The sequence below is a fragment of the Novosphingobium sp. TCA1 genome (assembly GCF_009811895.1).
Classification (GTDB): Bacteria; Pseudomonadota; Alphaproteobacteria; order Sphingomonadales; family Sphingomonadaceae; genus Novosphingobium; species Novosphingobium panipatense_A.
In genome coordinates this window covers 169602-220141 of record NZ_BLJH01000008.1, presented here as the reverse complement: position 1 = coordinate 220141, position 50540 = coordinate 169602, and the positions used below count along the sequence as shown (strand labels likewise).

42 protein-coding genes (1 of these 42 only partly in view) are annotated in these 50540 nt (G+C 65.3%); 19 read left to right on the top strand and 23 right to left on the bottom strand.

Annotation, left to right across the window (positions count from 1 at the left end):
* Positions 1–58 precede the first annotated feature (58 nt).
* The 4 genes from NTCA1_RS12335 to NTCA1_RS12320 all read right to left on the bottom strand — a co-directional run bounded on the left by NTCA1_RS12335 (position 59) and on the right by NTCA1_RS12320 (position 4570).
* Positions 59–2449: a membrane-bound PQQ-dependent dehydrogenase, glucose/quinate/shikimate family gene (locus NTCA1_RS12335; protein WP_236549278.1), complete on the bottom strand. Its 2391-nt coding sequence runs from the start codon at positions 2447–2449 to the stop codon at positions 59–61.
* Between the two features lie 123 nt (positions 2450–2572).
* Positions 2573–3757 carry an IS66 family transposase gene (locus tag NTCA1_RS12330; RefSeq protein ID WP_159830738.1) on the bottom strand — a complete coding sequence of 395 codons (1185 nt, stop codon included), beginning with the start codon at positions 3755–3757 and terminating at the stop codon, positions 2573–2575.
* A gap of 67 nt (positions 3758–3824) precedes the next feature.
* On the bottom strand, positions 3825–4184 hold the full coding sequence (tnpB, locus tag NTCA1_RS12325; RefSeq protein ID WP_159830737.1) for an IS66 family insertion sequence element accessory protein TnpB: 360 nt from the start codon (positions 4182–4184) through the stop codon (positions 3825–3827).
* Positions 4181–4570 carry a transposase gene (locus NTCA1_RS12320; protein WP_159830736.1) on the bottom strand — a complete coding sequence of 130 codons (390 nt, stop codon included), beginning with the start codon at positions 4568–4570 and terminating at the stop codon, positions 4181–4183. The genes tnpB and NTCA1_RS12320 overlap by 4 nt, the downstream gene beginning before the upstream one ends.
* Before the next feature lie 112 nt (positions 4571–4682).
* Here NTCA1_RS12320 and NTCA1_RS12315 point away from each other — a divergent pair, with 112 nt between their 5' ends.
* Positions 4683–4826 carry a hypothetical protein gene (locus NTCA1_RS12315; protein WP_159830735.1) on the top strand — a complete coding sequence of 48 codons (144 nt, stop codon included), beginning with the start codon at positions 4683–4685 and terminating at the stop codon, positions 4824–4826.
* A 124-nt stretch (positions 4827–4950) separates the two neighbouring features.
* On the opposite strand, the gene NTCA1_RS12310 is transcribed toward NTCA1_RS12315, so the two are convergent.
* From NTCA1_RS12310 to NTCA1_RS12300, 3 genes are all read right to left on the bottom strand, one after another.
* The gene (locus NTCA1_RS12310; protein WP_159830734.1) at positions 4951–5175 is read right to left on the bottom strand and encodes a copper resistance protein B; all 225 of its coding nucleotides are present in this window, start codon (positions 5173–5175) and stop codon (positions 4951–4953) included.
* Between the two features lie 572 nt (positions 5176–5747).
* Positions 5748–6599, bottom strand: a complete 852-nt coding sequence (locus tag NTCA1_RS12305) for a TauD/TfdA family dioxygenase (RefSeq protein ID WP_159830733.1) — start codon at positions 6597–6599, stop codon at positions 5748–5750.
* A gap of 351 nt (positions 6600–6950) precedes the next feature.
* Positions 6951–7376 (bottom strand): tyrosine-type recombinase/integrase, encoded by a 426-nt coding sequence (locus NTCA1_RS12300; protein ID WP_159830732.1) that lies wholly within the window; start codon positions 7374–7376, stop codon positions 6951–6953.
* A gap of 370 nt (positions 7377–7746) precedes the next feature.
* On the opposite strand from NTCA1_RS12300, the gene NTCA1_RS12295 reads away from it, so the two are divergent.
* The 6 genes from NTCA1_RS12295 (at position 7747) to NTCA1_RS12270 (ending at position 15450) form a co-directional block, all read left to right on the top strand.
* Entirely contained in the window at positions 7747–8781 is a 1035-nt protein-coding gene (locus NTCA1_RS12295; protein WP_159830731.1) for a sulfate ABC transporter substrate-binding protein, read from the top strand.
* Between the two features lie 48 nt (positions 8782–8829).
* Complete coding sequence (gene cysT, locus NTCA1_RS12290) at positions 8830–9672, top strand: sulfate ABC transporter permease subunit CysT (RefSeq protein ID WP_236549277.1); 843 nt, start codon at positions 8830–8832, stop codon at positions 9670–9672.
* Positions 9669–10520, top strand: coding sequence for a sulfate ABC transporter permease subunit CysW (cysW, locus tag NTCA1_RS12285; RefSeq protein WP_086491558.1), 852 nt, complete (start codon positions 9669–9671; stop codon positions 10518–10520). The genes cysT and cysW overlap by 4 nt, the downstream gene beginning before the upstream one ends.
* A complete protein-coding gene (locus tag NTCA1_RS12280; RefSeq protein ID WP_236549276.1) occupies positions 10517–11482 on the top strand; it encodes a sulfate/molybdate ABC transporter ATP-binding protein in 966 nt (321 codons plus the stop codon). The genes cysW and NTCA1_RS12280 overlap by 4 nt, the downstream gene beginning before the upstream one ends.
* Positions 11482–11637, top strand: coding sequence for a YezD family protein (locus NTCA1_RS12275; RefSeq protein WP_086491556.1), 156 nt, complete (start codon positions 11482–11484; stop codon positions 11635–11637). Before NTCA1_RS12280 ends, NTCA1_RS12275 begins: the two co-directional genes overlap by 1 nt.
* A gap of 423 nt (positions 11638–12060) precedes the next feature.
* A complete protein-coding gene (locus NTCA1_RS12270; protein ID WP_159830730.1) occupies positions 12061–15450 on the top strand; it encodes a glycosyltransferase in 3390 nt (1129 codons plus the stop codon).
* Between the two features lie 110 nt (positions 15451–15560).
* On the opposite strand, the gene NTCA1_RS12265 is transcribed toward NTCA1_RS12270, so the two are convergent.
* The 3 genes from NTCA1_RS12265 to NTCA1_RS12255 all read right to left on the bottom strand — a co-directional run bounded on the left by NTCA1_RS12265 (position 15561) and on the right by NTCA1_RS12255 (position 18170).
* Positions 15561–16937, bottom strand: coding sequence for a HAMP domain-containing sensor histidine kinase (locus NTCA1_RS12265; RefSeq protein WP_159830729.1), 1377 nt, complete (start codon positions 16935–16937; stop codon positions 15561–15563).
* 14 nt (positions 16938–16951) lie between these two features.
* On the bottom strand, positions 16952–17638 hold the full coding sequence (locus NTCA1_RS12260; protein WP_086491586.1) for a response regulator transcription factor: 687 nt from the start codon (positions 17636–17638) through the stop codon (positions 16952–16954).
* Between the two features lie 85 nt (positions 17639–17723).
* Complete coding sequence (locus NTCA1_RS12255; protein ID WP_159830728.1) at positions 17724–18170, bottom strand: PDZ domain-containing protein; 447 nt, start codon at positions 18168–18170, stop codon at positions 17724–17726.
* Positions 18171–18412: 242 nt separating this feature from the next.
* On the opposite strand from NTCA1_RS12255, the gene NTCA1_RS12250 reads away from it, so the two are divergent.
* The 4 genes from NTCA1_RS12250 to NTCA1_RS12235 all read left to right on the top strand — a co-directional run bounded on the left by NTCA1_RS12250 (position 18413) and on the right by NTCA1_RS12235 (position 23235).
* Positions 18413–19141: an AcvB/VirJ family lysyl-phosphatidylglycerol hydrolase gene (locus tag NTCA1_RS12250; RefSeq protein WP_159830727.1), complete on the top strand. Its 729-nt coding sequence runs from the start codon at positions 18413–18415 to the stop codon at positions 19139–19141.
* Positions 19138–19566 (top strand): DUF2147 domain-containing protein, encoded by a 429-nt coding sequence (locus NTCA1_RS12245; RefSeq protein WP_159830726.1) that lies wholly within the window; start codon positions 19138–19140, stop codon positions 19564–19566. The genes NTCA1_RS12250 and NTCA1_RS12245 overlap by 4 nt, the downstream gene beginning before the upstream one ends.
* Positions 19563–22172 (top strand): bifunctional lysylphosphatidylglycerol flippase/synthetase MprF, encoded by a 2610-nt coding sequence (mprF, locus tag NTCA1_RS12240; RefSeq protein ID WP_159830725.1) that lies wholly within the window; start codon positions 19563–19565, stop codon positions 22170–22172. The genes NTCA1_RS12245 and mprF overlap by 4 nt, the downstream gene beginning before the upstream one ends.
* 82 nt (positions 22173–22254) lie before the next feature.
* Positions 22255–23235, top strand: a complete 981-nt coding sequence (locus NTCA1_RS12235) for a magnesium and cobalt transport protein CorA (protein WP_133084590.1) — start codon at positions 22255–22257, stop codon at positions 23233–23235.
* Positions 23236–23238: 3 nt separating this feature from the next.
* Here the strand turns inward: NTCA1_RS12235 and NTCA1_RS12230 are convergent, their stop codons facing one another.
* From NTCA1_RS12230 to NTCA1_RS12180, 11 genes are all read right to left on the bottom strand, one after another.
* A complete protein-coding gene (locus tag NTCA1_RS12230; RefSeq protein ID WP_159830724.1) occupies positions 23239–24060 on the bottom strand; it encodes a TorF family putative porin in 822 nt (273 codons plus the stop codon).
* 158 nt (positions 24061–24218) lie between these two features.
* On the bottom strand, positions 24219–24593 hold the full coding sequence (locus NTCA1_RS12225) for a hypothetical protein (RefSeq protein ID WP_201282472.1): 375 nt from the start codon (positions 24591–24593) through the stop codon (positions 24219–24221).
* A gap of 117 nt (positions 24594–24710) precedes the next feature.
* Positions 24711–24872 (bottom strand): hypothetical protein, encoded by a 162-nt coding sequence (locus tag NTCA1_RS12220; protein ID WP_159830723.1) that lies wholly within the window; start codon positions 24870–24872, stop codon positions 24711–24713.
* 93 nt (positions 24873–24965) lie between these two features.
* Positions 24966–25667 (bottom strand): response regulator, encoded by a 702-nt coding sequence (locus NTCA1_RS12215; RefSeq protein ID WP_159830722.1) that lies wholly within the window; start codon positions 25665–25667, stop codon positions 24966–24968.
* Positions 25664–28360 (bottom strand): sensor histidine kinase KdpD, encoded by a 2697-nt coding sequence (locus NTCA1_RS12210; RefSeq protein WP_159830721.1) that lies wholly within the window; start codon positions 28358–28360, stop codon positions 25664–25666. Before NTCA1_RS12210 ends, NTCA1_RS12215 begins: the two co-directional genes overlap by 4 nt.
* Before the next feature lie 8 nt (positions 28361–28368).
* Positions 28369–28959: a potassium-transporting ATPase subunit KdpC gene (gene kdpC, locus NTCA1_RS12205; RefSeq protein ID WP_159830720.1), complete on the bottom strand. Its 591-nt coding sequence runs from the start codon at positions 28957–28959 to the stop codon at positions 28369–28371.
* A 174-nt stretch (positions 28960–29133) separates the two neighbouring features.
* Positions 29134–31170, bottom strand: coding sequence for a potassium-transporting ATPase subunit KdpB (gene kdpB / locus NTCA1_RS12200; protein WP_159830719.1), 2037 nt, complete (start codon positions 31168–31170; stop codon positions 29134–29136).
* Positions 31171–31181: 11 nt separating this feature from the next.
* Positions 31182–32885 (bottom strand): potassium-transporting ATPase subunit KdpA, encoded by a 1704-nt coding sequence (gene kdpA / locus NTCA1_RS12195; protein ID WP_159830718.1) that lies wholly within the window; start codon positions 32883–32885, stop codon positions 31182–31184.
* A gap of 13 nt (positions 32886–32898) precedes the next feature.
* Positions 32899–32988 carry a potassium-transporting ATPase subunit F gene (locus NTCA1_RS12190; RefSeq protein ID WP_086491544.1) on the bottom strand — a complete coding sequence of 30 codons (90 nt, stop codon included), beginning with the start codon at positions 32986–32988 and terminating at the stop codon, positions 32899–32901.
* A 268-nt stretch (positions 32989–33256) separates the two neighbouring features.
* Positions 33257–34153: a GGDEF domain-containing protein gene (locus tag NTCA1_RS12185; protein ID WP_086491543.1), complete on the bottom strand. Its 897-nt coding sequence runs from the start codon at positions 34151–34153 to the stop codon at positions 33257–33259.
* Between the two features lie 287 nt (positions 34154–34440).
* A complete protein-coding gene (locus NTCA1_RS12180; RefSeq protein ID WP_159830717.1) occupies positions 34441–35169 on the bottom strand; it encodes a helix-turn-helix domain-containing protein in 729 nt (242 codons plus the stop codon).
* A 203-nt stretch (positions 35170–35372) separates the two neighbouring features.
* On the opposite strand from NTCA1_RS12180, the gene NTCA1_RS12175 reads away from it, so the two are divergent.
* The 7 genes from NTCA1_RS12175 to NTCA1_RS12145 all read left to right on the top strand — a co-directional run bounded on the left by NTCA1_RS12175 (position 35373) and on the right by NTCA1_RS12145 (position 43721).
* Positions 35373–38237, top strand: coding sequence for an EAL domain-containing protein (locus NTCA1_RS12175; RefSeq protein WP_159830716.1), 2865 nt, complete (start codon positions 35373–35375; stop codon positions 38235–38237).
* A 102-nt stretch (positions 38238–38339) separates the two neighbouring features.
* Positions 38340–39110 carry a uroporphyrinogen-III C-methyltransferase gene (gene cobA, locus NTCA1_RS12170; RefSeq protein WP_086491540.1) on the top strand — a complete coding sequence of 257 codons (771 nt, stop codon included), beginning with the start codon at positions 38340–38342 and terminating at the stop codon, positions 39108–39110.
* Positions 39107–39403, top strand: a complete 297-nt coding sequence (locus NTCA1_RS12165) for a DUF2849 domain-containing protein (protein ID WP_133084582.1) — start codon at positions 39107–39109, stop codon at positions 39401–39403. The genes cobA and NTCA1_RS12165 overlap by 4 nt, the downstream gene beginning before the upstream one ends.
* Positions 39403–41037, top strand: a complete 1635-nt coding sequence (locus tag NTCA1_RS12160) for a nitrite/sulfite reductase (protein ID WP_133084581.1) — start codon at positions 39403–39405, stop codon at positions 41035–41037. Before NTCA1_RS12165 ends, NTCA1_RS12160 begins: the two co-directional genes overlap by 1 nt.
* Entirely contained in the window at positions 41030–41464 is a 435-nt protein-coding gene (locus tag NTCA1_RS12155; RefSeq protein WP_086491537.1) for a DUF934 domain-containing protein, read from the top strand. The genes NTCA1_RS12160 and NTCA1_RS12155 overlap by 8 nt, the downstream gene beginning before the upstream one ends.
* A gap of 23 nt (positions 41465–41487) precedes the next feature.
* Complete coding sequence (locus NTCA1_RS12150; protein WP_159830715.1) at positions 41488–42288, top strand: phosphoadenylyl-sulfate reductase; 801 nt, start codon at positions 41488–41490, stop codon at positions 42286–42288.
* A 227-nt stretch (positions 42289–42515) separates the two neighbouring features.
* The gene (locus tag NTCA1_RS12145; protein WP_159830714.1) at positions 42516–43721 is read left to right on the top strand and encodes an MFS transporter; all 1206 of its coding nucleotides are present in this window, start codon (positions 42516–42518) and stop codon (positions 43719–43721) included.
* 61 nt (positions 43722–43782) lie between these two features.
* Here NTCA1_RS12145 and putA read toward each other — a convergent pair whose 3' ends face one another.
* On the bottom strand, positions 43783–47388 hold the full coding sequence (putA, locus tag NTCA1_RS12140) for a trifunctional transcriptional regulator/proline dehydrogenase/L-glutamate gamma-semialdehyde dehydrogenase (RefSeq protein WP_159830713.1): 3606 nt from the start codon (positions 47386–47388) through the stop codon (positions 43783–43785).
* Between the two features lie 98 nt (positions 47389–47486).
* Between putA and NTCA1_RS12135 the strand changes: the two genes are divergently transcribed.
* Positions 47487–47957 (top strand): Lrp/AsnC family transcriptional regulator, encoded by a 471-nt coding sequence (locus NTCA1_RS12135; RefSeq protein ID WP_133084577.1) that lies wholly within the window; start codon positions 47487–47489, stop codon positions 47955–47957.
* On the opposite strand, the gene NTCA1_RS12130 is transcribed toward NTCA1_RS12135, so the two are convergent.
* A protein-coding gene (locus NTCA1_RS12130) for a xanthine dehydrogenase family protein molybdopterin-binding subunit (protein WP_236549275.1) crosses the window boundary here: on the bottom strand, positions 47954–50540 show its 3' portion. The gene runs 143 nt beyond the window's last position; 2587 of the gene's 2730 nt are visible here — the last part of the coding sequence; its start codon lies beyond the right edge, outside the window; it ends in the stop codon at positions 47954–47956. The two genes, NTCA1_RS12135 and NTCA1_RS12130, sit on opposite strands and share 4 nt — an antisense overlap.

Genomic DNA, 50540 nt, shown 5'->3' with positions numbered 1-50540 from the left:
TGCTCATCCGCAGAACCGCAAGGTATTGCTACGCTTGAGACACTTTTGAATCGGGCTCTTATGGCAGAGCATAAGCAATCACCTCGTCGCCGATCGGCGTTTCCATAAAGTGATGGCCGCCGGGTGCAATGACGAGGTACTGTTTGCCGCCTACCATGTAGGTCATCGGCGTCGCCTGCCCTCCCGCTGGAAGCACGTCCTTCCACAGCACTTTGCCCGTCTTGAGGTCTATGGCGCGGATCAGGTTATCGGTCGCCGCGGCCACGAAGATCACGCCGCCCGCCGTCACGACAGAGCCCCCGTTGTTGGGCGTGCCGATGGTCCAGGGCAGCATCGAGGGAATGCCGAAAGGACCGTTGGTACGGGCCTCACCCAGCGGCTTGTCCCAGATCGTCCGGCCGGTGGCCATGTCGATTGCGCGAATGCCGCCATAGGGAGGCTGCTTGCACAGCATTCCGGTGAGGGGCAAACGCCAGCCGGCATTCACGTCGATGGCATAGGGCGTGTGGGCTTGCGGGTCGCCGGCGCCTTCGGCACCGCCGATATCGCCCCGAGCCTGGTCGCGCGGCGCCCAGCCCTTCTTGTCGGCCTCGGCGCGGGGCACCAGGCGAACGTAGTTGGGCATGTCGTTGTAGTTGGCGACGATCACGCCGCGGCGCGGATCGACGGCGATGCCGCCCCAATCAGTGCCGCCGTTGTAGCCCGGGTATTCGATCGAGCGGCGATCGCTTTCCGGCGGTGTGAAGAAACCCTTGTAGCTCGCTTTGCGGAACTGGATGCGGCAGATCATCTGGTCGATCGGCGACATCCCCCACATGTCCCGTTCGGTAAGCTGGGGCTTGCGCAAGGTATGCCACAGCGAGACGCGCTGCGTGGCCGCACGCTGCTGCGGCTCGACTCCGCCGCCGGGAGCCTTGATCGTGCCGACCGGGGTGAGGGGCCGACCCGTGCGGCGGTCCAGCACATAAATGTCGCCCTGCTTGGAAGGCAACACCAGCGCGGGCGTGCCCTTGAAGTCCACCAATGTGGCCTGCGCGCCGAAATCGTAGTCCCATACGTCGTCGCGAACGGCCTGGAACTTCCAGCGCGGCTTGCCGGTCGTCACGTCTAGCGCCACCAGCGATGTTGCGAACTCGCGCTCCTGCGGGCGGCGCAGGCTGGAGTAGTAGTCTGCCGCCGCATTGCCCATGGGCAGGTAGACGAGGCCGAGCTGCTCGTCGCCGCTGGCGATCGTCCACATGTTGGGGGTGCCGCGCGCCCAGGTCTGGCCCGGCGGGGGATAGCCGTTCCAATCCGGGTGCATCATGTCCCAGGCCCAGCGCAGCTTGCCGGTGACGGCGTCATAGCCCCGGATCACGCCGGAAGGGGCCCAGCGGTCCTGACCGTCCAGCACCTGGTGCCCGGTGACGACGACGCCCCGCACGATGGTGGGCGGCGAGTTGATTGAAACGTAGCCCGGCGGGGTGTCGCCCATGCCGATCTTGGTATCGACCTCGCCGTTCCTCCCGAAGGCGGCGCAGCGCGCACCGGTGCGGGCATCGAGCGCAAAGAGGCGGGCGTCTAGCGTGCCGTAGACGATCCGCTGAGCGCAGGGTTGATCGACCGGGGCGCCGGGCACCGCGAAGTAGGTGACGCCTCGGCATGCAGCGGTGTATGGTATGGCCTCGTCGGACACTTTAGGGTCGAACTTCCAGCGCTGCTTGCCTGTCGCCGGGTCGAGCGCGAGGACGATGTTCTTCGGCGTGCAGACGTAGAGCATGTTCCCGATTTTCAGCGGGGTGTTCTCACCGCCGTAGGTCTTGGCGATCTTGTCTGACGACGGCATGTCGCCGGTGTGTGTGACCCAGATACGCTTGAGGTTCTTCACGTTGTCGGCGGTGATCTGTCCAAGAGGCGAGAAACGGCGGGCGGCATCCGTGCCGCCGTAAGCCGGCCAATCGTTGCCCGCCGACATCAGCGACGGATCGCCCATGTCGAAGCGCAGTTCAGGAAGTTGTGATACGGAGCCGGTGTCGGCCATACGGGCAAAGATCAGCCCGGTGACGCCCGTCAGGATGACCGCCGCAGCGCTGGCGCCAAGGCCCAGCTTCCAGCGATGTGACCGTGCGGAAAGTGTCGGCATCACCAGGAAAGTGGCCACCAGCAGCACCAAAGGCGCGATCACGCGCGGCACCAGAGCCCAGTTGTTGGTGCCTGCTTCGGCAAGCGCCCAGATGACGGTCAGCACGAAAATGGCACAATACAGCCAGCCACCCAGGATATTGCGCCGGATCAGCAACGCGCCCGAGGCTAACAGCGCGATACCGGCGAGAACATAATAGGCCGAGCCGCCGAGTACCGCGAGGTATATACCTCCCATCGTCAGGACCAAGCCGATCAGGGCGATGATGCCCCCAAGGATGAGAGGCGGCAAAGCACCTGCCTTGTTCTGCATCCTGAGGGAAACCATCCATCACACTCCAGCAATATAAAGGTTTAGAACGGGAATGGCGTACATCCTGGAATGTTCCGAGCATCGAACCATTTTCGTCCACGCTTTTTGAAATGCAGGGCGACAGGATCGGAGGCAGATTTAACATCTGTCCAAAGCATCCCGAAGAAGCATCTGTTTGCCGAACGTGAAGCGGAACGCACGCTCGCCGCGGCTGACCGCCAGGCTGATCCTCACCACCGCTTCAGCCGCTACCGGCGACGGGTTCTTTTCGAGGATGTCAGTGAACTTGCGCCGCGCGTGCGCCCAGCAACCGACCTCCGTCACCCCGCGCGGTGCCTTGGTCTTGGGGTCATGATACAGCGCGTTATAACCGGCATAGCCGTCCGCTTGAAGGTATCCGCGGTAACCGGCAAGGTGGGCTGCGGGATGCTTGCCGCCGCGCCCGGTCGTGAAGCGGAACGCCACAGCAGGCGGGCTCATATCCCCGCTTGAACGGCAGTCGCGCAGATAGACCCAGAAGTAGGCGGTGTGGCTACCGTCTTCGCCCTGCAGCAAGGTCACGGGCGTTTCATCGCCGTGTATCTTCGGAGCCTCCAGGATGTAGGAGAGCAACCGTTCGCCGAGCGGCGCCATCAGCCAGGCCAGCTTGCGCGACCAGCGGCCCATCACGTCACGATCAATTTCCACGCCTTGACGGCGCAGGATGACCGACTGGCGATGCCAAGGCTGATGATCGACGAAGCGGCTGACGACGAGATGCGCGAGTAGTGCGCTGCTTGCCATCACCTTGGGCAATGGCAGATCGATGGCCGGCGCCTGGCGGATTGTTTCGCAGGACCGGCAGGCGACGCGAGGGCGAACATGACGCAAGACGCGGAAGCAGGCTGGCACGTAATCCAGCACTTCCGTGACATCTTCGCAGATCACGGTCTCGTTACCCCCGCAGTCGCAGGGCTCGGGAAGATGCTGCGTCGTCTGGCGCGGGATATGTGCGGGGATCGGCGCCCTGGTTCCAGCCTTGCGCGTCGGTTTCGCCTTCGACGCCGCAGGGGCGTCATCATTGGCCGGCTCCGGGGCATCGACCTCTTCGAACATCAGGCGCAGCTGCGCGATGTCCATTTTCTCGGAGCTGCGACCGAACTGGACGCGCAGCAGCCTGGCCAGACGGTGCTCGAGCTTTTCGATCGTCAGTCCTTGAGCTTTGACGGTCTGCTTTGCCGCCCCCAGTTCGGCCCGCTCCAGCTCCATGACCTCAGCCATCTCCCGCAGCATTTTCTGCAGGAGAACAGGGTCTGTGGGAAGGCGATCAAGGTCGAACCGCATGCCCCGAACTATAGCGCAAGCCGCGATCCCATCCTACCTAAAACGGCAGTTTCCTGCGGTTTATCGCTCAAGCGAGCGTCGGAACGGATACCTCGCCGTGAACAATCGCCTGCCGCCAATCCAGCCCCTCGATCAGCATCGCCAATTGCGCAGCCGAGAGCCGGGCGGCTGCTCCATCCTGGGTTCTGGGCCACACGAACTTTCCCCGCTCGAGACGTTTTGCATAAAGACAAAGCCCCGATCCGTCCCAGACCAGCGCCTTCAACCTATCGCCTCTTTTCCCGCGGAAGAGGAAAACAGCGCCGGAGAAAGGATCGAGCTGGAGGATATTGCGCACCTGCGCCGACAGGCCATCGAAGCCTTTTCGCATGTCGCACGGCGCCAGCGACAGATAGATCTTCGCCGACGGCGGTAGCGACAGGCTCAACGTTCAAGCTCCCCGACAACCTCGAGCGCCAATCTCAACGCCTCTCGGTCAACCAGCCTGTCGATCGAAACCGTAAAGTCGCCGCGCCGGATCTCGATCCGGCCGGCGTCAGATGGCATGGCCAGCGGTTCGGCAGGCGCCAACTCAACCGGCACGAACCCCGCCATAGCACCGCGGAGCAATTGCTTGCGCCAGGTGTAAAGTTGACCCGTTCCGATCCCGTACCGACGCGCCACCACCGCCATGATGGCGCCGGGCTGCGTCGTCTCCTTCAGGATCGCCAGCTTCTCTTCGTCGCTCCAATGCCGGCGACGTTCCACCCGTACGACCGCTCCGCCATCTCGGCGAGCACTCATACGAGGCTCTTTTGACTGCTCGATATCCACTCGCAAGGCCTCCATCTGCCCTGCGAAATTCACGCCGATCCCAATCCGCACAAGGCCGGGTTCCGTCGGCGCTTACGTCGAAGTTATCCGCTCTCTCATTGATGAGATTCTCATGACTCCTGTTGACGGCGAATTGCTTATCGACATGCGTGGTGATCTCGCTGCAATTCTGACCACTGCCCTTGAAAAAGAAAGGGTTGGCCGAAAACGTAGCCGTCAAGCTGGCTTGAGGGGGGATCAAGGATTTCTGATTTGAGATGGTTGCGAAGGCTGGCTTCCCCTGTTGGTACAACTTTGGATCCCGGAGTTAACCGACGGTGGTTGCGGCGGCACGCAACCATTACAAATTGCGCTCCGTCCGATACGATATACTGCCGCATTCAGAACATCGCGCGCACACCGAGGACCGCCGAAACGTCGGACACACCCTCGCCAGCAGCCCGCGCAAAATACGCCGTTCCGCCGAGCTTGCGCTCCCAATTGATGCCCACATATGGCGCCAGCGATCGGTTAAGCTCGTAGCAAAGGCGCTCTCCCAGCCAGTCAGCCCAACCCTCGCACACTTCGTCAAGGCAGGCCCAATCGAGCGGGCGGTGCCAGCGCATCAGATGAAGCAGACTTTCGGCATCTAAAAGCTGCTGGTCAGGAAGCTGCGTTCACCGCACTCCATGCGAGCGCCTATTTCGAGTGCCCCTCAGATGACCTCGAAATATTCGCGATGCTTCCCGGTCCGTCACATGCCGGTTAAACCGTTTGATCTCGAATTCGAAGAGTTCAGAACCTGTAATCGCAGATTGAGGCGGTATTATCCAACCAGATGATCGAATGACTTCGCAAAATTCGGCCGTTGATTAAACGACCAACACCCAATCCACCCTGCGAGAGGTTTGAACTACCGCTCTACGCTCTCGCATATCGTGAATTGCGTCCGCTTGGCTCCTAGGGCCATGCCTGATCTAAAGTCGCGACTAGCCCGCATAATTCATCCGCGATCTTTGCCAAGCGTACCCGCGACGGAAACCCTTCTACACCATATTCCGCATGTTTGGTGTCAGCCCCACGCCAGCCGCGGCGAATTTCGGCTAGCTCCATGGCGATATCGCCAACGTGCCAGAAATCTTCGCTGGCCGGGGCGGCGCTGGCAGCGGCTACAAATTCTTGTTCAGTCTGCCCAGGCTTAGACCAAGGCCGAGCCTTCGATAGTGATGCGATGCATCTCGCGCCGGTGACCATGATAGTCGTTGTAGGCGTAATGCCACGTCGCGCGATTATCCCAGAAGGCGATTGAGCCGTCGCGCCAGTGGAAGTCTTCCTGGAATTCTGGGCGCTTGCAGTGCTCATATACCTCAGCCAGCAGATCCTGTGATTCTTCCTCGGCAAGCCCAAGGATACGAACCGTAAAGCTAGGATTGACGTACACTGCTCGCTTGCCACTAAGCGGATGGATGATCACCACGGGGTGAACAGGATCGTCCAGCACGTCCGCCGCGGCGGAATTGCCGATGCGACCGTCGCTCCGGGAATCCTGCGCAGCCTCATAGACGCCGGCCTTGCTGCCGAACACATGCCTGGCGGAATGGACGGCGCGGCGCCCTTCGATGCGTTCCTTCAGCCTTGCGGACAGGCCGTTATAGGCGGCGTACATCGATGCGAAAGCGGTGGCTCCGCCTTCGGGAGGCAGTTCGCGCGCGGCGAGGATGGAGCCCAGCGCAGGCTCGAAATCGTAGGAATGGTCGGTATGCCAGCCGCCGCCGATGTTGTGCTGCTGGTCGGGCTCCTTCACCACCAGCGCAATCTCCGGATAGGCAGGATGGGGCGCGAAGAACCGATTGATGTTGATCGGCCCCCACCGCCGCGCGAAGGCGATGTGCTGGTCTTCGGTGAACGACTGGTCGCGGAAAAACACCACTCCGTGTTCGGCGAAGGCGTTACGAACCTCCGCGAAGTCCTCGTCGGAGATGGTGCACGAAAGGTCGATACCGAGAATTTCGGCGCCGACGCGGCCATGCTGGCGGATTTCGAGTGTCATGCCGAGACCTCTGTATTTCCTGAGAGCGTCTGCAAGCCGCGCGGTACTAAGCAAAGGATCATCGTTTCACCTGACGTATGGAGAACCCGATGCCTAGCGTTGTCGCCTTGGCGCCGCGCGCTTTAGCCATTTCTAACGCGGAGCAAGCTGCTTCTCGGTCAAATGCCGCGGACTGGTAGATATGGAAGGCAACGAGCCAGGATCCCCTCGTATACTTTCTCAACTTATTTGATTGAAATTTGAGCGTCAAGCAAGCTGGCTGGCCGATTGTGCGGGACGTCTAAACCAATTATTGGGCGGCAGGAAGCCAGCCTTGCGACCTCCTGCCGACGGTTTCAAGAAATCTACGCTTTATGCTCGGGCGACCGAAGGACAGATCGACCCACGGGTTGCCCTGGCCATTTTTTCCTTAGAGGCTGCCAATTTTGCTGCCCTGCTCGCTGCAACAATATCTGCAGCCTCATGCACCTGACCTTCTTCAAGGTGGACGTAGCCCATAAAAATATCGAGTCGCTTATGAGCGGTCAAAGCCATGCCTACCTTGATAGGAATGCCAGAATTGGCGATATCGGTTGCTGCCCTGTGACGGATCGCGTGCGTTCGAGTTGCGGCGATGCCTACTGCACCAAGCACCCACTGCCACGCCCTATGATACGATCCGTAGAGGATCGAGCGGCCAGATTCGTCCGGTCGAGATACGACGAACCGCGAACCATTCGCACGGTCCTCAGCCAACTTCAGAAGCACGGCAGCCTCATCAGAAATTGGCTTCCACATCGGTCCAGTCTTGCTGTCAGGCCATCGCCGCGAGATGCACCGCATCACCATAGAAGGCACTGCGCTGTCCTGAGCCCGCGAGAGCGGACCTTGGGGATTCGCCCGCTTGAACCCGGCAGGGCTTTGGGCGAGAATTCCACGCTCCTTCGGGCTATCGTTCTCGTCCGGCGGCAGCCATTACCCCTTTGAAAATGAGGGGTGAATGAGAAATCGCCATGGCCCGGCCGGAGCTTCACCCCCCGAAAGGCGAAGTAAACCGCGACTTCGGCACTGGCCAAAAGGTATGCTTGCCACCCTGAAAATTCATATTTAATGTCAACCAAATCGATTGAGTTTAGGCCTGAGCCAACCCGACGGGAGACATGACACGATGAATGCCGGAACCCTCAATCGCCGCCTGTTTCTTTCCGTGGCCGCTGCCGGCGCCCTTGCAGTCTCGCTTGCGGGCTGTTCCGGCGGAAAGTCGGGCAATTCTGTCGAGATCACCAATGTCTCCTACGACCCCACCCGCGAACTCTACCAGGCCGTGAACCCGGCCTTCGCCGCCTACTGGAAGAAGAAGACCGGGCAGGACGTGACCTTCCGCATGAGCCACGGCGGATCGGGCAAGCAGAGCCGGGCCGTGATCGACGGGCTGGAGGCGGACGTCGCCACCCTGGCGCTGGCCTATGACATCGACGTGATCGCCGAAAAGGCCAAGCTGCTCCCGGCCGACTGGCAGAAAGCCCTGCCGGACAACAGCTCGCCCTACACCTCGACGATCGTGTTCCTTGTCCGCAAGGGCAATCCCAAGGCGATCCGCGACTGGAACGATCTGGTGAAGCCGGGCGTACAGGTGATCACGCCCAATCCCAAGACCAGCGGCGGCGCGCGCTGGAACTTCCTGGCCGCCTGGGCCTATGGCCGCAAGGCGGGCGGGTCGGACGCTGCGGCCGAGGCCTACGTGAAGCGCCTCTTCGCCCAAGTGCCGGTGCTCGACAGCGGCGCGCGCGGCGCGACCACCACTTTCGTGGAACGCGGCATCGGCGACGTCCTGCTGGCCTGGGAAAACGAGGCCTTGCTGGCCGAGAAGAAACTGGGCGCGGGCAAGTTCGAGATCGTGGTTCCCTCGATCTCCGTGCTGGCGGAACCGCCGGTGGCGGTGATCGCGAACAATCCGAAGAAACACGGCACTGAGGCGGTTTCCAAGGCCTACCTCGAATATCTCTACACGCCCGAGGCGCAAGTCGCGATCGCCCGCAATTTCTATCGCCCCAGCGACCCGAAGATCGCCGAGCAGTTCGCAGGCCAGTTCCCCAAGCTGAACCTGACCACGATCGACAAGGACTTTGGCGGCTGGACCAAGGCGCAGAAGACCTTCTTCGATGACGGCGGCGTCTTCGACCGCATCTACGCCAAGAAATAAACCGCGCCACTTGCGCCAGAATCGAGCAGGCCACTGCAGATGCCATCCATGACGACGCGCAAGGCCCGATGGCGTGCGCCCTCCGTGCTGCCGGGCTTCGGGCTGACCTTCGGGTTCAGCCTGGCCTGGCTCTCCCTGATCGTGCTGATCCCGCTATCCACCCTGTTCCTGAAATCCGCCGGCATGGGCTGGCAGGCTTTCGTGGACGTGGGCTTTTCCGAGCGCGCCCTCACCGCCTATCGCCTGAGCTTCGGTACGGCCATCGCCGCCGCCTTCGTCAACGCGGTATTCGGCCTGCTGGTGGCCTGGGTCCTGGTCCGCTACGAATTTCCCGGAAAGCGGGTGATTTCGGCCTTGGTCGACTTGCCTTTCGCCCTGCCTACCGCCGTCGCGGGCATTGCGCTCACCGCGCTCTACGCGCCGAGCGGCTGGGTCGGGCAATACCTTGATCCGCTGGGTATCAAGGTCGCCTTCACGCCGATCGGCATTACCGTGGCCCTGGTCTTCATCGGCCTGCCTTTCGTGGTCCGCTCGGTCGAGCCGGTTCTCGCCGATCTGGGCAAGGACGTGGAGGAAGCCGCCGCCACGCTCGGCGCAAGCCGGGCGCAGACATTCGCGCGGGTGATCTTCCCGGCGATCCTGCCCGCGCTGTTCACCGGCTTCGCACTGGCTTTCGCCCGGGGCGTGGGCGAATACGGTTCGGTGATCTTCATCTCCGGCAACATGCCCGGCCGCACGGAGATCGCGCCGCTGCTGATCGTCACCCAGCTCGAACAGTACAACTACAACGGCGCCACCGCGATCGCGATGGTGATGATGCTGGTTTCCTTCGCGGTGCTCTTCACCCTGAACGCGCTCCAGTCCATCCGGCGCAGGAGGCTCGGCGCATGAAACGGCAATCCCCCAGCACCGAGAGCAGCACCGAGAGCCGCACCGCGCAAATCCTGCTCATCGCGCTTGCCCTCGCCTTCCTGGCCTTCTTCCTGATGCTGCCGTTGATCGCGGTATTCAGCGAGGCCTTGAAGCAGGGGCTGGCCCCCTTCCTCGACGCAGTGTCCAACCCGGACGCGCTTTCCGCCATCCGCCTGACCCTGATCATCGCCGCGATCAGCGTGCCGCTGAACATGGTGTTCGGCCTGGCCGCCAGCTGGGCGATCACCAAGTTCAGCTTCCCCGGCAAGAACCTGCTGCTGACCCTTATCGACCTGCCCTTCTCGGTCTCGCCCGTCGTCTCGGGCCTGATCTTCGTGCTGCTGTTCGGCGCGCAGGGGCTGCTGGGACCGTGGCTTTCCGCGCATGGGTTGAAGATCATCTTTGCCGTGCCGGGCATCATCCTGGCCACCGTCTTCATCACCTTCCCCTTCGTCGCGCGCGAACTGATCCCGCTGATGATGGAACAGGGCAAGGACGACGAGGAAGCCGCGCTCTCGCTTGGCGCAAGCGGCTGGCAGACCTTCTGGCACGTCACCCTGCCCAACATCCGCTGGGGCCTGCTCTACGGCGTGCTGCTGTGCAACGCCCGCGCCATGGGCGAGTTCGGCGCCGTCTCGGTCGTGTCCGGGCACATTCGCGGCGAGACCAACACCATGCCGCTGCATGTCGAGATCCTCTACAACGAATATGATTTCGTCGGCGCCTTCGCGGTGGCCTCGCTGCTGGCTGCCCTCGCCCTCGTCACGCTTGTCCTCAAGACCGTGCTCGAATGGCGCTTCGACCTTCACTCGGGAGCAAGGCATTGATCCGCGTCCAGAACATCACCAAGCGCTTCGGCAACTATCCAGCGCTCCACGGCATCGACCTGGAAATCCAGCCCGGCGAATTCATCGCCCTGCTCGGCCCGTCGGGCTCGGGAAAGACGACGCTGCTGCGCATCATCGCCGGCCTCGAATTCCAGGATGAGGGCCAGGTCTATTTCAACGGCGACGACGTGTCCGACATCCCGGTGGGCAAGCGCAACGTCGGCTTCGTGTTCCAGCAATACGCCCTGTTCCGGCACATGACCGTGGCCGACAACATCGCTTTCGGCCTGACCGTGCGCAAGGCGCGCCGCCGCCCCGCCAAGGCCGAGATCAAGGCGCGCGCGGAGGAACTGCTGCGCGTGGTCCAGCTGGAGGGCCTCGGACAGCGCTATCCCGGCCAGCTTTCGGGCGGCCAGCGCCAGCGCGTGGCACTGGCCCGCGCGCTGGCCATCGAGCCCGGCCTGCTGCTGCTGGACGAGCCTTTCGGCGCGCTCGACGCCAAAGTCCGCAAGGATCTTCGCCGCTGGCTGCGCGACCTGCACAAGCAGATGGGTCTGACCTCCATCTTCGTCACCCACGATCAGGAAGAGGCCCTCGAACTGGCCGACCGCGTGGTGGTGATGGACCACGGCCGGATCGACCAGATCGGCACGCCCGAGCAGGTCTACATGGAACCCGCCACGGCCTTCGTCTCGCACTTCGTCGGCGAGACCAACCGCCTGCCCGACGGCCGCCACATCCGCCCCCACGACTTCGAGATCACCGCCACTGGCAGCGACCGGGTGATCGTCGACAACGTCTTCCGCAAGGGCGGCTCCTGGCGCGTGGAAGGCCGCCTCACCGAAACCGACACGATCGTCGAGATCGACGTCGATGCCCACGAAGCGCCGCCGACCATCGGCGAAACCGTAACCATCGCCGCAAGGCGAGCCCGCACATTCTCCAGCGCCGGAGACCGATGATGAGCCAGGACGAAACCCCGCAACTGCGCAATCTTGAGGAAAGCCTCGCCAAAGTGCGCGAGGCCCTTCAGGACCTTCGCTACGGTCAGGTATCGCTGACCGTCCACGACGGCCGCGTCGTGCAGATCGACGTGACCGAGAAGAAGCGGTTCTAAGCGTCTGTTTGAAATTCGCCGCAGGCGAATTTGGCGGCACCGGCCCCCAGTTTGATTCAGGCGCCCCCACCCTACCACCCGCAGGATACTACCGTTGGGTGGTAGGGTGGGGGCGTGGGCCGGTGCCGCACAAAAATGCCCTTTTGGGCATTTTTCAAACGGGCTCTAAGCGCCCGCGATACGTCGTCCCGGATCAAGTCCGGGACGACGACATTCTTCCACCGCCCCAACATGAAACTTTTGTAACCTTGCCTCCACGCCGGCGCCATGCCCGCACGGTTAGAACGGCCGTGCGGTCCGGGAACCGAAGTGACATTCGCACCCTCGTCATTGCCTCTGGTTCCCGGGCCGTACCTTCCGAATGACCAATGAGTCTCCGGGCGGCGTTCCCCCACGCCGCCCGGAAACTTCGTGAGGCACGCCGTGGCTGCACCCGTTTTCTTCGACCCCACCGGAAACCGGCGCATTCGCGTGCGCCGCCTCTCGCTGCTGGCGCTGCTGCTGGCCATTGCCGCCTGCGTGGTCTTCGCCACGACCGTGGCCAGCGTGCCGGCGCCGCCGCCGCTGCCGATCGCCTACGAGCACGCCTCGCCCCTGCCCTTCCGCGCGCAGATCGGGCACCTGACCCGTCGCGCCCGCAAGTTCCTTTTCGGAAAGCCCGTCGTCCCCGCCCCCACCCCCGGCGCGAAGCCGATCACGGTGGGCTTCTACACGCCCTGGAGCGACGACAGCGCCACTTCGCTGGAACGCCACATCGACCGGCTGGACTGGGTCGCTCCGGCAACGCTTTCGGTGGATGGTACCGGCGCGCTCAAGATCGAGGACGACGCGCGGCTCGATCACCTGCTCGCTACCTCGCTGCACCGCCCGCTGGTCGTGCCGGTGCTCCAGAACACCGTCGAGGGCGACTGGCAGGGCGATGTCACCGCGCGGCAGCTTGCCAGTCCCGCTCGGCGCCATGCGCTGGAAACCCAAATCGGCGCTTATCTCGACAGGACCGGCTATGCAGGCGTCATGGTCGATTTCGAGACCATGCCCGCCGCCAGCCTGCCCAACCTGCGCCTTTTCCTGAGCGAACTGCGCGGGCAGCTTGCCCCCAGGCACCGCGTGGTCGCGGTGACGATGCCGATCGACAATCCCGACTGGTCCACCCACGCCTTTGCATCCGTGGCCGACCGGCTGGTGCTGATGGCCTACGACGAGCACTGGCAGGGCGGCACCCCCGGCCCGATCGCCTCCAACCCGTGGTTCGCGCAGAAGCTTTCCCATGCGCTGGCAGGCCTGCCGCGCGGCAAGGCGATCGTCGCGCTGGGCGAGTACGCCTACAACTGGCACGGCGGCAAGGCCGACAGCATGACCGTCGAGGAAGCCTGGCTCGACGCGCACGACAGCGGCACCGCACCGCAGTACGATCCGGCGAGTGGCAACGCCGGTTACTCCTACGACGATGCCTTCGACGGCCAGAATCAGAGCCAGAGCCAGCGTCACGACGTCTGGATGCTGGACGCTGCCGCTACCTGGAACCAGATGCAGATCCTCTCGCGCCTGGGCGTGGGCGACATCGCGCTCTGGCGCCTGGGCTCGGAAGATCCCGGCTTCTGGAGCACGGTCAAGGCCTGGCGCACCGGAACGCGGCCGAACCTCGCCCCCCTGAAGCAGGCGGCCAATGTCGACGTGGAAGGACAAGGCGAGATCCTCGACGTGACCGCAACCCCGCAGGACGGCAGCCGCAGGATCGCGTTCGACCCGACCACCGGCATGGTCTCCGCGGAACGCTATACGCGCCTGCCGACGCCCTATGTCGTCCATCGCACCGGCGCATTGCCGAAGAAGCTGGCCCTGACTTTCGACGACGGTCCCGATCCGACCTGGACGCCGCGCATCCTCTCGATCCTGGAGCAGTACCACGTTCCCGGAACCTTCTTCATGGTCGGCGAGAACGCCCTGACCAATCGCGATCTCGTCAAGCGCATCACCGCCGACGGCGACGAGATCGGTAATCACAGCTACACCCACCCCAACATGGCCGAGGAAGCCGCCACCGGCATCGGCCTGGAACTGAATGCCACCCAGCGGCTGATCGAGGCGACGACCGGCCATTCGATCCGCCTGTTCCGCGCGCCCTATTTCGGAGATGCCGAACCGACCACGGCGGACGAACTCGTCCCCGCCGCGATCGCCCGCCAGCATGGCTATACCGTGGTCGGCCTCCACGTCGATCCCGACGACTGGAAGCGCCCCGGCGTCCAGCACATCATCGACAGCACGATCGCGCAGGTCGAATCCGCCAGCCCCGACCGTTCGGAGAACGTGATCCTGCTGCACGACGGCGGCGGCGACCGTTCGCAGACCGTGGCCGCGCTTCCCGTCATCATCGAGCGCCTGAAGCAGGACGGCTACAGCTTCGTTCCCGTCTCGACCCTCGCGGGCCTGTCTCACGACGCGGTCATGCCCAAGGTGGACGGCGTGGATCTGGCGGCCGTGCGCGCCGACGTCGCGCTATTCGGCGTTCTCGCCGCGATCCTCGTCGCGCTCAACTGGACCTTCTTCTTCGCGATCTCGCTCGGCGTGCTGCGCTCGATCGGCCTCGCCTCGCTGGCGAGCCTGCTGCGCCGTCCGCAGCCGATGGCCGCCCCGGAAGATACCTGCGATCCGCTCGTCACCGTCATCATCCCCGCCTACAACGAGGAAGGCGTGATCGAGGCCTCTGTACGGCGGGTGCTCGAAAGCGACTATCGCCAGCTCCAGATCATCGTTGCCGACGACGGATCGAAGGACCGCACCAGCGCCATCGTTTCCGAGGCTTTCGCAGGCAATTCGCGCGTGGAACTGCTCACGCTGGTCAACGGCGGCAAGGCCGCCGCGCTCAACCGTGCGCTCAAGGACGCCCGCGGCAGCGTGATCGTGGCGCTCGATGCCGATACCCAGTTCGAGCGCGAGACGATCTCGCGGCTGGTGCGCTGGTTCGCCGATCCCCGCATCGGCGCGGTAGCGGGCAATGCGAAAGTCGGCAACCGCGTGAACCTCGTCACCCGCTGGCAAGGCGTGGAATATGTCACCGCGCAGAACCTCGAACGCCGCGCATTGACGAAGCTCGACGCGATCATGGTGGTGCCCGGCGCGGTCGGCGCCTGGCGGCGGGAGGCGTTGGACGATGTCGGCGGCTATCCCGAAGACACGCTGGCCGAGGACCAGGATCTCACCATCGCCATCCAGCGCAAGGGCTGGAAGATCGCCTACGACGAGGACGCCGTCGCCTGGACCGAGGCGCCCGAAAGCTTCGCCGCCCTGTCCAAGCAGCGGTTCCGCTGGTCGTTCGGTACGCTCCAGTGCCTCTGGAAGCATCGCGGCACCCTGGCAAAGGGCCGCCCTTCCGGCCTTGCCTTCATCGGCATGCCCCAGGCCTGGCTGTTCCAGATCGTCTTTGCGGTGATCTCCCCCGCCATCGACCTCGCCCTGCTGATCTCGATCGGCGGCACCGCCCTGCGCGTCTCGCAGCACGGCTGGGCGCAGACCCAGACCGACGTGCTGCGCATGGGCGCCTACTGGCTGGCTTTCACGGCGGTGGACCTGGCCTGCGGCTGGATCGCCTATCGCCTGGACACCCGCCGCGAACGCTTCCGTCCCCTGCTGCTGCTGGCCCAGCGCTTCGTCTACCGCCAGCTCATGTACAGCGTGGTGATCCGCGCGGTAGGCGCCGCCTTCGCAGGCAAGGGCATCGGCTGGGGCAAGCTCGAACGCACCGGCCGCGTCACCGCCGCGCCTGCGAACGCAGCGCCTCCGGTCGGCGCGCGGGCGCTGGAGACGGTCTAGGCACCACGTCGTCCCGGACTTGATCCGGGACCACTGGCCATGAACAGCTCGCCCCTCGGCAAGGCGCCCTGACACACCGCCGCGCCTAAAGAATTGCCAGCGGTCCCGGATCAAGTCCGGGACGACGGGACTTTCAGCCGCACTTCCAGTCCGCCGCCCGGCGCTTCCGCCAGTTCGACGCGGCCGCCATGCAGTTTCGCCACCGCTTCGACCAGTGCCAACCCCAGCCCGGAACCGGCCACCGCCCGGCTGGGATCGAGCCGGCCGAAGCGTTGCAAGGCGGCCTCGCGGCGATCCTCCGCGATCCCCGGCCCATCGTCCCGCACGCCCAACACGATCTGCCCTTCCTGCCTGAGCGCGAAAAGTGCGATCGCACTGCCGCCCTCGGCATATTTGACGGCATTGTCGACCAGATTTCCCAGCGCCTGGCTCATCAGTTCACGGTGCAGCGACACAGCGAGGCCAGCAGGTGCCTCTGCGCGGAGCACGAAACCCGCATCCTCGGCATAGGGCTCATAGAGCGCCGCGAGATCGCCGAGAAAATCGTCCAGCCGGGTTTCCTCGAAGCGTTCCCGCCCTATTCCCGCTTCCGCACGGCCGATCTGGAGCGCGGTGGTGAGGATGCGGGTGAGCGTATCCGCCTCGGTCAGGGCGCGCTGCATCGCCGCCTCGGCGGCGGGATCGGCGGCCTCGCGCACCGCCTGCTCCAGGGCCGCGCGCAGCCGTGTGACCGGCGAGCGCAAGTCGTGCGCCAGCCCTTCGGCCACCACCCGAAGCTCGCCCACCAGCGTCTCGATCCGCGCCAGCATGGCATTGATCTCGCCCGCAAGCTCGTCGAAGGCATCGCCGGAACCGTCGAGTGCGACGCGCGCATCGAAAGCCCCGCTGCCGACGCGGTGCGCGGTCTGCGCCATGTCATGGACACGCTGGCCGACAAGACGGGACGTCAGCACCGCCACCAGCATGGCCAGCGGCAGGGCCAGGAACAGCGCGGCGAGCAATGCCTGCTCGAAACTGCGCTGGAGCTTCAGGTCGCGCCCGATCTCGATCCCGGCGAGCAATGTGGTCCCGTCGCCCAGCCGGGTTTGCGAAAGGACCATGTCCTGCGGCTGCATGCCGTCGCTGCGATAGAGCACCGTCTCGAACAGTCCACCGGTCGCGCCGTCCGCCTCCAGCCCGGGCGGCAAGGCGGAAAGATTGCCGATCAGGGTACGTCCCGCGCGGTCGGCCAGAAGCAGTACCGGCGCACGGCGTCCCTCGCTGCGCAGGCGCCGTTCGATATTGGCTTGCAGCGCCTCCGAACCACCGTCCTGCCAGATGTCGAGCAGCTCCTCGCGCAGTTCGCCGACAAGCGCCCGCTGCTCGTCACGCACGCTCTGCTGGCCGGCGATCCACACGAAAGTCAGCACGCCCCCGGTGGCGACAAGCTGGAACAGGACCACCGGAACGAAGATGCGCAGCGTGGTCGAGCGGAGAAAACGCGGCACGCGCGTTCTCGGCTTCAAGCCGCCAGTCCCAGCCGGTAGCCCGCGCCGCGCACCGTGTGCAGAAGCGGCCCCGCGCCGTCCTCGTCCAGCTTGCGGCGCAGGCGGCTGACATGGACATCGATGACATTTGTGCCGGGATCGAAGTGATAGTCCCACACCGCCTCCAGCAGCATCGTGCGCGTCACGACCTCATCGACATGGCGCAGGAAATATTCCAGCAGGCGGAACTCGCGCGGCTGGAGGTCGATGGCGCGGCTGCCGCGCCGGACCTTGCGGGCAAGGAGGTCCATTTCCAGATCGCCGCAGGCGAGCCGGGTCTCGACCGCAGCCTGGCCGCCGCCGCGCTTCACCAGCAGGCGCACGCGGGCCAGCAGCTCGGCAAAAGCGAACGGCTTGGTGAGGTAGTCGTCCGCCCCCGATGTCAGGCCGGTGACGCGGTCGTCCGTGGATCCCAGCGCGGAAAGCACGATGACCGGGGTTTCGATACCCCCGGCTCTCAGCGCACCGAGCACCGACATGCCGTCCATCTGCGGGATCATGCGATCGAGCACGATCGCGTCGTAAGTGCCGTCGCTGGCCAGGAACAGCGCATCGCGCCCGTTCGCCGCGCGATCGACCACGAAGCCTTCCTCGGCCATGCCCTTGGCGATGTACGTGGCCGTGGCGTCGTCGTCCTCGACGACCAGCAGCTTGTGACCCATCTTTCCGTCCGGCCCCTTCACATCGCGTTAGAGCATTTCAATAACCTAGAGTGGTCGAACCGATGCAATCGGATCGAAAGCCGCTCTAGCGGGCCATGAGCCCCGGCTCACGGGCGAGTTCGACCGTGCGAACCGCGCCCTGATGCACCACGCGAAGATGGATAGGCTGTTGTCCGCGCGCAGACAACTCTTCCGCCAGCGCCTGAAGCGTCGGCGGCTCTCGTCCATCGGCGCTTTCTATCCAGTCGCCCACGGCAAGCCCGGCTTTCTCGGCATAGCCGCGCGAACGCACGCTGGTGACGACCAGCCCCGGCTGCGGGCCGGGCACGGGGTCGGCGGTGAAATCGAGCACCTGCCGCCAGCTCTCGCCCTGAACGACGCCGTGCGGGCGCGGCAGGGTCTGACCGATCAGGCCGAAGTGGCGCTGCGCCCAGATATCTCCCCAGGTCAGCGCGCCCGTCACCGCGAGCAGCGCGCCCAGCATCGGCAGCAGGCCCAGAAGCCTGCCCTTGCGGTCGCTGACCTCGCTCATGCGCAGGCCGCTTCCGTGACGGAGTTGAAGGGAAGAAAGGGCGAAACGGACATGAAGCGGCAAGATCCCCGGCGCCAGCATGAGACTGGACGCAAGCTGCACCCTCGCCCTGCCTTATCGCACTGCCGCCCGCGCAAGTCACATTAAGGAAAGTCCATGTTGGCTCCACCCTGCGGCAAGATCGCCGGGCGCAGACCCGTGGCATGACAGGGACAGCTCCACACAGGCCTCGGCGCGCACTGGTGCGCTCGATCGCAGCCGTCATCGTCGTCGTAGCGGCGCTGGCAGCAGTGCTGGCTGCAGTGCTGGGGGGGCTGGGCGCGTGGGATGCCAGCCCCTTCGCGGACCTGCCTGCCCAGGGCGCCTCGAAAGAGCACCGCTATGCCGCCGTGCTGCTTTCCGGCGACATGGGCACCAGAACCGGACTGGGCGGCGAGATCGCAGCCCGCCTCGCCCGGCACGGCGTGGCCACGGTCTCGGTCAACTCGCTCAACTACTTCAAGATCCGCCGCAGCCCGGAGGAAGTCTCGGCGATGCTGGCCGAGGCCATGCAGCGCGCGATGGTGCTGGGCCATACCGATCGCGTCGTGGTGCTGGGGCAGTCCTTCGGTTCGGACATGGTCCATGTCGGGCTGGAGCACCTTCCCCAGACCTTGCGCCGCCATGTCTCGCTGGTGGTGCTGACCGTCCCCACTCGCACCGTTTTCCTGCGCGTCTCCCCGCTCGAATGGCTGGACGAGACCACGCCCGATGCCCCCGCGCTTGCCAGTGCCCGCAAGCTGGACTGGGTGCCCGTGGTCTGCATCCATGGCCGCGACGAACCGGAAAGCCTCTGCCCGCTGCTCCACCTGCCGCGCCTGACCCAGATCGTGCTGCCCGGCGACCACTACCTGAACAAGGATGCCGACAGACTGTTCGGCGCGGTGCGCGATGCCATCGCCGCTCATGCCCTTACGGATACCACCCGATGACCAACATTCCCCACCGCCTCCGTCTCGGCGCGATCATTCCGATCCTCGGCTTGCTTTGCGCCGCCGCGCCCGCCCAGCCCGCCAATGCCCCCAATCCCTTCGGCCGCTGGCTCAATCCGCGCGGGGACGTTGAAGTGGCCGTCGCGCCTTGCGGCGCGATGCTCTGCGGCACCGTGACCTGGGTCGGCGGGCAGGCCGTGGCGGATGCCGCCGATGCCGGGGTCGGCCATCTCGTCGGCACCCAGCTCCTGCGCGACTACCACCGCGAGGGCAACGGCGGCTGGCAGGGAGAAGTCTATGTGCCCGACATGGGCGAAAGCTTCTTCTCCCGCATTCACCAGCCCGATCCGGGCCATCTCAGGATCAGCGGCTGCATCCTTCATGGGCTGATCTGCAAGTCGCAGATATGGAGCAAGCGGTCATGACCGCGCTTCCCGCGTCCCGCGCGGTTCACCTTGCCGCCCTGAAGCCGCTGGCGCGCAGAATGGCCGTCCCCGCGCAACTGGCGGCCGCCGCGCTGATGCTGACGCTGGCGGGGCTTTGCCTGCACCGGCTGGCCCTCTCGCTGGATGCCCACACGCTGATCCGCACCCTTCGCGCGATCCCGGCATGGCGCCTCGCCGCCGCGCTTGGCCTGACCGCGGCGAGCTACCTCCTGCTCACCCTCTACGACGTCATGGCCCTGCGCACGATCGGACGGCCCCTGCCCTATCGCACCGCCGCGCTCGCTTCCTTCACCAGCTATACGCTGAGCCACAATCTCGGCTTCGGCATCCTGACCGGCGCTGCCGCGCGGCTGCGCATCTATGGCGCCAGGGGCCTGAGCACCGGAGAAGTGGCGCGCGTCACCGCCATCGCCGGGGTTACTTTCTGGAGCGGCGTCTTCACCTCAGTTGCCCTTGCCCTCCTGCTCCATCATCGTCCACTGCTTGCCGCAGGCCACAGGTTTTCGCTCGAATTCCAGCATGTGGCGGGCGCCGGGCTGCTGGCCTTGCTGGCAGGCGGAGCGCTCCTTGCCCGGCGCCGGAACCTGCCCGGCCCGGAAACGACCGCACGCATGGGGCTGGTGGCGCTGGCAGACATCGCCACGGCTTGCGGGACGCTGTTCATCCTGCTGCCCCATGCCCCGGCCGGACTCTATCCGCCGCTGCTGCTCGCCTACGTCCTTGCCATCGTGGTGGCACTGGTCAGCCACGTTCCCGGCGGCCTCGGCGTGTTCGAGGCCACCGTCATCGCGCTCTGCCCGCAGATCCCTGCCGGAGAACTCCTGGCCGCGCTGCTCGTGTACCGTATCGTCTACTACATCCTGCCGCTTGCCCTCGCGCTCGTCCTGCTGGTCCGTCACGAGCACGCGCGCTGGCGGCGGCCCGCCGTCCTCGCGCTCAAGGCGGGCGAGACGATGATGGTCAGCCTGGCGCCCCGCGCCGTCGCGCTGCTGGTCTTCCTGGGCGGCGCGATCCTGCTCCTCTCCGGCGCGACGCCCGCCCTGCCCGAGCGCATGGCCGACATCCGCGGCATCGTGCCGCTGCCCTTCGTCGAAGCTTCCCAGATCGCCGCCAGCCTGGTCGGTACCCTGCTGCTGCTGCTGGCGCCCGCGCTCTATCGCCGTCTCGACGCCGCGTTCCTGCTCACCCGCGCCCTGCTGCTGGCCGGGGCCGCCTTCTCGCTGATCAAGGGGCTCGACTGGGAGGAAGCGCTGACCCTGCTGGCGGTGGCCGCCATGTTGCAGATCGCGCGCAAGGGCTTCTGGCGCCGCACCGCGCTGACCGCCGACGTGATGAGCGCAAACTGGATCCTCGCCATGGTCGCGACGATCGCGCTCGTCATCGTGATCGGCTATTTCGCCCAGAGTTTTCCGGCCTATCGCAGCAGCCTCTGGTGGAAATTCGCCTGGTCGGGCGACGCCTCGCGCTACTTGCGGACCAGTTTCGCCGTTGCCGTGGTGACGGGCGCATCCATCCTGCTCGCCTTCCTGCGCCCCTCGCGGCGGGCCGTGCGGCCCGACGAATGCCCGCTCGACGTCGAGGCCGCCCTTGCGCACGCGACACGTTCGGAATCGATGCTGGCGCTTACCGGCGACAAGCTGTTCCTGGCCGGGCCGGACAACCGCTCGATGTTGATGTACCAGATCCAGGGACATTCCTGGATCGTCATGGGCGATCCGGTGGGAGAACGCTCCGACTGGCCCGAACTGCTCTGGCGCCTGCGCGAGCGGGCCGATGCCAACCAGGGCCGCGTCCTGCTCTATCAGGTCACGCCCGAGGTCCTGCCTGTCGCCATCGACATGGGCCTGCAGCTGATGAAGTACGGCGAAGAGGCGCGCGTGGACCTTTCCCGCTTCGGCCTCGAAGGCCCCGGCGCCCGCCCCCTGCGCCACGCCATGCGCCGCGCCGAGCGTGAAGGCGCGGAGTTCGCGATCGTTCCTGCCGCGCGCGTGTCGGCGCTCATAGGCGAGCTGCGTGACGTCTCGGACGAATGGCTCCGCGCCAAGGGCCAGCGCGAGAAGGCCTTCAGCGTCGGGCGCTTCGACGAGGCCTATATCGCACGCTGCGACATCGCCGTGATACGCTGCGAGGGGCGGATCGTCGCTTTCGCCAATCTCTGGAAGACGGCGGGCCGGGAGGAACTTTCGGTGGACCTCATGCGCCACCGTGCCGACGTGCCCTACGGCTGCATGGACTTCCTGTTCACCCGCCTGATGCTGTGGGGACGGCAGGAGGGTTATGCCTGGTTCAACCTGGGTCTGGCCCCGCTTTCCGGCATCGAGGCGCGCCGCCTTGCGCCGACCTGGGCACGGGCGGCGGGCATGCTGTTCCGCCACGGCGAAGCCTTCTACGGCTTCGAAGGGCTGCGCAATTACAAGGAAAAGTTCTCGCCGGTCTGGGAACCGCGCTACATCGCCTGCAACGGCGGAATGGCCACGGGACGCGCCCTGCTCGATCTCCAGACGCTGATCTCCGACGGAAAGGGCAGTGCTGCACGGCAGCATGGCCGTCACAATGCCCGGCAGGACCGCCGCGCGATACGCTGAAGCCGAAACAGCGAGACATCGCCGCCCACGGCGCTATCCTTGCCTGCCCGAACGACATGAAACCCGGAAAACAGCAGCCTAGATGACCGTCATTGCCGCCCGCCTCTATCGCCAGGGCCAACCCGCCGAGCCGGTATCCCTCGACAGCTGCCCCCCGCTGCTGGACCATCCCGCCGATCGGGGCGAGGATTTCGTGTGGATCGGCCTGCACGAACCGACCGAGGCAGAACTGCGCGCCGTGCAGAAGACGTATGGCCTGCACCCGCTGGCCGTGGAAGACGCGCTGAAGGCGCACCAGTTGCCCAAGGTCGATATCTACGGCGACCAGCTTTTCGTCGTTGCCCGCACCGCGCATCTGGAAGGTGACGAGATCGTTTACGGGGAAACCTCGGTCTTCGTCGGCAAGCATCACGTCATCTCGGTCCGCCACGGCTCCGCCCGCGCCCATACCGAACTGCGCGCCCAGCTGGAGGCGGCGCCGACGCTGCTCTCCAACGGCGTCGATTATGTGCTTCACGCCATTCTCGACTTCATCGTCGACGGCTACCTGCCGATCGTGGAGACGATCGAGGAGAACGTACTGGAAATCGAGAAGCGCGCACTCGATGCCTTCCTCGATCGCGGCGACGTGATGCGTCTTTTCGCCTTGCGCCGCGAACTGATCCGCTTCCAGCGCGTGCTGGCCCCGATGGCGGAAGTGAGCAGCAAGCTCGTCCATCTGGACGTGCCCTATCTCGACGCGGCAGTGCGGCCCTATTTCAAGGACGTCTACGACCATGTCCGGCGCGTCGATTCCATGGTTGCCAGCTTGCGCGAGGTGCTGACCACAGTGTTCGAGGTCAGCCACCTGCTGGAATCCCAGCGTCAGGGCACGATCACCCGCCAGCTGGCCGCCTGGGCCGCGATCCTGGCGGTTCCCACCGCGATCGCCGGGATCTACGGCATGAATTTCGAGAATATGCCGGAACTGCACATGCGCTACGGCTATTTCGCCGTACTGGGCGTGATCGCCCTGCTCTGCACCGCGCTATACGCGTGGTTCCGGCATACTCGCTGGCTCTGAGGATCAGAACGCGGCGGTCAGCGAAACCACCATGCCGGCATCGGCGATCGAGCCGGTTCCGTCCTGGCCCTTGCTGAAGTTCGGCTGGAGACGCGCGGCGTCGGCACCGCCGATATCGGTATCGACGTAGGAGACGTTGAAGGTCAGGTTGCGCCAGGCCGCGTCGAGGCCGAGCGACCAGTCCCAGTAGGTGCCGGTGGGCGCCACGCTGGTGCCATTGGGGCCAAGGCCCGGATTGCCGTCCGAGTAGCCGATATGCGCCTTGGCGGTCAGCGGCGTTCCCGCGATCGCGAGCGCGCCGTCACCCCAGAGGTAGAGGTTGTCCTGCTTTTGCCCCCGGCTGTTCGGCGCGTTCGAGACATTGGCCAGCGCATACTGCTTGGGCGCATAGGCGACGCCCGCCGTCAGCGTGGCCGGGCCGGTGGTGCCCGAAAGCTTCACGTAGGGCTCGGCGAAATCGGTATCGTCCGCGCCGCCCGGATACATGTACCAGGTCAGGCCGACGTCCAGCGTGGCATTGTCGCTGAGCTTCGCCTTGTAGCCGCCGATCAGGTCCAGCTCCATGTTGGCGCCGCCGAACGTGCCCCAGCCCGAAAGGTTGGAGGCCCAGGTCCCCACGTAGACGCCGCTTTCATGCGCGATGGTGAGGCCGCCCTGCACGGCCATTTCCTTGTCCGACTGCGAAACGCCGCGGAAGCGGTAATCCGAAGTCAGGGTGGCGGAACCGGAGACGGTCACGGCACTCGGCGCGGCTTCTTCCTGAGCCTGTGCGGCCAGGGGAACGAAACCTGCGAAAAGGGCGGCAAGGGTAGCGATGGATTTCATGATGTCCTCTTGAGTTCTCCGCCAGCGGGCGGAGCGATTCGAGGACGCCCAAGTAGGGCAGGACCACATTTGATATCGAGAGCGGGGAAACGGCTAACGCATAGTGTTTTCATTACTTTGGCGCGGGGTGTCCCATGCCCCTGTCACGGGACACCCGATCAGGCAGCCGTACGCTCGTGAAGATAGAGTACGGCGGTCTCCTTCCGGTCCGGCACCCTGTCCTCTTCCGGGAAAAGCTGCGGATCGTGGAAGATCTCGAACTCGCGCGGGCCGGTAAGCACGGCGCTCCACCGCGCCGGAATCTCGACCTGCTTCCAGAGGCCGGGCCCCACGAACAGCAGGGCATTGCCGGTCACAAGCAGCAGCACCAGCAGCGCGCAGAGCGCCAGTTCGGCGGGACTGGCCGGAGCGGGGGGATGCATGTGGACGCGCGCATAGAGCGCCGATCCGGTCAACCAGGCCACCGACAGTATCGCTACGCCGCCCAGGCGCAGGCCGATCCCAGCCGCGAGAGTTTCATGCCATCTGGACATCGTGAACCTCCTTCAGGAGGCACTCCAGTTACGCCTGAACGCATAGCAATTCGAGAGCGGGAAACGCCCCGAGGCATTGAGATTTCCTAATGCCGAGTACCGGTGCGAACGGGCCCTTCAGTACGAGATCCGCGCCAGCACCGCCGCCAGCGCCGTGACGATGGCGCACATGTAGATCGTCAGATTGCCCGCGCCCTGCGATCCCAGCCAGTCGGCAATGCGCCCGGCCTTCCCGGCCGAAGACCGGCTTCCGCGCGCCGCATCATCCTCATTGTCCATGCCCCGGACCATAAGTCCGATGGCCGTTTGAAAACGAGAGCGGGAACGGCCGAAGGCCGTAGTAATCGCATTACGCCGGTACGGCCGGGCCTGTCACCCGGCATCCTCGGGAAGGCGCAGGCGATAGCCTATGCCGACCTCGTTGCTGATGATCTGCGGGCGCTGCGGATCGTCTTCCAGCTTCTGGCGCAGAGACCGCACCAGAACGCGCAGATATTCGACGTGACGCTCCGATTCGTTGGGCCAGACATTCACCATGATCTGCTCATGGGTAATGACCCGCCCCGGAAACTTCGCGAGCTGGGCCAGCACTGCATATTCCTTGGGCGTAAGGTGGATTTCCTTGCCCGCCTTGACGATCGTGCGGTTCATCAGGTCGATGGACAGATCGCCGGCGGTGACTGCCGGAACACCGCCGCCGCGGGTCATGCGGTTGCGCAGCGCCACCCGCACGCGGGCCAGAAGTTCGTCGGTATCGAAAGGCTTGGTCAGGTAATCCTCCGCGCCGAGATCGAGCGCGACGACCTTCTCATCGGTTGCCTCCCGCGCCGAGACGATGATCAGCGTGGCGTCGCTCTCCTGCTTGATCAGGGGGACCAGTTCCAGTCCGTCGCGGTCGGGCAGGCCGAGGTCGAGCAGCACGATGTCCGGCCGCTCCTGCCGCAGCCGCGTCAGCGCCTCGCGCCCGTTCACGGCCTCGATCGTCGCATAGTCGGCGCGGCCGAGCGCGGCCAGGATCAAACGGCGGATTTGCGGCTCGTCATCGACGATGAGGACCTTGTGGCGAATGGTCATGATACGTCCCCGTTATTGAAATTGGCCCCATCATCGAAATTGGCATCGAAGTTCCTGAGAATCAGGTCGTTCGGAATACGGATGGTGAAGCAGGCCCCGAAGGGATCCTCGTTGTTGGAGGCATCGACCGAGAGGCCCATGGCCTCCGCGAACCCCTTGACGATGGCAAGGCCAAGGCCCGTCCCGTGGCGCACGCGGTCCGATCCTTCCAGGCGGGTGAACGTTTCGAACACCCGCTTTTCCTGCCCGGGCGGGATACCCGGCCCTTGGTCGATCACCGAAAGCAGCAGGGCGTCGGGCGCGCGGCGGCAGCGGATCACGATCGGCGTACCGGGATCGGCATAGCGCCCGGCATTGTCGAGCAGATTGATCAGGCAGTGATGGAGCAGCACCGGATCCACCCGCACCAGCGGCACGTCCGGCGGAATATCGAGCTGGACGGCATGGCCATGCAAGGCGGTGCGCGTATCGTGCGCAGCGCCCGCGACGGCATCGAACAGGTCCGTCGGCTCCGCCTTCATCGGCAGGGCACCGGCTTCCACGCGCGCCATGTCGAGCAGGTTGGCGACGAAGCGGTTGAGCCGCAGCGCCTCGGTCTCGATGGTCTCGGCCAGTTCGCCGGAGGGATGCTGGCGCATTTCCTGCGCGGCGGTGAGAATGGTGGTGAGCGGCGTGCGCAGATCGTGACTGACCGACGAGAGCAGCGCGGAGCGCAGCCGGTCCCGCTCACCCACGGCCTGCGCCTTGAGGTTCTCCTCTTCCAGCAGCAGGCGGTCGAAAGCGATCGAGGCCTGATCGAGCAGGCTCATCAGCAAGGGCAACTGGTCGGAGCGCAAGGGATCGGCGGCATCCGTCCGCGCAATCCCCAGAGCACCCAGCACGCCGCGCGTCGTGCGCAAGGGGTTGAACAGCCAGTCCGAAGCGGTGAGCGTGGCCGAGCCGCGCCCTGCGGGCTGGTCGTTCTCCATGGCCCACTGCGCGGCGGCCCGCTCGATCTGTTCGAGCCGGTCCTCCGGCGGCAGCGCGGCGGCCAGCACCGGGCCGTCTTCCGAAGGCAGCAGCAGCACCGCCCGCACATCGAGCAGGCGCGCGACTTCCGCGCAGATCGCCTGCATCAGCTCCTCGCGCGTCACCGCGGCAGTAAGCTGGCGCGAGAAACTTGCCAGCGCGGCGTTCTGGCGCGCGCTCGATCCCGCCAGATCGGCCTGTGCCCGCACGCGCGCGGCGAACTGGCTGGTGACGACGGCGACACCCAGCAGGACCAGGATCGAGATCACGTTCTCCGGGTTGCTGACGGTCAGCGTGCCGGTCGGCGGCAGGAAGAAGAAGTTGTAGGCAAGGCTGGAGGCCAGTCCCGCGAAAAGTCCTGCGCGCAGGCTGAAACTGGCTGCGGCGAACATGACCGGGATCAGGAACAGCAGGGCGATATTGCCGAGGTCGAGCGCTTCCAGCAGCAGGCGCCCGAGCACCGCCATTGCCGCCACCATCAGCAGCGACCACAAATAATCGGCCGGTCGCCCCCAGTGCCCGCGGCGCCTGCGGCGCACCGCGCCGCCGGGAACGCTCTCGCCGGAGGGCAGGACATGGACCGCGACGTCGCCGACCGAGCGCACCAGCCGGTCCACCACCGAGCCGTGGCGCAGCTCGAACCACCAGGGGCGGCTCGACTTGCCGATGACGATCTGGGTGGCCCGCGCCTCGCGCGCGAAGCTGCGCAGGCCCTCGACCACGTCGGTCGCCGGAATGCTGGCGGTAGAAGCGCCAAGGCGCGAGGCCAGCGCCAGGGTATCGGCGAGCTGGCGGCGCTCGTCGTCGGTGAACTGCCGGTGCCGCTGGGTCTCGATATGAACGGCCGTCCAGGGCGCTCTCAGGGCGTCGGCCATGCGCTTGCCCGCGCGCACCAGCCCGGCCGCATGGGGCAGTTCGCTGACGGCGACGACGATCCGCTCGCCCACCGCGAAGCTGCCCGCCAGCGCATTGGCGCGCACATGCTCCAGCATCTGCGCGTCCACTGCCTGCGCCGCACGCCGCAGCGCCAGTTCGCGCAGGGCCGTGAGATTGGTCTTGGAGAAGAAATGGCCGAGCGCCCGCGTCGCCTCGTGCGGGATATAGACCTTGCCGTCCTTCAGCCGCTCGATCAGTTCGTCGGGCGGAATGTCGACGACTTCGATTTCCGCCTGTTCAAGGACGGAATCGGGCACCGTTTCGCGCACCCGGACCCGGGTGAACGAGGCGACGACATCGTTGAGGCTTTCGACATGCTGGATATTGATCGTCGAATAGACGTCGATCCCGGCGTCCAGCAGTTCCTCCACGTCCTGATAGCGCTTGGGATGGCGGCTTCCCGGTGCGTTCGTGTGGGCCAGTTCGTCCACCAGCACCAGTTGCGGCGCGCGGGCCAGGATGGCGTCGATATCCATCTCGCCCAGGCTGTGGCCCATATGCTCCACCTCCCGGCGGGGGACCACTTCGTGCCCGAGGACCAGCGCCTCGGTTTCCCGGCGGCCATGGGTCTCGACCACGCCCACCACCACGTCCACCCCGGCTTCCCGCCGCTGGTGGCCTTCGGTGAGCATTTCCCATGTCTTGCCGACACCCGGCGCGGCGCCGAGGAAGACCTTGAGACGGCCGCGGCCCTCCTGCGCCGCCTGGCGCAGGAGGGCCTCTGGAGAGGGTCTGTCGTTTTCAGTCACGCGATCGTTCACGGAACCTGCTTAGCGCCAAGACCATCCAGCCGTCGATTGAGTTCGAACACATTGACGTGCGGTTCGCCGATGAAGCCGAGCAGCGGCGTTTCGACGCTCTCGTCCACCGGCCGGCGAACGGCGGCGGCATCGATGTTGCGAACCCGCGCCACGCGGTCGACCTGATAGTAGGCCGCCTCCGGCGTGATGTCGGGATCGAGGCCCGAGCCCGAAGTCGTCACCAGGTCGGCAGGGACCGCCTTGCCCGGTTCGGCAGCCTTCATGGCCGTGACCTGCTCTTTCACGCGGTCGTGCAGGACCTGCGAAGCCGGGCCGAGGTTCGAACCGGACGAGGCAAGGCCGCTGTATCCGTCGCCCGCCGCCGAAGGCCGGGTGTTGAAGTAGCGCTGCGAGGTGAAGGCCTGCCCGATCACGGTCGAGCCGATCACCTTGCCGTTTTCGGTGACAAGGCTGCCGTTCGCCTGGGACGGGAACAGTGCCTGCCCGATCCCGGTCATCGCCAGCGGATAGGCCACGCCCAGAAGGGCCGCGAACAGTCCGGTCATGACGATCGCCGGGCGCAGAGATGATGTGATATCGTTGTTCATTGTACGTCTCCTTGGCCTTAGCCAAATTCCTGACCTGCCCCGTACCGCTTGCTCCGCCGTCACCCTGAACTTGTTTCAGGGTCCATTTCGCCGTTCACACGGCCGGTCGATCGGCACGATGGATCCTGAAACAAGTTCAGGATGACGGCAGTGGCAAAGCCAGGCTTCGGAACCTTACGCCAACCCCAGGCCGCCGACGGCCAGGTCGATGAGCTTGATGCCGACGAACGGCGCGATCAGGCCGCCAAGGCCGTAGATCGCCAGGTTGCGCGCCAGCAGCGGCCCCGCGCCCATCGGCTTGTAGGTCACGCCGCGAAGCGCGAGCGGCACCAGGCACGGGATGATCAGCGCGTTGAAGATGATCGCGGAAAGGATCGCGCTCTGCGGGCTGGAAAGTCCCATCACGTTGAGCACGCCGAGCCCCGGATAGAGCGCCACGAACATGGCCGGGATGATCGCGAAGTACTTCGCCACGTCGTTGGCGACCGAGAAGGTCGTCAGCGCGCCGCGCGTCATGAGCAGCTGCTTGCCGAGGCCGACGACCTCGATCAGCTTGGTCGGATCGCTGTCGAGATCGACCATGTTGCCCGCTTCGCGCGCGGCCTGGGTGCCGGTGTTCATGGCGACGCCGACGTCGGCCTGGGCCAGTGCCGGGGCATCGTTGGTGCCGTCGCCGCACATGGCGACGAGCTTGCCGCCCTGCTGTTCCTTGCGGATCAGCGCCAGCTTGTCCTCGGGGGTGGCTTCGGCAAGGAAGTCGTCCACGCCCGATTCCGCCGCGATCGAGGCTGCGGTCAGCGGGTTGTCGCCGGTGATCATCACCGTGCGGATGCCCATTGCACGCAGTTCGCCGAAGCGCTCGCGAATACCGGCCTTGACGATGTCCTTGAGGAAGATCGCGCCCAGCAGGCGGCCATCGACGGCAACGGCCAGCGGCGTACCGCCCGCGCGGCCGATCTCGTCGGTGACGCGCCGCAGTTCGGTGGCGGATGCGGTCGTGCCCGCGCCCGGATTGGCCTTGAGGATCGCCTGCACGGCGCCCTTCTGGATCACGCGGCCACCAGTATTGACGCCCGAAATGCGCGTCTGTGCGGTGAACGGGATGATCTCGGCACCGTAAGGCAGGTCCGTCGCGGTCTGGCCGTACTTCTCGCGAGCCAGGACCACGATGGAGCGACCTTCGGGCGTCTCGTCGGCGAGGCTGGCGATGAGTGCGGCTTCCGCAAGTTCGCTGACGTCTACGCCGCCGACCGGACGGAACTCGGTGGCCTGGCGGTCGCCGATGGTGATCGTGCCGGTCTTGTCGAGCAGCAGCACGTCGACGTCGCCAGCCGCTTCGACCGCACGGCCCGACTTGGCGAGCACGTTGAAGCGCACCAGACGGTCCATGCCGGCAATGCCGATGGCCGAAAGCAGCGCCGCGATCGTCGTCGGGATCAGCGTGATGAGCAGCGCGGCGAGGATCGAGACCGGCACCGAACCGCCCGCATAGCTGGCGAAGCCCGGAATGGTCGCCACCGCGATCAGGAAGATGATCGTCAGGCCGACGAGCAACAGGGTGAGCGCGATCTCGTTGGGGGTCTTCTGGCGTTCCGCGCCTTCGACCAGGGCGATCATCCGGTCGAGGAAGCCCTGCCCCGGATTAACGGTGACGCGGACGCGGATCTCGTCGGAGATGACGCGGGTGCCCGCCGTCACCGCCGAACGGTCGCCGCCTGCCTCGCGGATGACGGGAGCCGATTCGCCGGTGATCGCGGCCTCGTTGACCGAAGCGACACCGGCGACGACTTCGCCGTCCGAGGGGATCAGGTCGCCGGTCTGGACCAGAACGATGTCGTTCTTCTTCAGCTGGCTGGCGGGAACGTCGTCGTAACGCTCCCCATCACCTTTCAGACGCTTGGCGGTCAGTTCCGCCTTGGTGGCGCGCAGCGAGGCGGCCTGCGCCTTGCCGCGACCTTCGGCCAGAGCCTCGGCGAACGTGCCGAACAGCACCGTCAGCCAGAGCCACAGCACGAGCTGGATCTTGAAACCGGCGGCAAGGCCGTCCTGCCCGACGATCAGCAGTACCGTCAGCAGCACCGCCACGACGGCGGTGGTGAACATCACCGGGTTGCGGATCAGTTCCCTGGGATTGAGTTTGCGGAAGGCATCCCCGATCGCCGGAACGATCAGGTCTGCCGTGAAGAGAGATTTATTCTCGGACCGAGCCATTGCAAGGTTCCTCAGAAAAGCTGGCCACGGATCATCGCGAGATGATCGGCGATGGGGCCAAGGGCGAGGCTGGGCAGGAAGGTCAGGCCGCCGACGATCAGCACGATGCCGATCAGCAGGCCGGTCCACAGCAGACCCGTGGTGGGAAAGCTGCCTGCGGTCTCGGGGGTGTACTTCTTGGCGGCGAGGCTGCCCGCGATCGCCAGCATCGGGATGATGACGAAGAAGCGGCCGAGCCACATGGCGACGCCCAGCATGCCGTTGTAGTACGGCGTGCCCGCGGTCAGACCCGCGAAGGCCGAGCCGTTGTTGCCGACGGCGCTGGTGAAGCCGTAGAGGATCTCGGAGAAGCCATGCGGCCCCTTGTTGAGCGGACCGGCCAGACCGGCTTCCAGCACCGAGGAGATCGCCGTTCCGCCCAGGATGATCAGCGGCAACACCGCGATCGCCAGGACAGCGAGCTTGACCTCGCGGCTCTCGATCTTCTTGCCCACGTACTCGGGGGTACGGCCGACCATCAGGCCCGCCACGAAGACGGCGAGGATGGCGAACAGCAGGAAGCCGTAGATGCCCGCGCCGACGCCGCCGATGACGACTTCGCCCAGTTGGATGTTGAACAGCGGGATCATGCCGCCCAGTGCGGTGAAGCTGTCATGCATGGCATTGACCGCGCCGCACGAAGCTGCCGTGGTGACGACTGCGAACAGCGAGGAAGCGACGATGCCGAAGCGGACTTCCTTGCCCTCCATGTTGCCACCGGCGATACCAAGGTTGTGGAGGATCGGGTTGCCGACGGATTCCTGCCAGTAGACCACGGTCACGCCGACGAGGAAGATCGCCATCATCGCGGCCAGGATCGCCCAGCCCTGACGGGTGTTGCCCACAGCCTTGCCGAAGCACCAGGTGAGGCCGACGCCGATCGAGAAGATCGACAGCATCTGCACCAGGTTGGTCAGCGCGGTCGGGTTCTCGAAAGGATGCGCCGAGTTGGCGTTGAAGAAGCCGCCACCGTTGGTGCCCAGCATCTTGATCGCTTCCTGCGAAGCCACCGGACCAAGCGCCAGCGTCTGCTTCACGCCTTCCAGCGTCGAGACGTCGACCGAGGCGGCCAGGGTCTGCGGCACGCCGCTGGCGATCAGGTAGACGGTGTAGACGACGCAGATCGGCAGCAGCAGATAGAGCGTCACGCGGGTCATGTCGGCCCAGAAATTGCCGATGCCTGTAGCGCTCTTGCGGGCAAAACCGCGGAAGAACGCAAAGGCCAGCGCAATGCCGGTGGCGGCCGAGAGGAAGTTGTGGATCGTCAGGCCGAGCATCTGCGAGAGATTGCTCATCGCCGCCTCACCCGAATACCACTGCCAGTTGGTATTGGTGGTGAAGCTGACGGCGGTGTTGAACGCGCCGTCGGCGCCGATGCCCGCATAGCCGAGGCCATTGAGCGGCAGCAGGCCCTGCGCGCGCAGGATCACATAGGTCAGCAGCAGTAGCGCGGCGTTGAACACCAGCATATGCACGGCATAGCGATGCCAGGGCTGGTCCTCTTCCGGGTTTACCCCCGCGAGCTTGTAGAAGCCGCGCTCGACCGGGCCGAGCACCGCGTGAAGCGGCGTGCGGCGTCCCTCGTAGAGCGCATGAAGCCACAGTCCCATGGGCTTGGTAAGCGCCAGCAGGATGACGACGAAGGCTGCAATGAACAGCCATCCTTGAACGGTCATGGAAACGCTCCTTCTAGAAGCGTTCGGGCCGTGCGAGCACGGCGACGAGATAGACGAGAAGGGCCAGCGCGGTGAAACCCGCCAGCCAGAGATCGATGGTCATGTCCGGCTGCCCCTCATGCCTTGTTGCACAGGCCGACATAGCCGAGGCTAGCCGCCAGCAACGCGAGGGTCAGGCCGATCCAGAGGATGTCCTGCATGGGTAGTGCTCCTGCAAGCCCACATCGCGGGAGATGCGATATGAGTCGAATGCAGCAGACCCATTAGGATAATGCGCCGTTGGAATTCGAGACGAGCGCTCGGTCAAACGCATAGTATTTGCATATGATTCCGGCGCGGGAACCGCCCCGGTGGACCACAACGCACCCCATTTACACCGCTATGCGGCGAGGTTTCTCCATCTCCAGGCGATTACGCCCTTTGGCCTTGGCACAGAACAATGCGAGTTCGGCGCGCTCGATCGTGCCGTCCATCGTCTCCGCTATCCGCGCGATGCTGCCGCTGGTGGTGATCGCCAGCCGGTTGTCGCCCACGTTCTGGCGCAAGTTCGCCATGGTCGTGACAACGCGGGTGCAGATTGCCTGTGCCTGCTCCGGTGTAGTGCGCGGCAGAAGCACGGCAAAGCGCTCCGAGCCGATCCGTGAGATAATGTCGTCGGACCGGAGCATTTCACGCAGCAGGTCCGCAAAGACCCGCAGGACGTCGTCGCCCGCCGTCTGTCCGTACTTCATGTTGATCGTGCGGAAGAAGTCGATGCTGAACATCGCCAGGCAGCCTTCCATGCCCTGTGCGATCATGTGTTCCAGCATGGAGATGAACGCGGCGCGGTTGGTCAGCTGGGTCAGCGGATCGGTGTAGGTGGCTGCGAAAAGCTGGTCGCGCAGGCTCCGCCGCTCGTCGATCGTGCGCATGACCGCCAGCGCGCCGTAAACCGCGCCGCTTTCCTCGACCAGCGGGCGAATGCGGATCTCGAACCAGGTTTCGCGGGCATCGGCGGTCACCGCGGGAAATTCGACCCACTGGGCGCCCTGCTCGCCCGCGATCGCGAGATCGAGCGCGCGCGAAACGGCCGCCCTCCCCTGTTCGGCCACCAGATCGAGCAGGTGCGGCCCGACTTCGGCCAATCGCTCGACCCCCAGCCTGCGGATACCGGGCGAGGCATGAACGATCCGGCCCTGAAGATCAGTCTTCAGGATAATGTCGGAAGAGGTTTCCGCCAGCAGCCCGTACAGCGCGGAACTCTCCCGAACGGTGAAATTCATGCCCATCTTGGTAACGCCCCGGATCGAAGGGACCGCAGGAAGGCCCCAGGAGAATAGGGCCCGTGATTCGGAACAAGTTAGCAGACGTTCGACCGTTCAAGAGACGACAGCCCAGCATGACAACTTCCGATTTCCGGCGACCCAGACAATAACCTCCACCCAAGAAGCATTAGCCCTGTTATCTAACACTCTTGAACGCAAGTTATTGTTATTAATGTATTTACCATCGCTGAATTGAGTCGTGAAGCGGATTTGCCCGGACTATCCGCAGGAACGCAGATTGTCCGAATATTCTAGAGCTCGATCATGATCCTGATCTTGTCGGGGCTCGTTTCGACCGCGGCGGCGATCTGGTCGCGGCAACGGGCGATGAGTTCCGGCAGGCCTGCCACGGTGCGTCCGGGACGCAGTTCCGCAGCCGTGACGCCGAGTTCCTCGGCAATGGCATCGAGACGCTCCTCGATCGGACGGGCGCGCCCCTGCTCCCAGGCCCAGACCGTAGGCTTGCTGACGCCCAGGCGCGAAGCGAGTTCGCCCTGGGTGAAGCCGCGCAGCTTGCGAAGGCGATGGAGGCGTTCGCCGAAGCTCTCGCCGCCGATCGCGGCCGGTGCGGCAACCGCTGGCGGCGGCGCCAGATCGACATCCTGCATTGCGCTGCGCAACTGGGCGGCACTGAGCACTGCGGGATGAAGCGGTATGTCGAATGCACAGCCGTAGAGCCGTCCGCTCGCCCAGACCACGCGCGCCCGCGTCGGCCCCGCCTCGGGAAGCTCGATATCGAGCGCTTCGCCGATCTCCATGTCTTCCGCCGTTTCGAGCAGGAGGCCGGTTTCGGAAAAATTGTGGATCGTCACCGGCGTTTCGACGCCGGAAGGCAGCGAACCCTGCGTCTCGATCATCAGCCGCTTGCGCGCGGCGCGCGGCTTATCGGCCTTCTGGCCGTTTTCGGCAGACTTGCCCCCGATCTGGCTATCGCCCGAACTATTGGCAGTCTGATCTTCAAAGTGTGCCGCAATGGGCATGGCGCATTCTCCAGGAGAATCGCAACCTGTCTTGCAGGGATTAATATTCGGTTAGCATCTTGGCTAATTTTTCACAGAGTTCCATGCGCAAAAACCCGCATAGGGTTTTCGCACATTCAACGATTTTGCATCGGATAATATCGTTATTAATCGATTGCTAACCGGCATATCCCTAGATTTCCCGAGATCAAATCGGGGTTCCAGTGTTCGACATCTATCTCTGCATTCGTGACGGCCATGACTTGACCTTCGTCCTGCTGGCGGCCTTGATCTGTCTGTTGTCCTCGCTGACGGCACTGGCGCTGCTGCGCCAGGCGGCCGGTTGCCGGGTGAAACACGGCCCCGCCATGGCGCGGCGCTGGTGGTGCGTCGGCGGTGCAAGTGCGGGCTTCGGCATCTGGGCCACCCACTTCGTGGCCATGCTCGGCTATGCGCCCGACATGGTCACCGGGTTCGAGCCTGCGCTGACTTTCACCTCGCTCGCCATCCTCATAGCCGCATTCGCAGCGGCTTTCGGGCTGGCGATCGAAGGCGCAAAGCCCTGGACCCTGCCGCTGTCCGCCGCGATCGCAACGCTGGGGATCGCCGCTATGCACTATACCGGCATGCTGGCCCTCGAAGCCCCGGCCTCCATGCATTGGAAATCCGGCTACATCGTCGCCTCGGTGATCCTTGGCTACCTGCCGCTCTACCCCGCCCTGGCCCTGGCACTCGGCGACCGCCGCCTGCGCGGCCTGATCGCATCGACCGGCCTGCTCACCGCCGCGGTGGTCCTGCTGCACTTCACCGGCATGACCGGCCTCACGCTCATTCCCGCCCGCCTCGATGCGCCGGAGCAGCTCATTTCCCCGCGCGAAATGGCCGCCGCGGTCACTGCGGTAACTTTCCTGCTTGTCACCCTTTCGGCAATCTCGCTGGCCATCAGCCGCCGGGCCGCCGCCGCCGTGGCGGTCAGCGAGCGCGCCTTCTCCTTTCTCGTGCGCGGTATTTCCGACTGTGCGATCTACATGCTGGATCTCGACGGCCGGGTCGTGAACTGGAACGCCGGTGCTCAGCGCCTGAAGGGCTACCCTGAAAGCGAAGCGCTCGGCCTGCATGTCTCCAGCTTCTACACCCCGGAAGATCGCGATGCCGAGCGCGACCGGATCGCCCTGGAAACGGCCATGAGCGAAGGACGCTATTATGGCGAAGGCTGGCGCGTTCGCCGCGACGGGACCCGCTTCTGGGCGCACGTCACCATCGAAACGATGCTGGACGAATTCGACCAGCCGATCGGTTTCGCCAAGATCACCCGCGACATGTCGCGCTTCAAGGAAGCGCAGGACCGCATCACCGAGGCCAGCCGCCAGCGTGACGCCGCGCTCGGCCATATGCACCAGGGCCTGTGCCTGTACGACGCCGACGAGAAATTGGTGCTTTGCAACTCGCGCTATCTGGAAATGTACGGGCTTGTGCCTGGCGCGCTGACACCGGGAATGTCGCTCTGCGAAGTGATCCGCATCAGCAGTGCAGCACGTTATGCGCCCGAAGAGGTGGAAGAGCGCGTCAGGATCGCGAAGCGGGCGATTCGCGACAATCTCGCGACAGAGACGCACCCGCCGATCCTTTCGGAATATCCCGACGGCACAGTGGTTTCCATCGCTAGCAGGCCCATGCAGGACGGCGGCTGGGTATCGACATTCGACGACATTACCCGGCAGCACGAATCCGAGGCACAGATCGCCCACATGGCGATGCACGACGGACTGACCGGCCTGCCCAATCGCACGCGCTTCAATCTCTGGATCGACGAGAAGCTCGGTCAGGCAGAACGCCAGGGCAAGCGCCTGGGCGTGGCAGCGATCGATCTCGACCGTTTCAAGGAGATCAACGACACTTACGGGCATTCCTGGGGTGACGTGGTCCTGGCGGAACTGGCGGAACGAATCTCCGCCGCGATCGGCGAGGACGAGATTGCATCCCGGCTGGGCGGCGACGAGTTCGGGATCGCCAAGCTCTTCACCACCGATGCCCAGCTTGCGGACTTCCTGTCACGGGTCGAGGCCTGCTTTGCGATGCCGGTCATCCATGAAGGGCAGGACCTCAGCTTCGGCGCCAGCCTCGGCGTCGCGGCCTTCCCGCACGACGGCGGTGACCGGGAGAGCCTGCTCAACAACGCCGACCTCGCGATGTACCGCGCCAAGACCCAGATCGGCGAGCGCATCTGCTATTACGAGCCCGGCATGGACGAAACGGCGCGCGCGCGGCGCCAGCTTGCCGGAGACTTGCGCCAGGCGATCGAGCGGCAGGAACTGGTGCTGCTCTACCAGCCGCAGCGCCACCTGCGCAGCGGCGAGCTTTCGGGCTACGAGGCGCTGGTGCGCTGGCACCATCCGGTACAGGGGCTGGTCTCGCCGGACCAGTTCATCCCGATCGCGGAGGAATCGGGCGCGATCCTGACCATCGGCGAATGGGTGCTGGAACAGGCCTGCCGCGAAGCCGTGAACTGGCAGACCAACCAGCGCATCGCCGTGAACGTATCGCCGATCCAGCTCGTGCAGCAGGACCTCGCGCCCATGGTGGCACGCGTGCTGATCGAAACCGGCCTGCCCGCCAGCCGGCTCGAACTGGAAATCACCGAAAGTGCCATCATCAGCGACAAGGGCCGTGCCCTGCACAACCTCCGCCAGCTCAAGGAACTGGGCGTGGCCATCGCCATGGACGATTTCGGCACCGGCTATTCCTCGCTCGACACACTGCACTCGTTCCCGTTCGACAAGATCAAGATCGACAAGTCGTTCCTGCTGGAATCGGACGGCAACGAACAGGCGCGCGCCATTATCCGCGCGGTCCTGGCGCTCGGCCAGTCGCTGCGCATCCCGGTGCTGGCCGAGGGCGTCGAGACCGAGAGCCAGTTCGATTTACTCATCAGGGAAGGCTGCGAGGAAGCGCAAGGCTATTTCCTGGGACGCCCCGACCGCGCGCCCAGCATGAAAACGCCCCCGGAAGTCGTTACGGCAACGGCCGAAACCCGGCCCTCCACCCCGGCAGGCAGCAACGATGAAATGTTGGAGAATCAAGTCGCCTGAGCTTTCGAGCGGGGCATTATCGGGAGGCCGCTAAAGCCTCCCTTGCCCCGGACAAAGCCATTATCGCTGGCAATCGGGAGCGCGGAGGATCATCTGCGCCCCATGCAAGCGAATCCCGCCTCCGCAGGCCGAGTCTTTCTGGTCGGTGCCGGTCCCGGCGACCCCGACCTCCTGACCCTGCGCGCCGCACGTCTGCTCATGAATGCCGGGCTTATAGTGCATGACGGGCTGGTCGATCCGGCGATACTGTCGATGGCGAAGCCCACGGCACGGCTGGTTTCCGTCGCCAAGAGCCGCGCCCGGCACACCATGAAGCAGGAAGAGATCAACGCCTTGCTCGTCCGCGAGGCGCTGGCGGGGCATGATGTCGTGCGCCTCAAGGGCGGCGATCCCTTCGTGTTCGGCCGGGGCGGCGAAGAGGCAGAGGCCTGCCGCGCGGCCGGAGTGCCGGTGGAAGTGGTTCCCGGCATCTCCTCGGCACTCGGTGCCTCGGCCGCGGCGCAGATCCCCCTTACCCACCGCGACCATGCCTCGATCGTCACCTTCGTGGCAGGCCAGTGCAAGGGCCTGGCGGATCAGGACTGGTCGGGCCTGGCCGGCAAGGGGCGCACCCTCGTGATCTTCATGGGCATCGCCACGTCCGCCCAGATCGCCGAGAAGCTCATGGCCGACGGCCTGGCGCCCGATGTGCCGGTGGCGGTCATAGAAAACGCCACCCGCTCGGCCATGCGGGTGCTGCGTGGGCCGCTCGCCGGACTTGCCGACCTAATCGCGGATGCGAAGGTGCAAAGTCCCGCGCTTATCGTTATCGGGCATGTCACCGCAGAACCCGACAACACCATTCGCGCCCTGGCGCTGGAGGCAACAAAGTGAAGATCCTGACGGGCAACGACCTGAAGACCGGTGCGGTCATCTGGTGGACCGGCGTGGGCTGGTCGCTCGACGTCAACGAATCCGCCGATGTCGGCGAACATGGCGCCGCCCTGGTGGCGCGTGAGGAAGGCGCGCAGAAGGTCGTGGCGGCCTATATCGTCGACGGTGAGAAGACCGGGGAAGGCATCCGGCCCGCTCATATCAAGGAGCGCATCCGCGCCCTCGGGCCGACCGTCCGCCTCGACCTGACGCTGAAGCCGTCCGACCCCGCAGCCGCAGACTGGGTGATCTGATGTACAAGTACGACGAATACGACCAGCAGATGGTCGATACCCGCGTCGCGGAATTCCGCGACCAGGTCCGCCGCCGCCTGGCGGGCGACCTTACCGAGGACCAGTTCAAGCCGCTGCGCCTGCAGAACGGCCTCTACCTCCAGCTGCATGCCTACATGCTGCGCGTCGCGGTGCCCTATGGCACGCTGAATTCCGCGCAGATGACGCTGCTGGGCGATATCGCGGACAAGTACGACCGCGGCTACGGCCACTTCACCACCCGCCAGAACATCCAGTACAACTGGATCAAGCTGGAAGACACGCCGGACATCCTGGCCGAACTTGCCAAGGTGGAGATGCATGCCATCCAAACCAGCGGCAACTGCATCCGCAACATCTCGTCCGACCAGTTCGCGGGCGCTGCCGCCGAGGAAATCGTCGACCCGCGCCCTTATGCCGAACTGCTGCGCCAGTGGTCGAGCTTCCACCCGGAATTCCTGGTGCTGCCGCGCAAGTTCAAGATCGCCGTCATCGCGTCGGAAACCGACCGCGCGGCGATGCGTCTGCACGACATCGGCATCAAGATGGTGAAGAACGACGCAGGCGAGATCGGCGCCCAGTTCTACGCCGGTGGCGGCATGGGCCGCACGCCGATGATCGCACCGCTGATCCGCGACTTCGTGCCGCTTGACCAGCTGATCACTTTCTCCGAGGCATGCCTGCGCGTCTACAACCGCTACGGCCGCCGCGACAACAAGTACAAGGCGCGCATCAAGATCCTCGTCCACGAACTGGGCCGCGACGAATATGTCCGTCAGGTCGAGGAAGAGTTCGCGCATCTGCTCACCCAGCCGATCGAGCCGCCGCTGGCCGAACTGGAGCGCATCAAGGCGCATTTCGTCGATCCCGGCTTCGATGCGAACGCCTCGGACGACTTGGACCTCACCGATCCCGATTTCCGCCTCTGGGTGGAACGCAATACGCATGCCCACAAGCAGGCGGGCTATGTGATTGCCACGGTTTCGCTGAAGCCCATCGGCGGCATTCCCGGTGACGCCACGGCAGACCAGATCCGCCTCATGGCCAAGCTGGCCAAGGACTACAGCTTCGACGAACTGCGCGTCACCCACGCCCAGAACATCGTCTTCCCGCATGTGAAGAAGGCCGACCTCTACACCGTCTGGAAGGCGCTGGACGAGGCAGGCCTGTCGACCGCCAATCTCGACACCGTGGGGGACATCATCGCCTGCCCCGGGCTCGACTACTGCAGCCTTGCAAATGCCCGTTCGATCCCGGTCGCGCAGAAGATCTCCGAACGCTTCGGCAGCGCCGAGCGCCAGGCCGAGATCGGCGAACTGAAGCTGAAGATCTCGGGCTGCATCAACGCCTGCGGCCACCACCACGCGGGCCACATCGGCATCCTTGGCGTCGACAAGAAGGGCCTGGAAAACTACCAGCTCCTGCTCGGCGGCAGCGAAGGCGCGGACACCTCGCTCGGCCAGATCACCGGTCCCGGCTTCACCGAGGACGGCGTGGTCGATGCCATCGAGAAGGCCACCGAAGTCTACCTCGCCAACAAGGAAGGCGAGGAACGCTTCCTCGACACCTATCGCCGTATCGGCATGGCCCCGTTCAAGGAAGCGATCTATGGTTGATGTGCAATTCCGCTTCCGTGAAGACGAAGCGGTGAACGATCCGGCCGTCACGGTCGATGCCTTCTCGCAGCAGACCAATGCCACCGCCGTCCGCATCGAGCCGGGCGACGATGCACGCGACCTGCTGCCGCATCTCGATCGCCTAGCGCTCGTGGAAGTCAGCTTCCCGGCCTGGACCGACGGGCGGGGCTACTCCTCGGCGCGGATCCTGCGCGAGGCAGGCTACGCTGGCGAGATGCGCGCGGTAGGCGATCTGGTGATCGACATGCTCTCGCACCTGCGGCGCTGCGGCTTCGATGCCTTCGCGCCCGAAAAGGCCCTCAACGAGGAGGACGCCCGAAACGCGTTCGATCGCTGGGACAACGTCTACCAAGCCACTGTCGTCGACGGTCGCCAGGCAATCTGGGCGAAGCGCCACCCGGCCTGATGTCCAGCCCAAGGAAGTAACCGATGCACCACACCGAAGCTGCACGTATCCGCGATCTGATCGACACCGGCCCCCGTTTCGACGAGGCCGATGCCGTTCGCCTTAACCGCCTCTTCCGCGGCACCGACACGAGCGAGATGCTCGAAACGGTGCTCAAGGAAGGCATGGCGGGCGATATCGCGGTCGTCTCCAGCTTCGGTGCGGAATCGGCCGTGCTCCTGCATCTGATCGCGCAAGTCGATCCTGCGGTGCCGGTGCTGTTTCTCGAAACCGGCAAGCACTTCCCCGAGACCCTGGAGTACCGCGATCTCCTTGTTGAGCGGCTGGGCCTGACCAACCTCATCAACCTTCTTCCCGATGCCGAGGCGCTGGCGAAGAAGGACGAAAACGGCCTGCGCTGGTCCTACGATCCAGACGGCTGCTGCGAAATCCGCAAGGTGAAGCCGCTGGAAAAGGCCCTGCTCGGCTACGATGCCTCGTTCAGCGGTCGCAAGGCCTTCCAGGCCTCGACCCGCGCCACCCTGCCCCGCTTCGAGGTCGACACCACCGACGCGCAGGGCCGGCTCAAGGTCAATCCGCTGATCGACTGGTCGCCCGAACGCATCGCCGCCTATATCGCCGAGCACGAGTTGCCGCCGCACCCGCTGGTCGCCCAGGGCTACCCGTCGATCGGCTGCATGCCCTGCACCAGCAAGGTCGCGGATGGCGAAGACCCCCGTTCCGGCCGCTGGCGCGGTTGGGACAAGACCGAATGCGGCATCCATGTCGCCACGCATTCGGACTATACCACCAAGAACGCGCCGGAGTTCGACCCGGGGCTTTAAGCAGACGTCGGTCGAAGCGTCGTCCCGGACTTGATCCGGGACCGCCTTGCTCTCAGACGAGCGCCTAAAGATCGCCAGCGGTCCCGGATCAAGTCCGGGACGACGGGGATTAATCAGTCACACATTGCAACAAACAAGACCGAGAGTGCAATTATTGCACCTCCCGACGGGTTGGCATAGCGCAGCGCTCCACTAGATCGCAAATGCCCCCAATATTGCAGTGCAACATGACCGATCAGCAAAAAGCCCATACCCACCCCGCGCTCGTCATCCTCGCCCTGGCGATGGGTGCCTTCGCCATCGGCACCACCGAATTCGCCGCGATGAGCCTTGTGCCCTATTTCGCGCGCGATCTTGGCCTGACGGAGCCGGAAGCGGGTCATGCGATCAGCACGTATGCGCTGGGCGTGGTCGTCGGCGCGCCGGTGATCGCGGTACTGGCGGCCAAGCTGCCGCGCCGGGCGCTGCTGATCGGTCTCATGGGACTGTTCGCAGTGGGTAACGGCCTTTCGGCAATGGCGCCGACGTATCCGCTGCTCCTGCTGTTCCGCTTCATCAGCGGCCTGCCCCACGGTGCCTACTTCGGTATCGCCGCGCTGGTTGCCGCCTCGATGGTTTCCGCCAACAAGCGCGCACAATCCGTTGCGCTGGTCATGTCGGGGCTGACCGTCGCCACGATCATCGGCGTGCCGCTGGCCAACTGGCTGGGACAGGCCTTTGGCTGGCGCACCGGTTTCGCCATCGTCTCGGTGCTGGCGATCATAACCATGGCACTCGTCGCGCTCTATGCCCCGCACCAGAAAGCGGACGAAGGCGCCAGCCCGATGCGCGAACTGGGCGCACTGCGCCGTCCGCAAGTGCTGCTGACACTGCTCACCGGCGCGATCGGCTTCGGCGGCCTCTTTGCCGTCTACACTTACATCGCCTCGACCATGATCGAGGTCACCAAAGTCTCCGAGCACCTCGTTCCGGTCGTCCTCGCAGTCTTCGGCGTCGGCATGACGGTGGGCAATCTGTTCTGGGCCTGGGCGGCCGACCGCTCGCTGAACAAGGCCGCGATCGGCGCGCTGCTGTTCAGCGCCTTCGCTCTCGCCCTGTTCCCCATGGCCGCCAGCAACGTCTGGACGCTGAGCGTGGTGGTGGTGATGATCGGGTTTGCGGGCGGTCTCGGCACGATCCTCCAGACCCGCCTCATGGACGTGGCGGGCGACGCCCAGGCGCTTGCCGCCGCCGCGCACCACAGCGCTTTCAACATGGCCAACGCGCTGGGGCCCTGGCTGGGCGGCCTGGCGATCTCGGCAGGCTACGGCCTCACCTCGACCGGCTGGATCGGCATGGGCCTGTCGCTGGGGGGCCTCGCGATCTTCCTGGTGACGCTCGCGTTGCACAAGCGCGAAGGCGAGATGGACGGACAGCCGGTCCCAGCCTGCTGATCGCCCTTCCAGCCCCATGAAAAAAGTCCCGCGAGTGTCGAACTCGCGGGCCTTTTTCGTATCAGCCGATCATCATCAGGCTGGCATTGCCACCAGCGGCGGTAGTGTTGATGGAAGTCGAAACTTCCTCCAGCAGCCATACCAGATTGGGGCCCGGCGTAACGTGGACCGGAACGATCGGCCCCGGCAGGTCCGCCACCGCCTTGCAGGCGGCCCGCACCGCATCCCCGTCGCCTTCCACCAGGCAGGCCGCGAAGTGCTCGCCCGCATTCGGCGTGAAACGCGCGGCCACGGCTTCAGGTAGCCCGGCAGGAAGCGCCATGCCCTCCACGGTCGCCGTATTGCCGCTGGCGAGCACGGCCGCCATCTGGCCATAGAGCCCCTCGCGCGTCGCCGGACGCAGCAGCGCCCGCCCGCGCGGGTGAAGCGCATAGAGGTTAGTCTCGCCCACCGGCCCCGGCAGGACCTGTTCGATGCCCAGCCCCGACGACGCACCCAGCGTGCGCGCCGCAGCAGCGGAAGCGGCATCGCCCTGAGCGCTCAGCCAGGTCGCGAAAGCCTCTACCAGCGGCGCTGCTTGCGCAGGCGCGGCGAGAACTTCCGGCGCCTTCCGCGCCAGACGGCCCAGATAGAGCGGTCCGCCCGCCTTCGGTCCGGTGCCCGAAAGCCCGCGCCCGCCGAAAGGCTGGACGCCGACAATGGCACCGATCGTATTGCGGTTGACGTAGAGATTGCCCGCGCGGATCGCCGAAGTGACCTGCTCCACGGTGGCATCGAGGCGGGTGTGGAGACCGAAAGTCAGCCCATAGCCGGTGGCATTGATCGCCTCGACAAGATCGGGAAGCGCATCACGCTTGAACCGCACGACATGCAGCACCGGGCCAAACACTTCGCGTTCGAGCTGGGCGATGGACGCGATCTCGATGATCGTCGGCGCCACGAAAGTGCCCGCCTCGCAGGCTCCCGGAATCGTCACCTGTTCGACCTTGCAACCGCGCGACTTCATGCGCGCGACGTGGCCATCGATCATGCCCTTGGCCTCGGCCGTGATGACCGGGCCGATGTCCACTGCGAGTTCCTGGGTATTGCCCACGCGCAGTTGCGCCAGCGCGCCCTTGAGCATCGTCAGCGTGCGGTCGGCCACATCTTCCTGAAGGCAGAGCACGCGCAGTGCCGAACAGCGCTGCCCGGCAGAGTCGAAAGCGGAAGCGATGACGTCCGCCACCACCTGCTCCGCCAGCGCCGAGGAATCGACGATCATGGCATTCTGCCCGCCGGTTTCGGCGATGAAGGGGATCGCCTGGCCATCGGCAGCGACGCGGCCCGCAAGCTGCTTCTGGATCAGACGCGCCACTTCGGTCGAGCCGGTGAACATCACGGCGGCAACCTGCGGCGCAGCCACGAGCGCGGCGCCGAGCTTCCCGTCACCCGGCAGAAGCTGCAGCGCATCCTTCGGGACGCCCGCCTCGTGCAGAAGGCGCACTGCCTCCGCCGCGATCAACGGGGTTTCCTCGGCAGGCTTGGCCAGCACTGGGTTGCCTGCGACCAGCGCGGCGGCGACCTGCCCGGCGAAGATCGCGAGTGGGAAATTCCAGGGGCTGATGCAGACGACCGGCCCCAGCGGGACCTGCTCCGCACCGAAAGTCTCACGCGCCTGCTTGGCGTAATAGCGCAGGAAGTCGATCGCCTCGCGCACTTCGGCAATGGCGTTCGCGGCCGACTTGCCGGCCTCGCGGATGACGAGGCCCATGAGCAGGCCGATCCGCGCCTGCATGGCATCGGCGGCGGCATCGAGCATGGCCGCGCGCTCGGCGACCGGCACCTGGCCCCAGCGGCTTATCGCCGCGCGGGCCACGGCAACCGCTGCCGCTTCCGGTGCCACTTCGATCACCCGGCCGACCACGTCCCCGTGGTCCGCGGGGTTGAGCACGGCACGCGCCTCGCCCTGGGCATTGGCGGTCATGGCGAACCATTCGCGTGCCGCCGAACGGCGCAGATCTTCCGAAAGCGCCGCAAGCGCGGTTTCGTCGGCCAGGTCTACACCGTCCGAATTGCGGCGGCCGGGGTAGAGATCGGCCGCGACCGGGATCAGATCGTGCCGGGCGCCCGGGTTCGGCATGGCGCGGACCACATCGACGGGATCGGCCACCATCTCTTCCACGGGCACGGCGGGATCGGCAATGCGGTTCACGAACGAGGAGTTCGCACCGTTTTCCAGCAGGCGGCGCACCAGATAGGCCAGCAGCGTCTCGTGCGTGCCGACCGGCGCGTAGATGCGGCAGGGTCGGTCGAGATTTTCCTTCCCCACGACCTGCGAATAGAGTGGCTCGCCCATGCCGTGAAGGCACTGGAACTCGTAGCGGCCCACCACGAAGTCCGGTCCGGCAAGGTGGTAGATCGTCGCCAGCGTCTGCGCATTGTGCGTCGCGAACTGCGGGAAGACAGCATCCGGCGCCGCCAGCAGCTTGCGGGCGCAGGCGACGTAGGAAACGTCGGTATGGACCTTGCGGGTATAGACCGGGAAGTCGGCAAGGCCGTCCACCTGGGCGCGCTTGATCTCGGCATCCCAATAGGCACCCTTGACCAGGCGCACCATCATCCGTCGGCCCGAGCGGCGGGCGAGGTCGATGATCCAGTCGAGCACGAAGGGGCAGCGCTTGCCATAAGCCTGCACCACGAAGCCCAGACCGTCCCAGCCCTTGAGGTCGGGATCGAGCGCCAGGGCTTCGAGCAGGTCGAGCGAAAGTTCGAGCCGGTCGGCTTCCTCGGCATCGATGTTGAGGCCGATGTCGTAGCCCTTGGCAAGCACCGCCAGCGCCTTCACGCGCGGCAGCAGTTCGTCCATCACCCGCTTCGCCTGCGCCCGGCTGTAACGCGGATGCAGTGCCGAAAGCTTGATCGAGATGCCCGGGCCTTCGTAGATCCCGCGCCCGGCGCTCGCCTTGCCGATAGCGTGGATGGCGTTGACGTAGTCGGCGTTGTAGCGGTCGGCATCGGCCGCCGTGGTCGCCGCTTCGCCCAGCATGTCGTAGCTGTAGCGAAAGCCTTTCTCTTCCAGTTCCCTGGCGCGCTTCACGGCCTCACCGATGGTTTCGCCGGTCACGAACTGCTCGCCCATCAGACGCATGGCCAGATCGACGCCGCGCCGGATCACCGGCTCGCCCGCACGCGCTACCAGACGGGTCAGGGCAGCACCCAGGCCCCGGTCGTCGACCGAACCGACCAGCTTGCCGGTCACCACCAGACCCCAAGTCGCGGCATTGACGAAGAGCGACTTGCCGCCGCCGAGATGCGCGCTCCAGTCGCCGTCGGAGATCTTGTCGCGGATCAGGGCGTCGCGGGTGGCGTTGTCGGGAATGCGCAGCAACGCTTCGGCCAGGCACATCAGCGCCACGCCTTCCTGGCTGGAGAGCGAGTATTCCTGAACGAGACCCTCGACGCCGGTGCCCTTGTGATTGGCCCGCAGCGTGGTCACGAGATGGCTCGCCGTCTCGCGAACGTCCCGGCGCTGCGTATCCGGCAAAGTCGCGGCGTCGAGCAGCGGCGCCATGCAGGCGGCCTCGTCACGGCGGAAGGCATCGGTGATCGCGCGGCGGAGCGGCGTGAGCTCGCTGACGGCGGGGGCGAAGGCGGCGAATGGCGCGTGGGCGGGCGGGGTGTGGGTCATGAATCGCCAATATCGCAAGCCGGCTTGGCAATCCGACTTTTCACAGGCACAAGACGATCCATTTTGACTTATCTTGCTCCCATCGGCAGTTCAATCGCATGGCAAAACGCACCGAACCGGTCATTCTGGACGACCACGATCGCAAGATCGTCGCTGCGCTGCGCGAAGACGGCCGCATGAGCGTGACCGAGCTGGCGAAAGTCGTGGGCCTGTCCAAGACCCCCTGCCAGGTGCGCCTGCGCCGACTGACCCAATCGGGCGTGATCCGGGGCTTCCGCGCCGTGATCGATCCGGTAGCGCTGGGGCTCGACCATGTCGCCTTTACCGAGGTCAAGCTGTCCGACACGCGCGAGCAGGCCCTTCGCGAATTCAACGCCGCCATCCAGCGCATTCCCGAAGTGGAGGAGTGCCATATGCTTGCCAGCCATTTCGACTACCTTCTCAAGGTCCGCACCCGCGACATCCATCGCTACCGGGCCGTGCTGGGAGAGAAACTCTCCAGCCTGCCGCATGTATCCAGCACGTCTACTTACGTGGCGATGGAAACGGTGAAGGACGCCAGCAGCTAGGGCGCGCGCTTGCCCGTGACTTTCGCCGAGCCGAACATACCCATCTTGCACTTGCCCGCGATGGCGTCTCCGCTGACCTCCAGATCATACTTCAAGGTAATCTTCATTGGCTTCTCGACCTTGAGATCGAAACGCAGGCGATTGCCCTCCACGATGCCGCCCCTGAATTCCTGCCGTCCCTCGGGCGCGGCCAGGTAGCCGCGAAGCGCACTGCCTTCGACATCGAAATGCGCCTGCATCGCCTGCGGCCCCATTGGCGTCTTGAGTACCATGTCCCAATCCCCTGCAGGTCCGGCGGCGGAAACGACCTGCAGCGCGTCCTTTGCCTGAACAGGTTCCGGCGACAGCGTCACGGCCGTTTCCGCGACCGGCCACGGCTGCTTGCTGGTGCCCGAAACATCCCGCTGCTCGATCACATCCAGAATGCGGGCGGGGGTGAGCGGCAGGACAAGCTCCTCGATCTCACCGAACGGCGAAAGCGCATCCGCAATCGCGTTCACCAGCGTGGGCGGGCCGATGATCGCACCGCCCTCTCCCACGCCCCGCATTCCGCCGATAGTGCGGGACGGCGTATTCGCATGGACGAACTCGAATACCGGCACGTCGCCGATTCCGGGCAGCAGATAGTCCTTAAACGTAGCCGCCAACGGATTTCCATGCGCGTCGTAGGGCATGTCTTCCAGCAGGACCATGCCGATAGCCTGAGCCAGGCCGCCTGAAATCTGCCCCTCCACTACGGCAGGGTTGATGACCGTTCCGCAATCCTCGCTGGATATCCAGCGCAGGATCGTCACGAACCCGGTCTCCGCATCGACCTCGACGATGGCCAGATGGGCCGCGCTGGTAAAGGTCATCGGAGGCGGCTGGTAGCGGAACTGCATTTCCAGTCCGGTTTCCAGATCCGGTGGCAGGCGATCGGGCTCGCCATAGGCGATGGCGGCAATCTCCGAGAGCGGACGCGTCATTTCCGGCGCGCCCTCGACATGGACCATGCCGTCGCTCAGCACGACGCTGTCTGGAGAGGCATTGAGCAGATGGGCCGCAACCGTGCGCACTTTGTCGGCCAAAAGCTCCGAGCAGCGGATCGCCGCGCCGCCCGCGATCACACCCTGACGGCTTCCGGCAGCGCCGGGACCGAAACCGCCGCGCGAACTGTCACCTTCGAACACGGTCACGTCCTCGTAGCGCACGCCCAGCCGGTCGGCGATGCACTGGGCCATCGTCGTTGCCGTACCGTGCCCCTGCGAATGGGTGGACATCGTCGCCGTAACCTTGCCCGTCGGCTCGATCCGCACTTGCGCCAGTTCGCCGGTCATCGGCGCCATCGATCCCGCCGAGCCTGTCGGCTCCACGTATGCGGCAATGCCGACGCCGAGATAACGCCCCTCACTTCGCGCCTTGGCCTGTTCGCGCCGGAACTGGGCCATATCGAAGTGCTGGAGCAGCTTTTCCAGGCATTCGCCCGGCGTTATGTCCTCAAGCGGAATGCCCATGCTGAACGTGGCCGGCTGGTCGGCAAGGTAGACGAGGTTGCGGCGGCGGATCTCCACCGGGTCGATGCCGAGCTGCCGCCCGGCCTTGTCCAGCAAGGTCTCCCGCACCAGCGATTCCATCGCCCAAGGGCCGCGATAGGCGGCGAGGCCGTTGGTATTGGTATACCAGCCGCGCGAGACAAAGGCGTAAGCCGGCTGTCTGTAGGCTGCCCAGACGAACATGTGTACGGCAATGTTGCTGTCCGCGCCCTGCGGAAAGGCGCCGTTGTTGCAATCGTATATCCCGTGCGATCCGGTGAGGCGGCCTTCCGCGTCGAACCCGGCCTCCAGGGTCATCTCGGCCTCGCGCGCCTGGTTGGAGGCGGTAAGCGCCTCGTATCGGTCCTCGATCCACTTGAGCGGCTTCCCGAGCAGGAGCGCCGCGACGATGACGGCGCACTCCTCCTTCCAGGGGTGGTTCTTCAGCCCGAAGGCCCCGCCCACGTCCTTGGCGATGACGCGGATCGCGCTATCCGGCAGATCAAGCGCCAGGCTCACCCAGCGAGCAACGAGATGGGGGCTCTGGCAGGTGATCCACAGCGTCAGTTCTTCCGGCCCGTCGCGGGAAGCGATCACCCCGCGCGTTTCCATCGGCGCCTGGGAGATGCGCTGGTGGACCACTTTCTGGCGGATCCGCAAAGCCGACGCTGCCAGTCTTTGCTCCAGTTCCTCGTCGATTTCCTCATCGCCGATCTCGGCGGCGATGTTGCTGTCCATGCCGGGATGGATCGGCGCGCCCGTCCTGGCCTGTGCGATGGAGACTATCGGCTGCCCTTCCTCGCACGCGATCTCCACGAGCGCGGCGGCATCCTCGGCCATGGCACGGCTTTCCGCGACCACCAGGGCTACCGGCTCGCCGAGATAGGAAACATGGCCGTCCGCCAGCGGCGCGATCGCGATCTCGGCCTCGGTAAAGAAGAACGAGAGCATGCGGATGGGCCGCGCGGCAAGATCCGCCGCCGTCAGTACGACGTGGACCCCCGGCATCTCCCGGGCGGCTTCCCGATCGATGGAGATGATCCGGCCGCATGCGACAGAGCTGCGCACAAAT

Excerpts from the sequence above, each read along its gene's own strand:
- kdpB (WP_159830719.1), bottom strand. The coding sequence starts at position 31,170 with ATGGCTCGGTCCGAGAATAAATCTCTCTTCACGGCAGACCTGATCGTT.
- NTCA1_RS12230 (WP_159830724.1), bottom strand. The coding sequence starts at position 24,060 with ATGAAATCCATCGCTACCCTTGCCGCCCTTTTCGCAGGTTTCGTTCCC.
- kdpC (WP_159830720.1), bottom strand. The coding sequence starts at position 28,959 with ATGAACAACGATATCACATCATCTCTGCGCCCGGCGATCGTCATGACC.
- NTCA1_RS12255 (WP_159830728.1), bottom strand. The coding sequence starts at position 18,170 with ATGAGCGAGGTCAGCGACCGCAAGGGCAGGCTTCTGGGCCTGCTGCCG.
- NTCA1_RS12295 (WP_159830731.1), top strand. The coding sequence starts at position 7,747 with ATGAATGCCGGAACCCTCAATCGCCGCCTGTTTCTTTCCGTGGCCGCT.
- NTCA1_RS12335 (WP_236549278.1), bottom strand. The coding sequence starts at position 2,449 with ATGGTTTCCCTCAGGATGCAGAACAAGGCAGGTGCTTTGCCGCCTCTC.
- kdpA (WP_159830718.1), bottom strand. The coding sequence starts at position 32,885 with ATGACCGTTCAAGGATGGCTGTTCATTGCAGCCTTCGTCGTCATCCTG.
- NTCA1_RS12220 (WP_159830723.1), bottom strand. The coding sequence starts at position 24,872 with ATGGACAATGAGGATGATGCGGCGCGCGGAAGCCGGTCTTCGGCCGGG.
- NTCA1_RS12330 (WP_159830738.1), bottom strand. The coding sequence starts at position 3,757 with ATGCGGTTCGACCTTGATCGCCTTCCCACAGACCCTGTTCTCCTGCAG.
- NTCA1_RS12300 (WP_159830732.1), bottom strand. The coding sequence starts at position 7,376 with ATGTGGAAGCCAATTTCTGATGAGGCTGCCGTGCTTCTGAAGTTGGCT.
- NTCA1_RS12215 (WP_159830722.1), bottom strand. The coding sequence starts at position 25,667 with ATGACCATTCGCCACAAGGTCCTCATCGTCGATGACGAGCCGCAAATC.
- NTCA1_RS12235 (WP_133084590.1), top strand. The coding sequence starts at position 22,255 with ATGACCGTCATTGCCGCCCGCCTCTATCGCCAGGGCCAACCCGCCGAG.
- NTCA1_RS12145 (WP_159830714.1), top strand. The coding sequence starts at position 42,516 with ATGACCGATCAGCAAAAAGCCCATACCCACCCCGCGCTCGTCATCCTC.
- NTCA1_RS12310 (WP_159830734.1), bottom strand. The coding sequence starts at position 5,175 with ATGCGCTGGCACCGCCCGCTCGATTGGGCCTGCCTTGACGAAGTGTGC.
- NTCA1_RS12190 (WP_086491544.1), bottom strand. The coding sequence starts at position 32,988 with ATGACCATCGATCTCTGGCTGGCGGGTTTCACCGCGCTGGCCCTTCTC.
- NTCA1_RS12185 (WP_086491543.1), bottom strand. The coding sequence starts at position 34,153 with ATGGGCATGAATTTCACCGTTCGGGAGAGTTCCGCGCTGTACGGGCTG.
- mprF (WP_159830725.1), top strand. The coding sequence starts at position 19,563 with ATGACCGCGCTTCCCGCGTCCCGCGCGGTTCACCTTGCCGCCCTGAAG.
- NTCA1_RS12305 (WP_159830733.1), bottom strand. The coding sequence starts at position 6,599 with ATGACACTCGAAATCCGCCAGCATGGCCGCGTCGGCGCCGAAATTCTC.
- NTCA1_RS12245 (WP_159830726.1), top strand. The coding sequence starts at position 19,138 with ATGACCAACATTCCCCACCGCCTCCGTCTCGGCGCGATCATTCCGATC.
- NTCA1_RS12225 (WP_201282472.1), bottom strand. The coding sequence starts at position 24,593 with ATGTCCAGATGGCATGAAACTCTCGCGGCTGGGATCGGCCTGCGCCTG.
- cobA (WP_086491540.1), top strand. The coding sequence starts at position 38,340 with ATGCAAGCGAATCCCGCCTCCGCAGGCCGAGTCTTTCTGGTCGGTGCC.
- NTCA1_RS12155 (WP_086491537.1), top strand. The coding sequence starts at position 41,030 with ATGGTTGATGTGCAATTCCGCTTCCGTGAAGACGAAGCGGTGAACGAT.
- NTCA1_RS12160 (WP_133084581.1), top strand. The coding sequence starts at position 39,403 with ATGTACAAGTACGACGAATACGACCAGCAGATGGTCGATACCCGCGTC.
- cysW (WP_086491558.1), top strand. The coding sequence starts at position 9,669 with ATGAAACGGCAATCCCCCAGCACCGAGAGCAGCACCGAGAGCCGCACC.
- NTCA1_RS12135 (WP_133084577.1), top strand. The coding sequence starts at position 47,487 with ATGGCAAAACGCACCGAACCGGTCATTCTGGACGACCACGATCGCAAG.
- NTCA1_RS12260 (WP_086491586.1), bottom strand. The coding sequence starts at position 17,638 with ATGGGTCACAAGCTGCTGGTCGTCGAGGACGACGACGCCACGGCCACG.
- NTCA1_RS12180 (WP_159830717.1), bottom strand. The coding sequence starts at position 35,169 with ATGCCCATTGCGGCACACTTTGAAGATCAGACTGCCAATAGTTCGGGC.
- putA (WP_159830713.1), bottom strand. The coding sequence starts at position 47,388 with ATGACCCACACCCCGCCCGCCCACGCGCCATTCGCCGCCTTCGCCCCC.
- cysT (WP_236549277.1), top strand. The coding sequence starts at position 8,830 with ATGACGACGCGCAAGGCCCGATGGCGTGCGCCCTCCGTGCTGCCGGGC.
- NTCA1_RS12315 (WP_159830735.1), top strand. The coding sequence starts at position 4,683 with ATGACTCCTGTTGACGGCGAATTGCTTATCGACATGCGTGGTGATCTC.
- NTCA1_RS12150 (WP_159830715.1), top strand. The coding sequence starts at position 41,488 with ATGCACCACACCGAAGCTGCACGTATCCGCGATCTGATCGACACCGGC.
- NTCA1_RS12275 (WP_086491556.1), top strand. The coding sequence starts at position 11,482 with ATGAGCCAGGACGAAACCCCGCAACTGCGCAATCTTGAGGAAAGCCTC.